This window comes from Nonomuraea sp. NPDC050733 (assembly GCF_040654215.1).
GTDB lineage: Bacteria > Actinomycetota > Actinomycetes > Streptosporangiales > Streptosporangiaceae > Nonomuraea.
This window is the reverse complement of the sequence record NZ_JBFAHO010000038.1, coordinates 1-56,655: the sequence shown is the minus strand read 5'-3', so window position 1 is coordinate 56,655 and position 56,655 is coordinate 1. Positions and strand designations below refer to the sequence as shown.

At 69.5% G+C, this 56,655-nt stretch carries 50 protein-coding genes and 2 pseudogenes (1 of these 52 only partly in view); 25 read left to right on the top strand and 27 right to left on the bottom strand.

The features are described from left to right. The 3 genes from AB0H64_RS36520 to AB0H64_RS36510 form a co-directional block, all read right to left on the bottom strand. On the bottom strand, positions 1-916 hold the 5' end (the start) of the coding sequence (locus AB0H64_RS36520) for a glycoside hydrolase family 3 N-terminal domain-containing protein (protein ID WP_357634017.1). 1,406 nt of this gene lie to the left of the window's left edge; the window shows 916 of its 2,322 coding nt (coding positions 1-916); the start codon lies at positions 914-916; its stop codon lies off the left edge, out of view. Between the two features lie 70 nt (positions 917-986). Further along, the gene (locus tag AB0H64_RS36515; protein WP_357634015.1) at positions 987-3,452 is read right to left on the bottom strand and encodes a glycoside hydrolase family 2 TIM barrel-domain containing protein; all 2,466 of its coding nucleotides are present in this window, start codon (positions 3,450-3,452) and stop codon (positions 987-989) included. Between the two features lie 32 nt (positions 3,453-3,484). Then, the gene (locus AB0H64_RS36510) at positions 3,485-4,909 is read right to left on the bottom strand and encodes an MFS transporter (protein WP_357634013.1); all 1,425 of its coding nucleotides are present in this window, start codon (positions 4,907-4,909) and stop codon (positions 3,485-3,487) included. 103 nt (positions 4,910-5,012) lie between these two features. On the opposite strand from AB0H64_RS36510, the gene AB0H64_RS36505 reads away from it, so the two are divergent. The 3 genes from AB0H64_RS36505 (at position 5,013) to AB0H64_RS36495 (ending at position 9,979) form a co-directional block, all read left to right on the top strand. Continuing rightward, entirely contained in the window at positions 5,013-5,600 is a 588-nt protein-coding gene (locus AB0H64_RS36505; protein ID WP_357634011.1) for a helix-turn-helix domain-containing protein, read from the top strand. Positions 5,601-5,628: 28 nt separating this feature from the next. Further along, positions 5,629-7,245 (top strand): beta-galactosidase, encoded by a 1,617-nt coding sequence (locus AB0H64_RS36500; RefSeq protein WP_357634009.1) that lies wholly within the window; start codon positions 5,629-5,631, stop codon positions 7,243-7,245. A 109-nt stretch (positions 7,246-7,354) separates the two neighbouring features. After that, entirely contained in the window at positions 7,355-9,979 is a 2,625-nt protein-coding gene (locus tag AB0H64_RS36495; RefSeq protein ID WP_357634007.1) for a family 78 glycoside hydrolase catalytic domain, read from the top strand. Between the two features lie 9 nt (positions 9,980-9,988). On the opposite strand, the gene AB0H64_RS36490 is transcribed toward AB0H64_RS36495, so the two are convergent. Both AB0H64_RS36490 and AB0H64_RS36485 read right to left on the bottom strand, forming a co-directional pair. Continuing rightward, positions 9,989-10,114, bottom strand: a complete 126-nt coding sequence (locus AB0H64_RS36490) for a hypothetical protein (RefSeq protein WP_357634003.1) — start codon at positions 10,112-10,114, stop codon at positions 9,989-9,991. A 339-nt stretch (positions 10,115-10,453) separates the two neighbouring features. Then, a complete protein-coding gene (locus AB0H64_RS36485) occupies positions 10,454-10,849 on the bottom strand; it encodes an ester cyclase (RefSeq protein ID WP_357634000.1) in 396 nt (131 codons plus the stop codon). A gap of 139 nt (positions 10,850-10,988) precedes the next feature. Here AB0H64_RS36485 and AB0H64_RS36480 point away from each other — a divergent pair, with 139 nt between their 5' ends. From AB0H64_RS36480 to AB0H64_RS36465, 4 genes are all read left to right on the top strand, one after another. Next, the gene (locus tag AB0H64_RS36480) at positions 10,989-11,567 is read left to right on the top strand and encodes a PadR family transcriptional regulator (RefSeq protein ID WP_357633997.1); all 579 of its coding nucleotides are present in this window, start codon (positions 10,989-10,991) and stop codon (positions 11,565-11,567) included. Positions 11,568-11,588: 21 nt separating this feature from the next. Next, positions 11,589-12,569 carry an NADPH:quinone reductase gene (locus tag AB0H64_RS36475; protein WP_357633994.1) on the top strand — a complete coding sequence of 327 codons (981 nt, stop codon included), beginning with the start codon at positions 11,589-11,591 and terminating at the stop codon, positions 12,567-12,569. 495 nt (positions 12,570-13,064) lie between these two features. Beyond that, on the top strand, positions 13,065-13,475 hold the full coding sequence (locus AB0H64_RS36470; protein ID WP_357633992.1) for a recombinase family protein: 411 nt from the start codon (positions 13,065-13,067) through the stop codon (positions 13,473-13,475). A 750-nt stretch (positions 13,476-14,225) separates the two neighbouring features. Next, positions 14,226-19,022: a HEAT repeat domain-containing protein gene (locus tag AB0H64_RS36465; RefSeq protein WP_357633990.1), complete on the top strand. Its 4,797-nt coding sequence runs from the start codon at positions 14,226-14,228 to the stop codon at positions 19,020-19,022. Here the strand turns inward: AB0H64_RS36465 and AB0H64_RS36460 are convergent. Next, positions 18,997-19,953 (bottom strand): RNA polymerase sigma-70 factor, encoded by a 957-nt coding sequence (locus tag AB0H64_RS36460; RefSeq protein ID WP_357634077.1) that lies wholly within the window; start codon positions 19,951-19,953, stop codon positions 18,997-18,999. The two genes, AB0H64_RS36465 and AB0H64_RS36460, sit on opposite strands and share 26 nt — an antisense overlap. Before the next feature lie 274 nt (positions 19,954-20,227). Between AB0H64_RS36460 and AB0H64_RS36455 the strand changes: the two genes are divergently transcribed. Together AB0H64_RS36455 and AB0H64_RS36450 are read left to right on the top strand one after the other, a co-directional pair. Then, a complete protein-coding gene (locus tag AB0H64_RS36455) occupies positions 20,228-20,689 on the top strand; it encodes a carboxymuconolactone decarboxylase family protein (RefSeq protein ID WP_357633987.1) in 462 nt (153 codons plus the stop codon). A 14-nt stretch (positions 20,690-20,703) separates the two neighbouring features. Beyond that, entirely contained in the window at positions 20,704-21,462 is a 759-nt protein-coding gene (locus tag AB0H64_RS36450) for an NAD(P)H-binding protein (RefSeq protein ID WP_357633984.1), read from the top strand. An 80-nt stretch (positions 21,463-21,542) separates the two neighbouring features. Here the strand turns inward: AB0H64_RS36450 and AB0H64_RS36445 are convergent, their stop codons facing one another. Further along, positions 21,543-23,093, bottom strand: a complete 1,551-nt coding sequence (locus AB0H64_RS36445) for an FAD-dependent monooxygenase (RefSeq protein ID WP_357634075.1) — start codon at positions 23,091-23,093, stop codon at positions 21,543-21,545. Between the two features lie 74 nt (positions 23,094-23,167). On the opposite strand from AB0H64_RS36445, the gene AB0H64_RS36440 reads away from it, so the two are divergent. Next, complete coding sequence (locus AB0H64_RS36440) at positions 23,168-23,803, top strand: TetR/AcrR family transcriptional regulator (RefSeq protein WP_357633982.1); 636 nt, start codon at positions 23,168-23,170, stop codon at positions 23,801-23,803. A gap of 11 nt (positions 23,804-23,814) precedes the next feature. Here AB0H64_RS36440 and AB0H64_RS36435 read toward each other — a convergent pair whose 3' ends face one another. Both AB0H64_RS36435 and AB0H64_RS36430 read right to left on the bottom strand, forming a co-directional pair. Next, complete coding sequence (locus AB0H64_RS36435) at positions 23,815-24,054, bottom strand: hypothetical protein (RefSeq protein WP_357633979.1); 240 nt, start codon at positions 24,052-24,054, stop codon at positions 23,815-23,817. A gap of 138 nt (positions 24,055-24,192) precedes the next feature. Further along, entirely contained in the window at positions 24,193-24,903 is a 711-nt protein-coding gene (locus AB0H64_RS36430; RefSeq protein ID WP_357633976.1) for a DNA alkylation repair protein, read from the bottom strand. Positions 24,904-25,011: 108 nt separating this feature from the next. Between AB0H64_RS36430 and AB0H64_RS36425 the strand changes: the two genes are divergently transcribed. Continuing rightward, positions 25,012-25,197 (top strand): hypothetical protein, encoded by a 186-nt coding sequence (locus AB0H64_RS36425; RefSeq protein ID WP_357633974.1) that lies wholly within the window; start codon positions 25,012-25,014, stop codon positions 25,195-25,197. Between the two features lie 164 nt (positions 25,198-25,361). Here the strand turns inward: AB0H64_RS36425 and AB0H64_RS36420 are convergent, their stop codons facing one another. Next, on the bottom strand, positions 25,362-25,760 hold the full coding sequence (locus tag AB0H64_RS36420) for a TetR-like C-terminal domain-containing protein (RefSeq protein WP_357634073.1): 399 nt from the start codon (positions 25,758-25,760) through the stop codon (positions 25,362-25,364). Between the two features lie 293 nt (positions 25,761-26,053). After that, on the bottom strand, positions 26,054-27,052 hold the full coding sequence (locus tag AB0H64_RS36415; protein WP_357633971.1) for a LacI family DNA-binding transcriptional regulator: 999 nt from the start codon (positions 27,050-27,052) through the stop codon (positions 26,054-26,056). A 72-nt stretch (positions 27,053-27,124) separates the two neighbouring features. On the opposite strand from AB0H64_RS36415, the gene AB0H64_RS36410 reads away from it, so the two are divergent. Together AB0H64_RS36410 and add are read left to right on the top strand one after the other, a co-directional pair. After that, positions 27,125-28,111 carry a nucleoside hydrolase gene (locus AB0H64_RS36410; protein WP_357633969.1) on the top strand — a complete coding sequence of 329 codons (987 nt, stop codon included), beginning with the start codon at positions 27,125-27,127 and terminating at the stop codon, positions 28,109-28,111. Continuing rightward, positions 28,108-29,106 carry an adenosine deaminase gene (add, locus tag AB0H64_RS36405; protein WP_357633967.1) on the top strand — a complete coding sequence of 333 codons (999 nt, stop codon included), beginning with the start codon at positions 28,108-28,110 and terminating at the stop codon, positions 29,104-29,106. The genes AB0H64_RS36410 and add overlap by 4 nt, the downstream gene beginning before the upstream one ends. A gap of 230 nt (positions 29,107-29,336) precedes the next feature. Here add and AB0H64_RS36400 read toward each other — a convergent pair whose 3' ends face one another. Both AB0H64_RS36400 and AB0H64_RS36395 read right to left on the bottom strand, forming a co-directional pair. Next, entirely contained in the window at positions 29,337-29,474 is a 138-nt protein-coding gene (locus tag AB0H64_RS36400) for a DUF4158 domain-containing protein (RefSeq protein WP_357633965.1), read from the bottom strand. After that, positions 29,471-29,830, bottom strand: a complete 360-nt coding sequence (locus tag AB0H64_RS36395; protein WP_357633962.1) for a DUF4158 domain-containing protein — start codon at positions 29,828-29,830, stop codon at positions 29,471-29,473. The genes AB0H64_RS36400 and AB0H64_RS36395 overlap by 4 nt, the downstream gene beginning before the upstream one ends. A gap of 5 nt (positions 29,831-29,835) precedes the next feature. Here AB0H64_RS36395 and AB0H64_RS36390 point away from each other — a divergent pair, with 5 nt between their 5' ends. The 3 genes from AB0H64_RS36390 (at position 29,836) to AB0H64_RS36380 (ending at position 32,253) form a co-directional block, all read left to right on the top strand. Beyond that, positions 29,836-30,570: an FAD-dependent monooxygenase gene (locus AB0H64_RS36390; RefSeq protein ID WP_357634071.1), complete on the top strand. Its 735-nt coding sequence runs from the start codon at positions 29,836-29,838 to the stop codon at positions 30,568-30,570. Positions 30,571-30,899: 329 nt separating this feature from the next. Continuing rightward, on the top strand, positions 30,900-31,400 hold the full coding sequence (locus AB0H64_RS36385) for a SigE family RNA polymerase sigma factor (protein WP_357633959.1): 501 nt from the start codon (positions 30,900-30,902) through the stop codon (positions 31,398-31,400). Between the two features lies 1 nt (position 31,401). Then, the gene (locus AB0H64_RS36380; RefSeq protein WP_357633957.1) at positions 31,402-32,253 is read left to right on the top strand and encodes a hypothetical protein; all 852 of its coding nucleotides are present in this window, start codon (positions 31,402-31,404) and stop codon (positions 32,251-32,253) included. Here the strand turns inward: AB0H64_RS36380 and AB0H64_RS36375 are convergent. The 3 genes from AB0H64_RS36375 to AB0H64_RS36365 form a co-directional block, all read right to left on the bottom strand. After that, positions 32,216-32,491, bottom strand: coding sequence for a hypothetical protein (locus AB0H64_RS36375; protein WP_357633955.1), 276 nt, complete (start codon positions 32,489-32,491; stop codon positions 32,216-32,218). The genes AB0H64_RS36380 and AB0H64_RS36375 overlap by 38 nt on opposite strands. A 71-nt stretch (positions 32,492-32,562) precedes the next feature. Then, complete coding sequence (locus AB0H64_RS36370; protein ID WP_357633952.1) at positions 32,563-33,738, bottom strand: erythromycin esterase family protein; 1,176 nt, start codon at positions 33,736-33,738, stop codon at positions 32,563-32,565. Positions 33,739-33,942: 204 nt separating this feature from the next. Then, positions 33,943-35,076 (bottom strand): NAD(P)/FAD-dependent oxidoreductase, encoded by a 1,134-nt coding sequence (locus AB0H64_RS36365; protein WP_357633949.1) that lies wholly within the window; start codon positions 35,074-35,076, stop codon positions 33,943-33,945. A 250-nt stretch (positions 35,077-35,326) separates the two neighbouring features. Between AB0H64_RS36365 and AB0H64_RS36360 the strand changes: the two genes are divergently transcribed. Next, on the top strand, positions 35,327-38,620 hold the full coding sequence (locus AB0H64_RS36360; protein WP_357633947.1) for a BTAD domain-containing putative transcriptional regulator: 3,294 nt from the start codon (positions 35,327-35,329) through the stop codon (positions 38,618-38,620). Between the two features lie 24 nt (positions 38,621-38,644). Here AB0H64_RS36360 and AB0H64_RS36355 read toward each other — a convergent pair whose 3' ends face one another. Further along, positions 38,645-39,388 carry a response regulator transcription factor gene (locus AB0H64_RS36355; protein WP_357633944.1) on the bottom strand — a complete coding sequence of 248 codons (744 nt, stop codon included), beginning with the start codon at positions 39,386-39,388 and terminating at the stop codon, positions 38,645-38,647. After that, on the bottom strand, positions 39,369-40,556 hold the full coding sequence (locus tag AB0H64_RS36350; protein ID WP_357633941.1) for a histidine kinase: 1,188 nt from the start codon (positions 40,554-40,556) through the stop codon (positions 39,369-39,371). Before AB0H64_RS36350 ends, AB0H64_RS36355 begins: the two co-directional genes overlap by 20 nt. Before the next feature lie 163 nt (positions 40,557-40,719). Between AB0H64_RS36350 and AB0H64_RS36345 the strand changes: the two genes are divergently transcribed. After that, on the top strand, positions 40,720-41,703 hold the full coding sequence (locus AB0H64_RS36345; RefSeq protein WP_357633938.1) for a hypothetical protein: 984 nt from the start codon (positions 40,720-40,722) through the stop codon (positions 41,701-41,703). 24 nt (positions 41,704-41,727) lie between these two features. Here AB0H64_RS36345 and AB0H64_RS36340 read toward each other — a convergent pair whose 3' ends face one another. Together AB0H64_RS36340 and AB0H64_RS36335 are read right to left on the bottom strand one after the other, a co-directional pair. Continuing rightward, positions 41,728-42,486, bottom strand: coding sequence for an SDR family NAD(P)-dependent oxidoreductase (locus AB0H64_RS36340; RefSeq protein ID WP_357633935.1), 759 nt, complete (start codon positions 42,484-42,486; stop codon positions 41,728-41,730). A 20-nt stretch (positions 42,487-42,506) separates the two neighbouring features. Further along, the gene (locus tag AB0H64_RS36335) at positions 42,507-43,070 is read right to left on the bottom strand and encodes a hypothetical protein (RefSeq protein WP_357633933.1); all 564 of its coding nucleotides are present in this window, start codon (positions 43,068-43,070) and stop codon (positions 42,507-42,509) included. A gap of 167 nt (positions 43,071-43,237) precedes the next feature. Between AB0H64_RS36335 and AB0H64_RS36330 the strand changes: the two genes are divergently transcribed. After that, entirely contained in the window at positions 43,238-43,576 is a 339-nt protein-coding gene (locus AB0H64_RS36330; RefSeq protein WP_357633931.1) for a hypothetical protein, read from the top strand. A 68-nt stretch (positions 43,577-43,644) separates the two neighbouring features. Here the strand turns inward: AB0H64_RS36330 and AB0H64_RS36325 are convergent, their stop codons facing one another. Next, on the bottom strand, positions 43,645-44,226 hold the full coding sequence (locus tag AB0H64_RS36325; protein ID WP_357633928.1) for a TetR family transcriptional regulator: 582 nt from the start codon (positions 44,224-44,226) through the stop codon (positions 43,645-43,647). A gap of 250 nt (positions 44,227-44,476) precedes the next feature. Between AB0H64_RS36325 and AB0H64_RS36320 the strand changes: the two genes are divergently transcribed. The 3 genes from AB0H64_RS36320 to AB0H64_RS36310 all read left to right on the top strand — a co-directional run bounded on the left by AB0H64_RS36320 (position 44,477) and on the right by AB0H64_RS36310 (position 46,975). Next, complete coding sequence (locus AB0H64_RS36320; RefSeq protein WP_014173895.1) at positions 44,477-44,827, top strand: antibiotic biosynthesis monooxygenase family protein; 351 nt, start codon at positions 44,477-44,479, stop codon at positions 44,825-44,827. Between the two features lie 223 nt (positions 44,828-45,050). Further along, positions 45,051-45,479 (top strand): DUF4267 domain-containing protein, encoded by a 429-nt coding sequence (locus AB0H64_RS36315; protein WP_357633925.1) that lies wholly within the window; start codon positions 45,051-45,053, stop codon positions 45,477-45,479. A 281-nt stretch (positions 45,480-45,760) separates the two neighbouring features. After that, positions 45,761-46,975 (top strand): alpha/beta hydrolase, encoded by a 1,215-nt coding sequence (locus AB0H64_RS36310; protein WP_357633923.1) that lies wholly within the window; start codon positions 45,761-45,763, stop codon positions 46,973-46,975. Positions 46,976-47,028: 53 nt separating this feature from the next. On the opposite strand, the gene rox is transcribed toward AB0H64_RS36310, so the two are convergent. Next, positions 47,029-48,468, bottom strand: a complete 1,440-nt coding sequence (gene rox, locus AB0H64_RS36305; protein ID WP_357633920.1) for a rifampin monooxygenase — start codon at positions 48,466-48,468, stop codon at positions 47,029-47,031. Between the two features lie 221 nt (positions 48,469-48,689). Next, a pseudogene (locus AB0H64_RS36300) lies at positions 48,690-50,030 on the bottom strand (alkyl sulfatase dimerization domain-containing protein); the annotation flags it as partial. A gap of 97 nt (positions 50,031-50,127) precedes the next feature. Here AB0H64_RS36300 and AB0H64_RS36295 point away from each other — a divergent pair. Next, entirely contained in the window at positions 50,128-50,385 is a 258-nt protein-coding gene (locus AB0H64_RS36295) for a hypothetical protein (RefSeq protein ID WP_357633918.1), read from the top strand. 24 nt (positions 50,386-50,409) lie between these two features. Here the strand turns inward: AB0H64_RS36295 and AB0H64_RS36290 are convergent. After that, a pseudogene (locus AB0H64_RS36290) lies at positions 50,410-52,233 on the bottom strand (Tn3 family transposase); the annotation flags it as partial. Between the two features lie 480 nt (positions 52,234-52,713). Between AB0H64_RS36290 and AB0H64_RS36285 the strand changes: the two are divergent. Then, a complete protein-coding gene (locus tag AB0H64_RS36285; protein ID WP_357633915.1) occupies positions 52,714-53,580 on the top strand; it encodes an alpha/beta hydrolase in 867 nt (288 codons plus the stop codon). Between the two features lie 616 nt (positions 53,581-54,196). Here AB0H64_RS36285 and AB0H64_RS36280 read toward each other — a convergent pair. Next, positions 54,197-55,015 carry an MBL fold metallo-hydrolase gene (locus AB0H64_RS36280; RefSeq protein WP_357633913.1) on the bottom strand — a complete coding sequence of 273 codons (819 nt, stop codon included), beginning with the start codon at positions 55,013-55,015 and terminating at the stop codon, positions 54,197-54,199. Positions 55,016-55,128: 113 nt separating this feature from the next. Between AB0H64_RS36280 and AB0H64_RS36275 the strand changes: the two genes are divergently transcribed. Beyond that, on the top strand, positions 55,129-55,737 hold the full coding sequence (locus AB0H64_RS36275) for an XRE family transcriptional regulator (RefSeq protein WP_357633910.1): 609 nt from the start codon (positions 55,129-55,131) through the stop codon (positions 55,735-55,737). A gap of 238 nt (positions 55,738-55,975) precedes the next feature. Here the strand turns inward: AB0H64_RS36275 and AB0H64_RS36270 are convergent, their stop codons facing one another. Together AB0H64_RS36270 and AB0H64_RS36265 are read right to left on the bottom strand one after the other, a co-directional pair. Beyond that, positions 55,976-56,356 carry a VOC family protein gene (locus AB0H64_RS36270; protein ID WP_357633907.1) on the bottom strand — a complete coding sequence of 127 codons (381 nt, stop codon included), beginning with the start codon at positions 56,354-56,356 and terminating at the stop codon, positions 55,976-55,978. A gap of 132 nt (positions 56,357-56,488) precedes the next feature. Continuing rightward, positions 56,489-56,620 carry a hypothetical protein gene (locus AB0H64_RS36265; RefSeq protein ID WP_357634070.1) on the bottom strand — a complete coding sequence of 44 codons (132 nt, stop codon included), beginning with the start codon at positions 56,618-56,620 and terminating at the stop codon, positions 56,489-56,491. Between the last annotated feature and the right edge of the window lie 35 nt (positions 56,621-56,655).

Genomic DNA, 56,655 nt, shown 5'->3' with positions numbered 1-56,655 from the left:
ATCGGACGGCGCTGGCGTCCGAGACCACGAATCCCTCGAAGCCGAGCTCGTCGCGGAGCATGTCGGAGAGCAGACGGCGATTCGCGGACGCCGGCACGCCGTTGAGGTCCATGTAGGCGCTCATCACAGTGCCGGCCCCGGCTTCGATCGCCGCTTGGAAGGGCGGCAGGTACACGTTCCACAGCTCGGAATCCGACACTTCCGCGTCGTCGTAGTCGCGGCCGCCGCGAGCGGCTCCGTACCCGGCGAAGTGCTTGGGACCCGCCAGCACGTGCTCGGCGTCCAGGTTCCCCTGGAAACCCTGGACCTGGGCCGCCGCGACGGCGGCACCGAGCACGGGGTCCTCACCCGGTCCTTCGATGATCCGCCCCCACCGTGGGTCGCGGGCGATATCGACCATCGGCGCGAACGTCCAGGCGATACCGACGGCACGGGCTTCGCGGGCGGCCACGGCTTGTGCGGTTTCGATCGTGGCAGGCGACCAGGTCGCGGCGAGTGCGATCGGCACCGGGAAGATGGTCCGCAGGCCGTGGATCACGTCGAAGCCGAACAGCAGAGGGATGCCGAGGCGGGTGGTCTCGACGGCGAGGCGCTGCAGGCGGTTCGTCTTCGCGGGGTCCTTGACGAACAGCACGGAGCCCGTGGTGCCGGCGGCGATCGCGGCTTCGACCATCTTGGGCTGTCCGACATATGCCCGTTGCTCAGGCGGGAGCGTCTCCAGGTCGAAGTCCTCGGGCAGTTCCTCCATGTCCAGGTAGAAGAACTGGGTGAGCTGGCCTGCCTTCTCCTCGAGTGTGAGCCGGGAGAGCAGGTCGTCGACGCGCTGTTCCAGGGGCAGGGCCGGGTTCTGGTACGGGAGGTCGCCCGCCCGGACCGCGGCCGGATCGGTGACGCTTTCCGCGGCCACGTCGGTCATCGGTCTCCTTCTGGTTCAGCGGGGTTCGCCCCGCTGAGGATGGTGGTGGAAGGGGTGCGCCGGGTGGTCCTCATCGCAGGGCCAGGAGCGCGGCGGTGACGGGCTCGTCGTCGGGTTCCAGCGACTCCAGCTCGAGGACGACCGGTTCGAGGCCTTCCGCAGTGACGGTCACCGTGATCTCCCCGGCACCTCTCGGCCGGACGATCGCCAGAGCCCGGCCGTCGAACGTGGTGCACTGCGCCGCGTCGAAACGTTCCTCCGAGTCCGGGCGGGCACTGCCGAGGGCCTGCAGGACGGCCGCGCCCTCGACCGTCACGTGCACCAGCTGATCGTGTGCGCCCGCCGGGTTGCCCTGCTCGTCGCGGAGCTCGATGGTGATGAAGCTGAGGTCGGAGTCGTCCGCGTGCAGTTCTGTCCGGTCGGCGACGGCGACGAGCCGAGCCGGGCCGGTGGCCGAGCGGAGCGACGTGCGTCCCTGTTCGACGCCGTCGCGGTAACCGACGGCCACCAGTTCCCCGGGCTCGTAGGTGAGATCGAACTCGGCCAGGAAGGGCTTGGACTCTCCTGGCGTCGCCCGCCCCAGAGAGCGGCCGTTGAGCAGCAACTCGACTTCGTCAGCGACGGTGTACACCTCCACGGCGATCGGGGTGCCGATCGGCACGTCCCAGCTCCAGCTGGCGATGGAATCGCTCCACGCCCACATGCCGAAGCCCTCACGCCCGTATACCTCGGGGCGTTGAACGGCGAGGTAGGGCTGGGTTCGGAGGCCGAACACGATCTCCCGGTAGTAGGAGATGGGCCTGCGCAGGCCGGTGATGTCCAGGTCGCCCACCCGCGCGGAGATCCACGGGTACGGCGCCTCGAAGACCGGGCTCACATCCGCGTACTGGAGCCGGCCGACGCCGGCTTCGCCGAGGTAGTCCCAGCCGGTCCAGGTGAAGTCACCCAGCACGTGGGCGTTGTCCAGCACGAGGCGCCAGTTGTGCGCGATCCGCGGCGGGAAGGTTTCGGTGCCGACGATGATCCGGTGGGGGAACTGCTCGCGATCGGACTCGTAGCGTCCGTCCCCGTAGTTCAGGCCGGCCACGTCGAGAACCGAGAAGGAGGCTTCCGTCTTCTCGCTGACCATCGGCGAGGCGCTGACTCTCGCCATGAAATCGCCTGCGTTCATCATGGCGTTCACGCCGCCCTCCCCGGCGGGCTGCACTTCGGCGGAGCGGGCGCGCATCTCTTTCACCTCGCTGAGCACCGAGACGAACGGGTTGATGCCGTTCGTCACGAAGCGTGTCGGATCGAGGGTGCGGATCTTCTCGGCGAGTGCGCGTCCCCATTCGGAACCGAGCGCGTCGCCGGTTTCGAAGATCTCGTTGCCGATCGAGTAGAAGATCACGCTGGGATGGTTGAAATCCTTTCGTACCAGAGATTCGACATCCCGCTCCCACCATTCCGGGAACGACAGTGAGTAGTCGAACGACGATTTTCCTTCCGCCCACATGTCGAAGGTCTCGTCCATCACCAGCATGCCGAGGCGATCGCAGGCGTCGAGCATTGCGGGGCTCAGCGGGTTGTGGGAACTGCGCAGGGCGTTGAAACCGGCCTGCTTCAGAAGCTCGACCCGACGCTCCTCGGCGCGCGCGATGGTGGCCGCGCCGAGAGGCCCGTTGTCGTGATGAATGCATGCGCCGCGGAGCTTGACCGATTCGCCGTTGATGCGCAGGCCGGTGATCGGATCGAGCTGGAGGCGACGGATCCCGAAAGGCGTGGTCTCCTCCTCGAGGAGCTCATACGAGTTCTCAAGCACGGTGCGGGCCGTGTGGAGGGCCGGGCTGTCCACGCTCCACAGGGCCGGATTCGGTACGTACAGCCGCTGGCGGACCACCCCGGACCCGCCCGCGCGCAGGGTGATGGGTGCGGAGTCGCGGCTGACCACCTCGCCGTCAGGACAGCGGATTTCGGTGCGAACTCGAAGCGTCCGGGTCTCGACGCTCTCGTTCACCACCCTTGTCGCCACCTCCACGACCGCCCGATCGGCGTCGATGTCAGGCGTCGCGATCCGGACCTCGCCGAGGTGGGCGAGGTCGGTGACGCGCAGGGTCACATCCCGGTAGATGCCCGCGCCGCTGTACCACCGGGAGTCGTCGTGGGTTCGGGCATCGACACGGATGGCGTTCGATTCCCCGTAGCGCAGGAACGGGTCGAGGGGCACGTCGAACGGTGAGTAGCCGGAGGGTCGCTGAGCCGCGAAGGTGCCGTTCACATAGACCATGGCGTCGCGGTAGACGCCCTGGAACTCCAGCGTGACCCGCTTGCCACGCCACTGCTCGGGAACCTCGAAGTCCTTGAGGTACTCGAACGTGCCACCGGGAAAGTAGCCGGTCCGTCCTCCGGAAGGCGCGTCGGCGTTCCGGGGGAGGGCGGCGACGGCGTCGTGCGGCAGGGTTACGGATGTCGCGTTCCCGGCGCCGGCCTGAAGCTGAGCGAACGGGCTGACCTTGGGTCGGACACGCCAGCCGCGGTTGAAGGAAGTTCTTGTCATGCTGCTCCTCGGTTTGCCGCGATGGCCACTACTCAGCGGACGCCCTTGACGCGCAGAAGGATCACCAATCCCCCGATGAGGGCGAAGCCTGCGGAGATCAGGTACAGGAGGCCGTAGTTGTCCTCCGCGGAGCCGGCTCCGAGGAGGAGGAGAGCGGGCGCGAGCAGGGGTGCGGCGACCTGTGGAATGGACGTCGAGAACTGGGTGATGGCGACGAAGCGCCCCGCCTGGGTGTCCTGCTCGGGGAGCACGTCCAAGTAGAGGGCCTGGTCGACGGCGGAGAAGATGCCGAGGCCGAACTGCAGGGCGCACAGCCCGATCAGCAGCACCGGCAGATCCGGAGCGAGCCAAGCGATGACCGCGCCCACCGCGAAGAGGACTCCAGCGAGCAGGATGAAGGGCTTGCGCCGCTTGAGCCGGTCGGAGAGGAATCCGCTGAGCGTTGCGCCTCCCACGGTGCACACGATGCCGAGCAGGCCGGCAATCGCGACAAGTCCTCCGATCTGAGTGACGGGAAGGCCGAGCTTGGCGGCGAAGAAGAACGTCGTGAAGGTGCTGGAGAGTGTGACGCCGAAATTGAACAGGAACCGTCCGAGCCAGTTCCAGGAGAAGTCCTTGTACTTCTTCACGTTGTAGCCGTAACCGGAGAGCAGCGAACCCATCGTCACCTTCTCGGGCGCAGCCGCGTTCCGCAGGTCGGGCTCTTTGACGAAGACAGCGAACAGGAGGATGAAGGTCGCTCCGACCAGGCCCGGAACAAGGAAGATCAGGAGGTTCGAGGTCGCGAACGCGCTGGCCAGGGCGACACCCGCGATAGAGGCCACCATCGTCGCCACCCCGGTCAAGCCGGCCACCTTGCCGCGCTGGGACTCCGGAAGACGATCGCCCATCGAGCTCGTCACCTGCAGCGCGGCGATTCCGAAGCCGAGTTGCGTGACTCCCCAGCCGAGGAGCGCGATCCAGACGTTCGGGGAGGCGGAAACGACCAGCAGTCCGGCAAGGCCGACCATGGTGAGGCCGATGAGCCAGGGACGTCGACGTCCGAGCCGGCTGCGCGTGCGGTCGCTGAGAATGCCGACGAGCGGACCGGCGAGCACGACGACGAGCGCCCCCACTCCGGTGACGTAGCCGAGGAACTCCTGGTTCTGGGGCGCAATGCGCGCGAGCAGAACGGAGAGCGAGTATCCGATCGGTCCGACGAGCGCCACTATGGAGCCGAACGTCGCCAGTACGACCAGCCAGATGTAGGCAGCGCTCACCCGGGGACGGTCCTCGCCCGGGGTTGTCTGATGTGTGAGCTGCTCCGCAATCATCGCCGCCTCGTTGAAGGCAGGAGAGGAGGGGGAGGCGCCGGGCGCCGGAACATCCACCGGCTCGCCGCCCTCCCCGCTGCCGAGCGTCGGAACTGCGTCGACCTTCGGGTGGCCGGATGTGGCCGCGGACTCACGCTCGGTCATACGAACTCCCTTGCTCGGCCAATCTACCGATCGATAGATTGCGTCTACCGGATGGTAGATTAGGATCCGTGGACATCGTCGTCAATGCCGCCCGAGGAGATCGATGAATGCAGCAACCGACAGCGCTCCCCGCGCCCAGCGACGGCTGGCGCCCGAAGTGCGGCGCCGTCAGATCGTCCTGGAGGCAGCGCGGCTGATCTCTGCTGCCGGCTTCAACGCGGTGTCGCTGGCAGACATCGCGGACGCGTGCGGCATTCGGAAGCCGTCGGTGCTGCACCATTTCCCGTCCATGGCCGATCTCCTCGCGGCTGTCCTCGCTTACCGGGACGAACTGTCCTACCCCGTGCGATACGAGGTTGAGGATTTCGCCGACCCTGCCGCGGCGAACGAGGTGTTCCGGAGCACGGTGGAGCACAACCAGCAACAGCGTGAGTTGGTCCGGCTCTACGTCGTGCTCCGGGCTGAGGCTCTGGATGTCGGCCACCCCGCGCACGGCTACTTCCTGGAGAGGGAGCGGCGGGCGCTCGACGGTTTCGCGCGGGCGCTGTCCTGGAAACCGAAGCCGATGCTCGCCGCGCGGGAGCTGTACTCCTTCTGGACGGGATTGGAGGCGCTTTGGGTCGCCGATCCCACGGTGGACATGCTCGAAGTGTGGGACGCCTTCGCCGCGCGCTTCTTCACCATCAGTTGAACGTCACCCCGATCCCCGGAGCTCCGTCGTGACAGATCTACCCTCCACCCGCATCGCACGCCTCACCGACAACGGCCTGGTGGTGGACGAGCGGCCGTTTCTCGTCCTCGGCGCCGAGATCCACAACTCGAGTTCCAGCTCTGAGGTCGCCATCCGCTCGAGCTTCCAGCGCGTTGCGGCCCTCGGCGCGAACACCGTGCTCGCCCCGGTCACCTGGCAACTCCTGGAGCCGACGGAGGGAGAGTTCGACTTCACCCTCGTCGACACGATGATCCAGGTCGCCGAAACGTGCGGATTGCGGCTCATCCCCCTGTGGTTCGGCGCGTGGAAGAACGCCACGTCGAGCTATGTGCCCGATTGGGTGAAACAGGACGCCGAACGATTCCCCCGCTCGCACACCGCCTCCAGTGGCGCGATCGAGCACCTCTCACCCTTCGCCCGCGAAAGCCGGCAAGCAGACGCCTTGGCGTTCGGGACTCTTCTGCGGCACCTGAAGACCGCTGACGAGCGCGGCACCGTCATCATGGTGCAGGTCGAGAACGAGGTGGGCCTTCTGGGAGACTCTCGCGACCGAAGCCCCCTCGCCGACCACGCCTGGTCGGGTCCTGTCCCGGCGGAGGTCGTGGAGGCGATTGCTCGATCGCCGCTGATGCCGGCCCATGCGGAATGGGAGCGGGCGGGCAGTAACCGAAGCGGCACCTGGACAGAACTCTTCGGCGACAACGTGGATGCTCATGAGGTGTTCATGGCGTGGGCCTACGCCTCGCACGTGGAGTCGGTCGCTGCCGCCGGCCGTCGAGAGCATCCTCTCCCGCTGTTCGTGAACGCTTGGCTGGACAGTCCGCTCGAGTTGGACATCCCCGAGGCGCAACTCGCTCTGGCGGGCGGAATGCAGCCCGGCGACTACCCCAGTGGTGGCCCCATCGACAGAGTGCACCCCGTCTGGGCCGCCGCCGCCCCCACCGTCGACCTTCTCACTCCCGACGTGTACTTCGGCGACTTCGACCGCATTTGCCGCGCCTTCAGCGAGGCATCCAACGGCAGATTGTTCATCCCGGAGATGCGGCGCAGTCCCCGGGGAGTCGCCCAGATGTTCTGGGCGATCGGAGAGCACGACGCCATCGGTGTCTCACCGTTCGGCGTCGACTCGCTGGCACCCGGTACGACCGAGGAGCGCATTTTGGCCGACGCCTACGCGCTGCTCAACGGGATTGACATCGCCGAGGCAAGGCGCGCGAACTCGCCCGCCCGCGCCTTCTGGTTGACCGAAGACCAGCCGAGCGCCACGATCAAGATCGGCGAGTACTGCTTCGACGTCAAGGCCGGAGACGTCTTCGGGATCACGCCGCCGTCGTTCCCGGCATACGGCCTGATCGTCCTGCCGGCCGCCGGGGGTGTCACGATCGCCGGCCGCGGCTTCGTCATGACTCCCACGCGCATTGACGGACGGAAGGCCGGGATCCTCTCCGTACGGGAGCTGGATCCGATCACCGGCGAGACGGCCCGAATGTTGAACGGCGACGAGACCGGCGGCGGCTCACTGATCCAGATCCCCGCCGTCGACGCCGAGCCCTCCTCGATCTGGCCGATCCCGAGCATCACGACGGGAACGGGACTTCTCCACGTGGATCTCTACACGTACTGATTTACGCCCGCGTTGGGCACAAGCTTCGCTGTGTGGGGCCGAAGTGGCCGACGCCGCCCAGCGCCCTGCACACCTCGATCCTCGGAGCTCTGCTTTCATGGTCACCTCAGTGCCTCATGCCTTGTCGATCGACTTCGGTGGCGACCGGTTCCCGGTGTCCGGACCGCGACCGCGGCTGTCGTGGAAGCCGCCCGCGGACGTGCCGCCGGGCGCCGGCTACGACGTCGAGATCCTGATCGGCGACGGCGTCCGGGAAGTCGCCCACACCCGGGAACACCGGTGGGTCGCGTGGCCGGTTCGGCCGCTGCGCAGCGGCGAACAGGTGCGCTGGCGGGTCCGGACGGGCGCGTCGCCGTGGAGCGAGTGGCACGCCTTCGAGGCCGGGCTGTTCGACGAGGACTGGACCGCGTGGTGGATTTCCCCGGTCGAAGCGGGGGAGACCGAGCCCGGAGCCCGGCCCGCGCAGTTCCTGCGCGGCTCGTTCACCGTGCCCGTGGGTGTGACCCGCGCCCGCCTCTACGCGACGGCGCTGGGCGTCTACGAGGCGTTCGTCAACGGCGAGCGCGCGGGAACCGCCGAACTCACGCCCGGCTCGACCTCCTACGACCGCACCCTCTACGCGCAGGCGTCGGACGTCACCGCGGCGGTGCGGGCCGGGGCCAACACGATCGAGATCGTCCTGTCGGACGGCTGGTTCCGCGGTCAGGTCGGTGCCTTCCGCGAACCCGCGGACTGGGGAACGCGCGTCGGCGCCCGGCTCGAGCTCCACCTGGCTTTCGCCGACGGCTCGATCCGCGTCGTCGGCACCGACGAGCACTGGACCGGCGGTCCCGGCCGGATCACCCGCGCCGGGCTGATGGCCGGGCAGACCACCGACTTCCTCGCCCCGCGCGGCCCGGAACGCCCGGTGCTCCTCGACGCGGTCACCGCCCCGCCGATCGACTGGTCGCCCGCCCCGCCGGTGCGGCGCGTCGAACGCCGGCCCGCCGTGTCCGTCACGCAGCTGCCCACCGGCGCCTGGATCGCCGACTTCGGCCAGAACGCCTCGGGCTGGGTCATCCTCACCGACCTCGGCCCGGCGGGCACCCGGACCGTGCTCGACTACGGCGAGCACCTCGACCCGGCGGGCGATCTCACGACCTCCCACCTCGACTCGGCAAGGCCTGGCGAGCCGCCGGTCCCGTTCGTGCAACGCGACGAGGTGGTCTCCGCGGGCGCGGCGGGAGAGGTCTTCGAACCGCGGCACACCGTGCACGGCTTCCGGTACGCCCGGCTCGACCGCGGTGGCGTGCCGCTCGACCCGGCGGGCATCGTCATGCAGGTCGTGCACACGGACCTGCGTCCCACCGGGACTTTCGCCTGCGGCGACGACGATCTCAACCGGCTGCACGAGGCGGCCCGCTGGAGCTTCCGCGGCAACGCCGTCGACGTGCCGACTGACTGCCCGCACCGGGAGCGGCTCGGCTGGACGGGCGATTACCAGATCTTCGCCCCGACCGCGGTGCGGCTCTACGACGTCGCCGGGTTCACGCGCAAATGGCTGCGCTCGGTCCGGGACGACCAGCTGCCCGACGGCCGCGTCGCGAACTACTCCCCGGACGGGCACCGCATCAAAGAGCACCCCGACGTCCTGTTCGCGATGATGACGGGCTCGGCCGGCTGGGGCGACGCCATCGCGCTCGTGCCGTGGCTCCTGTACGAGACCTACGGCGACCGCGAGGCACTGGCCGAAAACTGGGACGCCATGGTCCGCTGGGTCGAATGGGCCCTGGCGACCGCGCGGACGTCGCGGCACCCGTCGCGGGTGGAGCGCTCGGCCGAGCCGTTGCCCCACGAGGAATTCCTCTGGGACGGCTCGTTCCACTGGGGTGAATGGATCGAGCCGAAGGCGCGCGCGGAGGACGGCTCGCTCATCGACCCGGTGCAAGCCGATCCGGCCGGCTGGTTCACCGCCGACAAGGGGGAGGTGGGGACGGCCTACCTGGCCCGGTCGGCGGCCACGCTGGCCGCGACCGCCCAGGTCCTCGGCCGGGCCGACGACGCGGCCCGCTACGCGGAGCTGGCGGACCGGGTGAAGGACGCGTGGCGCACCGAATTCCTCGACGACAGCGGGCGCACCGCCGCCGACACGCAGGCCAGCTACGTCCGGGCGCTCCACTTCGGACTCGTGCCCGACGGCCTGCGCACGGCGGCCGCGGCGCGGCTGGTCGAACTGATCCGGGAAGCGGGCACGCACCTGGGCACCGGGCTCCTGTCGACGGCCGACCTGCTGCCCGTGCTCGCCGACCACGGACACGCCGACGTCGCCTACGAGGTGCTGTTCCAGCGCACCTACCCGTCGTGGCTGGGCATGCTCGACCGCGGCGCGACGACGATCTGGGAAGACTGGGACGGCGTCGACGCCGACGGCACCGCGCACGCGTCGCTCAACCACTACAGCAAGGGCGCCGTCGTCCGGTTCCTGCACACCCACACCCTCGGCCTGCGGCAGGCCGAGGGCTCGGTGGCGTGGGAGTCGTTCGTCGTCGCACCGGTGCCCCACGCCTCGATCACCTGGGCACGCGGGACGTTCGACGGTCCGCAGGGGCTCATCGCGGTCGAGTGGCACGTCGAGGGCGAGGAACTGATGATCATCCTGGACGTGCCGCCCGCGTCCACGGCGACCGTCGTCTTCCCCGGCGGCGAGGAGGTCACCGCCGGGGAAGGCCGGTTCGCGGACCGGCGGAAGCTGTGACGCCGTCCCTCAGACGGCCGACCAGCCGTCGTCGACCGGCAGCACCACACCGTTGATGTCACCGGCGGCGGGGGAGGCGAGGAAGGCAGCACCCTGGTCGAGGAGGTACGCCGGGCTGAGCTCGCCGATCTGCATGCCGAGGCGTACGACGTCCCCGCGCCACTGACGCTCGACGCCGGCGCGTTGTCTTCGGCCTCACGTTGGGCGGTGACCGCCTTCTCCTGCGCCCGGACGGCCGCGTCACGTTCCTGTTCGACCCTCCGCTCCGAAGCTGACCCCAGCCCCAAAGTAGGTTTGATCGGGTTCGGGGAACGGGCCGAGAACGAGCCGGATCCAATCGTCCAAAATCTGATGATCATGCTCTGCGTGCGGGATCTTCAACTAACGATGGAAGATCGTGACTCCGTCTACTGGTGGTCGGCCTGCGGCTGGTGTCCGGGAGGGGGCTCACGGCCGAGGCGATGTCTCCCTGCCTCACGGCGCTGGTACGGCGCCGATCTGCTGCATGACCCCGAGCAGATCGGGCAGACCCCGCTCTTTGACGATCCGGCCGTCGGCCAGGTAGTAGAAGTTCATGGCCTGGACCGCGATCTTGTTGCCTGTGGCAGGGACCCCGAGGAAATCGCCTTCATGGGTACCGCGCATGGTGAACCGTGCGGCCACTGTGCTTCCCTCTGTGACGCTCTCTTCCAGCGTCCACCGCACGTCAGGGAACGCGCTGCGCATCATCGCGATGATCTCCAGGTAGCCCGCGGGGCCCCGCAGTGCTTCAGCGTGACTGGGTGCATGGAACACCGCGTCGGGAGCGATGACCTCCCGGGCAAGATCCTCGTCGGCTGTATTGATGAACTCGACGAAGCGCTTCATCATTGATTCAACGGATTTCGGCGACATTTTGCTCTGCCTCTCTCCCTGCCTGCTGGGTGGTGTTCGAAGTGAACGGCAGGACCATCAACGACTGTAACATCGAATCGATGTATACCTCGATTCGATGTGTCATGCTGGAGGGATGCTGGAACTTTCCATACTCGGATTCCTGGCCGCAGGCCCTCTTCCGGGACACGAGCTGCGCCGTCGCATCACGCAGCTCACCGGATACAGCCGGCCGGTCAGCGACGGCACCCTCTACCCGGCGGTCAACCGTCTGGCCAGGGCGGGACTGATCGAGCGGCGACCCGCGCCGGAAGCAGGGGGCGGCCGGTATGTGCTGAATCTGACCGAGGCGGGCCGCGAGGACATGCTCCGGCGACTGCGCGAGCCGGCCGCGCACGAGCTCACCGACTTCTCCCGCTGGTTCACGATCTTGGCGTTCCTGTCCCTGCTGCCCGACGTCGCCGACCAGCACGCGGTACTCCGGCGTCGGCTCGCCTTCCTGGAGGAATCGGCGAGCTTCTTCTACGACGGCGACAAGCCGCTGCGTGCCGAGGACGTCAGTGACCCCTACCGGCGCGGCATGCTGCTCACCGCCCGCGCCACTAGCCAGGCTGAACGCGCCTGGATCCGCGAGGCCCTCGGCGAGGACACCCCCGAGCCAGGCCCCCCACGCCACGCACACGATCTCTCGCCGCTGAGCGCATCGGCGAGCTGACAGACAACGAAAGGCGCCCCCATGCTTGCTTCCTGGTACGACGAACAGGGCCCCGCCGCTGAGGTGCTGCAGGTTGGCGAGGTGCCCGACCCCGCCCCCGGCTCTGGTGAGGTCCGCGTCCGCGTCACTGTCTCTGGTGTCAACCCCGGCGACACCAAGAAACGCGCCGGCTGGACAGGATCAGGCATGCCCTACCCCCGGGTGATCCCGCATAGTGACGCCGCCGGCGTCATCGACGCGGTCGGCGACGGCGTCGATGCGCGCCGTACCGGGCAGCGTGTGTGGATGTACGGTGCCCAGTCCTACCGGCCCTTCGGTACCGCCGCCCAGTACGCCGTCGTACCCGCAGACCTGGCTGTCCCGCTGCCCGACCACCTCTCCGACGATCTGGGCGCGAGCCTCGGCATCCCCGGCATCACCGCGCACCGCGCCGTGTTCGCCGACGGCCCGGTCGACGGGAAGGTCGTCCTGGTCAACGGTGTCCTCGGCGGGGTCGGGTCGCTGGCCGCGCAGCTCGCCGCCTGGGCTGGGGCCACCGTCATCGGCACCGTCCGCCGCGCCGCCGAATTGGACCGGGTCGATCCGGCGGTCGTCTCCCACGCCGTCGGTCTCGACGCCGACGATCCCGCCCCTCAGATCCGCGCCCACGCCCCCGAGGGAGTGGACCGGATCATCGAGGTGTCCCTGTCCGACAACGCCGACCTGGACAACGCCGTGGCTGCGAACGGCGCAACCATCGCCACGTACGCAACCCGCGCCGACCGCACCGAAATCCCCTTCTGGACCCTGCTGTTCAACAACGTCACCCTGCGCCTGATGGGCAGCGACGACTTCCCCACCGACGCCAAGCGACAGGCCGCCCGCGACCTGACCTCCGCGGCCGCCGTCGGCGCCCTCACCGTCGATGTCGGCGACCGCTACCCGCTCACCGACATCGCCAAGGCCCACGACCGCGTGGATGCCGGCGGCCGCGGCCGCGTCCTCCTCACGATCCCGCGCTGACACCCTCCGGTCCTGTACAGGCCCTCAGCCGTCACTCTCGCTTAGCGCGGCGCCTTGCCCGGCCGGCCGACCGTCGGCGTAGGCCCTCCGCTCCCGAGCGTGTCCACAGCCGCCGGGTAGGTCTTGATCGCCGCAGTGCTTTCGCTGGGGTGTCGGGATTAGAAGATTTAACGACACCCTCTCATTGGGTCCCGCAAGTCCTCTCAAAAACCGGACATCGAGTGACGAACCGTGACGCCAGGTGGCCGGGTCCGCACACGAATTGACGACAGGATTTCCGACAGGAAAATCGGGCTCCAACCCTTCCCAAGGAGAGCCCGGTGCAGATCGTCTACTCCCGCGTCTCCACCGCGACCCAGTCCCTGCTGCGGCAGCGCCACATCCTCACCGAGGCCGGCCTTCTCGTGCGCACCGAAGGCGTCACCGAGGAATTCCGGCCTGCCGACGGCGTCCTCCTCTTCGAGGACCCTGCCACCACCTCCAAGATCCCCGCTCTTGACCGGCCCGCGTTCGGCAAGATCGCCGCCAAGGCGCACCCCGGCGATCTCCCTGACGGTCTCGGAGCTGTTTCGGCTCTGCCGCGACCTGCTCGACATCCACGCCGTCCGCAACTGGTGCCAAGCCCGCGGCGTCGCCCTGCGCGTCCTGTCCGGGCCGCTGTCGAACTTGCACGACCTCGCCGCCAACGATGCCACCACCGCCGTCATCATCAACGTGATCACCGCCGTCGGCCAGTTCCAACGTGACATCCAGAACGAGCTCACCGTCGAGGGGATCGCCGCCGCCGAGGCCGAAGGCCGCTACCGCGGCCCTGGCACGGGCTCATGGGGTGAGCCGGGCGGCCGTGCGAACCGCCTGGCCGACCTGCTATCCGGCCAGGGCGTCCTGCCTCGGCCATCGGCGTGATCGACACTCACACAGCTACTTTGGGGCTGGGGTCAGCTTCGGGAGCGGAGGGCCTGTTCGGCCGCCTTGCGCTGCTCGAAGGCGGCACGCATGGCGCTGCGGGCCCGCTCGGCCTCGGTTTCGGCGGCTTCGACGCGTGCTTCGGCCTGGGTCAGCGATCGTGGCGAAAGCGGTCACCGCGGTGTGGGCGGCGGTGGTGGCGGGCGCGCTGTCGGCGGCGCGCCTGTCCGGGTTCCGCCGGAGATCTTGTCATGCCACCTCGTCCCGAACGGCCAACGGAAGCTTGCCGGGACGGGCCGATGCGTCGAGGGCATCCCGCCCTCGACGCCGCACGGCGCGAAGAGGCGAGGGCGGTGTTCCAGGGCCAGGGCGCGTCGACCGCCGCCCTCGCACGCACCCACGGGGTCAGCCGGGCCGCCCTGAGAACCGCGCTCGCCGACCTGCTGGGTGACCAGGCCACCTGCATCGGAACGGCCAGTGGCGATAGGCACGCTCCCCGCAGGCCCGCCTATAAATCTACAATGTAAAGGCGCCCGGTTCGTAAAACCTCAAAAGACCATAAAAGGGACGGGCTTCGCCCGTACGTACATCAACAACCACAGGAGCGCTGACGTCGGCCTCGGCGGAGCGCGGTCATGGGATGACGGAGCGCCAAGTCATCCCTGTGAGCGCGTCCCGTTCGGGTGGGACGTGGCGAGCGTTTCGCTACGCTTGGCGGTATTTCGCTGGTCCGGCTGGAGTTGATAGCGCATGACGTCGGTCGACGATGCGGTCCTTGCCGCCGTACGCCGCGGTGATGTGGATGGGCTTGATCCGTTGAGCTGTCCGCCGGCCACCCTGCGGCTTCTCATCAGGCACGAGGATTCACGACTGCGGGCATTGGGCCTGGTAGGCCTCGCCGAACGCCTGGACGCGAGGCGAGCTGAAGACCGTTGCGAGCTGGCCGAGTTCGCGGCATCGTTGCCGGGCTCGCTGGATGGTCCGCCGGAGGCGGCGCTGGCTCTGGCCGGCCTTTATCTCCGGCTGCGGGCCTACGTCCGTCCCCGGCCGTGGCCGCAGTGGCGCAAGGCGGATCTGCCGATCCGGGTCCGCATCGCCTGGCTGAGTGCCGAGATCAGTGACCGGCCTGAGATCCTGCGGGACGAGCCCGCGGGAGAGCTGCTGTATCAGGCGGTTCGTGGGGTCGGCGCGGTCGATGTGGACGAACCAGAGAGTTTTGTCCGGGTGTTGTCGGGTCGGCACGATCCTGTGTTGTGGTCGGAGGCTCTGCGGGTCACGCGCGAGGCTGTACATGCCGGTCTGCTGGCGCCGGCGCGAGCCCGGCGGCATGTGGTGCGGCTCATTGAATCGATGGTCAGGGAAGCCGGCGCGGAGACTGCCGGAGCCGGTCTCGTCGCGGCCGCGCTGCGTGAGCTGTCGCAGCCGTGGGCGGCGTTGGATCCGTTGCCGCAGGAGTTTCTGTATCGGCTTCTTGGCATTGAGTCAGGTTCTGCCGGCTGTGCGGTGGCCGAGGCGGTGATCGATGTCGCGGCACGTCATGGGCATCAGGACGTGCTGCGGGAGGTGGCCGCCGACCGGGATCGGCCTCCGGTGCTCCGGCGGCGGGCGCTGGAAGCGCTCGGTGGTCTTGCGAGCCGCGACGACATTCGCGATCTTGTGGGCATCGCCGCGGTCGATCCGCTCCTGCTCGCCGGGCCGGTGGTGCGGTGCCTGCGCGGTCTGCACCGGCGTGGGCACTTCCCCGGGGGTGACGACGTGCCGGCGATCGTGGGGCTGGCGGTCGCGGACCACTCGGTGCCTGCGGGTGAGGTCGCCACTGTCTTGTTCACGTGCCGGCGACAGACGCTCCAGGAGTTGACCGCGGCGGCTGTGGATGATCCGCACTGGCCGCGGCGGCTGGAGCTCCTGGTTGCGTTGGCTGCTCAGGGTACGGGGGATCTGCCGGTGGGGGAGAGGGTTGCCGGTCTGCTGCATGTCGCGCCGGATCCGCAGCCGTTCCTGGGGGCGATTCGTGCGCTGCGCCACACGGCGGCCGAGGAGGCCGTCATCGCCGTGTTGCCACGGTCGGCCGCGGCGGCGCTGGAGGCTCTTGAAGCCGTGGGCGGGGCCCGGACGGTGACGGCGTTGCGCGCCGGGCTGGGCCTGGACGCGCCGGAGGGTGCGGACGCCGCTGGTGCTGTGGTCTCCTATCTGCGGCCGGTGCGCCGCCGGGCCTTGGAGGTGTTGTGGCATCTCACCGAGGACCCTGGCGGGCGGCAGTCGATCCTGGTGCGGCTGGACCCGCGGGATGTGCCTCGTCGGATCGCCGTCGATCTCGGTGGCCCGGACGAGCGGGAGCTGGCGTTGCTCCGGGCGGGCCTTAACCCGGACGAGCCCGTGGACGCCTTGTGCAGGCTGGCGCGAAACGGTGGTTCCGCCACGGTGCCCGCGGTCGCCGACCTGCTGTTGCGGGTCGTGTCCGATCTTGCGGTCTCCTGGGCGCCGGGGGTGTCCGGCGGCGGTGGCGAGCCGGAGGTGCCGCCGGAGGTCGTCGCGGCTGTCGCTGACCTCGGTGGTCGTCTCCATGACAGGGGGAAGATCCGGCCGCGCTGTCTTCTGGACGCAGCGGACGCGCGGGAGGCCGGTGACGCGCTCGTGGCGAGCATCGCGCTCGATCTGCTGGACCGCCCCGCGCTCACGGCGGCTGAGCGGATGGTCCTGCTGCGCCTGCTTCTGCGGACGTCTCACCGGGGAGTGCGGTCACGTGTACATCCGCTGCTGCGCCATCGTGACCGTCATGTTCGTAAGCATGTCATCGCGCTGCTCGCCCGTGATGCGGACGGCGAGGACGCGCAGGCGTTGTCGGCGAGTCTGATCCCGCTCACGACGGCCTCCGATGTGCAGACCGTTCGTCAGGCGTTGCTGGCGCTGGGGCACGCGGGCGCGGGCTGGGCGGCCGCGGCGGTCGCGGCCTGTCTCGACCATCCCAACATGAACGTGAAGAAGACGGCCGCGACGGCGTTGATCCATGCCGGGGCTCCGGTGGCTGTGCCGAGGCTGCTGTTCTGGCTCGGCAGGCATGACAATCCGGGTCTGCGTGGCGCGCTGGTCGAAGCGTTGCGGTCGATCCTCGGTGACGCCTATGCGGCCACCGTCGTGGCCGCGGCCGACGGCGCTGTGGATGTCCGTACGCGTGACCTGCTGTTGGAGGGTCTTGATGGGGTGTTGTCCGCTCGTGCCGTCGGCGCGCTGGCCGACCAGGGGTCGCCGGCCGGGGCGGGCTTGATCTCTCTTCTTGCCGCGGGTCGGCTCGGCCTTGGTTCGGGTACGGTCGCGGAGTTGGCGGAGCGGATGGCGGCGCGTGGCATCTCTCTGCCGGGTGCCGCGCCGGCCGCTCGGCCGGATGCCGACTTCGACGTCCTGGTGGGGCGTGGCTGGAACGCCGAGGCCGCATGGCGCCTGGTGGAGAGGTTTGAGCGCGACCCTGACGGGCCGGTCGTCGATCGGCTGGGCGGGCTTCGGCCGATGCTGGTGCGCTGGCTGGAGTTGGCGGCTGACGGGCCAGGTCGTCGCGGTGGTGTGCTGCGGTTGGTGTTGGCGCTCTGCCCGCCGCCGTGGACGGCCGGCGAGGTGGAGGCCTTCGCGCGGTCGGCGCGGACGCTGGTCGCGGGGTTGGCTGATGTCGGTGAGGCTCACCGCGATGGTCTTCTGGGAGTGCTTGAGAAGGCGGTCGGGGGGCTGTCCTCGAGCGAGGTGGTCGACGTTGTCGCGCGGATTCGCGCGCTGCCGCCGGCGGCGGCGGGGAGCCGGTCCCTGCTGGTGCTGCTGCGCCGGTGTGGCGCGGTGCTGACCCGTGCTGATCTCGGCCGGGCGCTGGCTGCCGCCCGTGCGGGTGCGAACGCGTGGCTGGCTGAGGAGGAGGTGCTGCGGGAGGCGTTCGGGGTGCCGCGGCCGGTGGCCGCCGTCGCGTCGAGCGGCAGCGGCAGCGGCAGCGGTGAGGCGCATGAGCGTCCCGCCGTACGCCGATGGCGAGAGGCGCTGGCTGTGGCCGCGCGCACGCCGGAGGCCCTCCGGCGGTTTCGCCTCGCCGATCGGTCCATGGACGGTCTTGTCCTCCCAGGCTCTGACGAGGTGTCCGATGCGCGTGGTGCCGGCGCTGGTGGTGACGGAGTGGGTTCGCGTGATCGGCTCGACGCGCTGATCGGTCTGTTTCCGGCGGCCGGCAGGGAGGTGCGTGATGTCCTGCTGGACTGGATGGTCGAGTTGCAGCCGTTCGACGCGCCGCCGTGGACCATCGCGGAGGACGCCCGCCGGTCCGCGTCAACCGTCCGTGTTCGTCGTCCTGCTGATCGGGACGGGCCTCGTTCGGCGGCTCTGTGCGAGCGTCTGCTGGAGATGCTCGACGATCCGGTGCAGGATCGACGTGACGTCGCGGCGCGGGCCTTGCTGTCCTGGCCCGAGCCCCGGTTCCGGCTCATGGTGCTGCGTGCCTTCCTTCACGGGCGGGTCGATCTGGTCGTCACCGCGGATCTCGCGCATGCCCTGACTCTCATGGGTGAGGCCGAGTTGCGCGAGGTCGGCGAGCTGGACTGCGGTGGCGAGGCGGTTTGCGAGCGGATCGCCCGCGTCGCCGCTCTCCTGGATCCGCCGGAGGTGGAGCGGCTCATCCCTCTGCTGGTGTCGTGGTGGGAACTGGGTGGGCCTGCTCTGCGCGCGTCGGCCGGTCGGGCGTTGCGCGGGGCGGCTCCCGATGTCCTGGCCGAGGCTTTGTCCGGTCGTCTCGAGGCGGGGGCGTGGGGCTTGCTCGATCTCGTCTCCGGTGTCGAGCTGTTGCGGACGCCCGCGCTGGTGCGGGTGCGTAGGCGGCTGCGCGAAGAAGGGCGTGACGAGCTCGCGGACAGGGTGGTGCTGGTGGAAGGGCCGTTGCGTCATCCTCGTGCGGTCCGGCAGGACTTCGCCGCTCTGTCGGCGTTGCGCAGCCGCACTCGTGTCCGGCAAGCGGCGGCCCGGGAGCAACGGCCGTCGCGGGCGGATCTGCTCCACCTGGCGCGTACCGGCGGCGTGGAGCAGATCCGCCGGGCGCTGACCCTGCTTGCCGAGCGTTACGACGACGATCCTGCCCGCCTGCGCCGAGGCGACGCGGATCGGTCGGCGGGTGGCGGTTCTGAGCTGCGTGATCTGGAGTTCGAGGAGTTGCTGGTGGAGTTGCTCGGCCATTCCGAGGCGAGAGTCCGGTTGCACGCTCATCGGATCTCCCGCAGGGTGATGAGCCACGGGGACTACCTGGAGCGGACTTCGCTGCTGTTGGACGACCGGCAACCTGACATCGTGCGTTCGGCGGTGAGGACGTTGTGTCATGCGGCGTGGAAGCCGGCCATTCCCGCGCTGGTCGGCTTGCTCGCGCACTCTCATCCTGCCGTCCGCAGGGCTGTCTCCGACGGGCTCGTTCTGCTGGGCGCGCCGGCGGTTCCTGCCCTGAGGCATGCTGCGGGCAGGGCGCGTCCGGACAGGCGGCACGTTTTCATCTCCGTGCTGGAGAAGGTCACGTCCACGGGCGCCGCTGGGTGAGAGGTGCCGGGGCGTTACGGGTGGAGGATCGGTTTGCCGGGCCGGTTCGTGACCAGCGGGTCACGGCGGTCTCCCGCTCCATGCGCGACAGCTTCTCGGGATTGCGTACGTGGTAGGCGCCGGTGACGTGGCCGTGCTCCACGCGGACCGCCACCACGCCGTCGATCTCCCCGTCGACTCGCACGAGCAGCCCGGGGCCGCCATTGATCTGAACCAGCTCGACGGACCTTTCGGCGTCGCGTTTCCACCAGCCGACGGCCAGGAGGCGAGCCACGTTCTCGACCCCCATGACGGGCCGTAGCAGGGCGTGTCTGACTCCGCCGCCGTCGCTCAGGGCGACGACATCGGGTGCGAGGATGTCGAGCAGGCTCTGCAGCTCGCCGGTTTCGACCGCTCGCTGGAAGGCCTGGAGGGCGGCTCGGTGCTCGGCCGGGGAGCCGGTGCCGCGCGGGCGGCGGGCGGCGACGTGTGAGCGTGCCCGGTGGGCGATCTGGCGGACCGCGGCGGGGCTCTTGTCGACGGCTTGGGCGATCTCGTCGTAGTCCAGGTCGAACACCTCGCGCAGCACGAACACCGCGCGCTCGGTCGGTTGCAGGGTCTCCAGCACCAGCAGCATCGCCATCGAGACGCTGTCGGCCAGCTCGACGTCCTCCGCCACGTCCGGCGTGGTCAGCAGTGGCTCGGGCAGCCATGGGCCGATGTAGGACTCCTTGCGCCGGCCGAGGGTGCGCAGCCGTTTCAGCGCCTGCCGGGTGGCGATCCTCATCAGGTAGGCGCGCTGGTCCAGTATCGGGCCCAGGTCGACGCCCGCCCATCGCAGCCAGGTCTCCTGCAGCACGTCCTCGGCGTCGGCCGCCGAGCCGAGCATCTCGTAGGCGACGGTGAACAGCAGGTTGCGGTGGGTGACGAACGCTTCGGTGGCGGAGTCCATGCGGTTGTCGCGAGTGAGGGGCTCGGCTGTGCCCGTCGGCTGGGCGCTTCGTCCGCTCATCGCTGGTTCCTGTCTGTTCGTTCGGTACCGTGCCATGTCCATACGATCCCGGCTCTTGTGGCTCTGTGACATCAACGGTGTGTGGTCCATGTCACAGAGGCCTCGTTGTCACAGGGAGCGGGTCGCCGGGATCTTCTGCTCGTAACGACGCGCCACCACGAGCAAGGAAGTCCCCATCATGTCCACACCCACGACGAGCGCCCTTCGCTCGCGCATGCCCAACCCCCTCCCGTTCGTCCCCGAGATGGCAGAGGTCGCCGGAGGTTTGCACAAAGTCCTCAAGAACGGCGCGATTCCGCAGACCACTGTCCACCTGCTGCAGCTGCGTGCCGGGCAGCTCCTCGGCAGCACGTACTTCACCATCCGGGAGACCGGCAACCTGCGTGGGTTGGGGGAGTCGGAGGAGCGCATCACCGCCGTGGCCACCTGGCACGACGCCACCTGCTTCACCGATGCCGAACGGGTCGCGCTGGAGCTGGTGGAGGCGGTCCTCACCCCGAATCCGTCCGGGGAGCGCGTCCCCGATGAGCTGTACGCCAGGGCGTCCGTGCATTACGACGACAAGGCGATGTGGTCGCTGATCATGGTGATCGCCCACATCGGCTTCTTCACCCCGGCCGCTCTCATCGCCAAGCCGATCCCCGGCATGCCCCCCGGCCAGAACTACAGCGAGTAAGGAAGGCGTCGAGCATGAGCATCACCAAGTTCGCGGTGGCAGGAGCGACCGGGCGGCTGGGCCGCCACGTCGTCGACGTCCTGGCCGAACGGGGGCATGGGGTCGTGCCGATGTCCCGGGCCACCGGCGTGGACGTCATCACCGGTGAGGGCCTGGCCGAGGCGCTCACCGGGGTGGATGTCATCATCGACGTCGCCTCGTGGCACTCCTCCGAGCAGGAGGCGGCGACGGAGTTCTTCCGCACGTCGGCCCGCAATCTGCACGAGGCGGGCCGGAAGGCGGGGGTCGCCCGGATCGCCATGGCGTCCGTCATCGGCGTTGACAAGGCCACCGCCGGTTTCCTCGCCGCCAAGAAGGTGCACGAGGAACTGCTGCTGTCCGGGCCGCTTGCCGTCCGCATTCTGCGGGCCGCGCAGTTCCACGAGTTCGTCGGTCAGCTCCTGGACTGGCAGCAGGGCGACGTCGCCTACATCCCGGCCCTGCCCACCCAGCTCGTCGCGTGCCGCACCGTGGCCGAGGAGCTGGTCGACCTGGCCACCGACCCCGGCGCGCCCGCCGCGGGAGCAGCGATCCCCGAGATCGCCGGGCCCCGCGAGGAGAGCATGGCGCAGGCGGCCCGACTCCTCGGCGCCCGCCGGGGCATCAAGGTCGTCGGCGTCGACGGCTCCGGCATGCCCGATGCCGAGATCGCCGCCGCCGGCGGATTCCTGCCCAGCCCGCACGCCAAGCTCGCCGGACCCACCTTCCAGGAGTGGCTCGACACCCAATCCTGAGTCGGCTGTACGACCGCGGCCTGGCCTTGTTCTCGGAGCTCCACGGCCGGGAGCTTCGAGAACGGGGCGCCACGCTTTCATCAGCAGTTTTCGTGGGCCTGGGTGCCCGGGCTGAACCAGCGGGTGAGGGCCGTCTTCAGGCTGTCGGGGTCCGCGCCTGCCCAGGCGACGTAGCCGTCGGGCCGGATGAGCAGGGCGGGCGCCGGGGCGTCGTCGGTGGTCGCGGTCACGCGGTGGACGCGGTCGGTCCAGGGCTCCGCGGTGGCGGCGAGGTCGTTGCCGCCGGTGAGGTCGACGAGCAGGGGGCGGGCGTCGCGCAGGAGCTCGGCGAGGCGCCGTGTGTGTCCGTCGTCGGTGGTGAGGTCAAGGGGTGGCGCGAACCAGCCGGTGGGTGCGGCGGGGTGTTCTTCGCCCATGTCGTGGCGGACGTCGGCGCCCGCCATCAGGGCGGCGAGCATGTGCAGGTTGTCGGTGTGGTCGAGGAACTCCGCGAAGAGCAGGCGCAGCGCGGTGACATCGTGGCCGGGCGCCATCAGAGCGGCCCCGGCTCGGGTGTGCATGAGCACGCGTTCGCCGCTCGCGCGGCGTTCGGTCTCGTAGCTGTCCAGCAGATCTTCCGGGGCCCATCCCTGGAGCGTGGCGGCGAGTTTCCAGGCGAGGTTGGCGGCGTCCTGCAGCGCGGCGTTCAGGGTCGGACCGTGGCTCACGTGTGCCGCGTCGCCGGCGATGAAGACCCGGCCGTCGCGGTAGCGGTCGGCGAGCCGGGAGTTGCGGCCGCACTGGCGGCGGAGCAGGGTGGGGGCGCCCTCGGGCGGGGGAGTCAGGGGCAGGCGCACTCCGAGGACCCGTTCGATGCTCTCCTCCATCTCCTTCAGCGTCATCGGCGCGCCCGGCCCCGGGAAGTCGCCCGCCGGGTGGTCCTCCCATTCGGCCGTGTTGACCAGGGGCCGCTCCGGGTCGTGCGCGAGGAGGGTGAAAACGCCCCGCTCGGTGCGGTGGAACATCGCCGGGATCTCGCCGAGGCCGTCGATCACCACACGTCCCCCCGGCGCGAGATGGAAGCGGTCGCTCGGCCCGATCAGGGCCGAGCGGTCGACGACGTTGTCGTCGCTGGTGCCGGGGAAGGCGATGCCCGCCTGCTTGCGCACCAGGCTGCGGCCGCCGTCGCAGCCGACGAGGTATCGGGCGGCGAATGTCGTCTCGGTCCCGTCGGAGCCGCGTGCCACGACGTCGACCTGGTCGTCGCTCTGGCTGAAGGACAGCACCTCCCAGCCTCGCCGGATCTCGGCGCCGAGCTCTGACGCGCGCTCATGGAGCACCCGTTCAAGATCGCGTTGGTTGACCGGGAGGAGATACATCGGGTTCTGCCTGCCGAGCACGTGCAGGGGCAGCGGCATCCCGCCGAAGAAGAGCCCGGGCGCGGGCGCCGGTGCTCCTCGGCCCCCGCAGCGTTCGAAGAGGCCGCGGTTGTCCAGCAGCCGCACGACCTGGCCGGCGAGGCCGTGTGCCTTGTCTGTCAGGTCTGGTTGCGGCCGTCGTTCCAGCACCAGGGGCTGGACTCCCGCGAGGCTGAGCTCGCAGGCCAGGAAGAGGCCGGCGGGTCCGCCGCCGACGATGATGACGTCGAACATCACTGACACCCCATTTAAGGTACGTTGCTGTATCTAATGCGGGACACCGTAGGTGGCCGCGATAAGATACGCAAGTGGCTCCAAACCACGAGCGGATCGCGGCGGAACACCGTGGCGTCGGCGCATCCCGTCGGCGCGGCGCCGAGCTCGAGGACGCGATCCTCGACGCCGCGTGGGAGGTGCTGATCGAGCACGGGTACCACGGCTTCACCTACGAAGCGGTCGCCGCCCGCGCCGGCACGAGTCGTCCCGTGCTCTACCGGCGCTGGCCGCAGCGCGGCGACCTGCTGCTGGCCACTCTCAGCGCGTTCTGGCAGCCGATCGCGGTGCCCGAGACCGGCGGTCTGCGCGACGACGCGATCGGCTTCCTGCGCAACGCCAACGCCGACCGCGCGCCCACGATCACGTTGATGAGCGTGCAGCTGGTGGACTACTTCCGCGACACCGGTACCAGCTTCAGCCAGCTGCGTGACACCATCCTGCCGCCGGGCCGGGAGAGCGCCTTCGAGACGATCGTCGCCCGCGCGGTCGGGCGCGGCGAGCTGCCCGACGTGCCACGATCGCCCCGCGTGGTCAACCTGCCGTTCGACCTGCTGCGCCACGACCTGCTGACGACGATGCGCGCGGTGCCGGACGAGTCGATCGTCGAGATCGTGGACGGGGTGTGGCTACCGCTGCTGGGGGTGTCTGGAGCCCCGTCGTCCGGCTGAGGAGATGGTGATCACCTTCGGCGAGGCGGGCGCCAGCCGTGTGCCAGGAGGTCGAAGACCTCCTCGACGGCCGTTCGAGGATCCTGCCGGCCTCGGCTGAGTGCCGGTATCTCCAGGACGAACCGGGCGAGCGCGTGGCAGGCGATGTCGTCGTGGCTCACGCCGGCGTCATCGGCGATGGCCGCGCTGAGGGCGGCGGTGTGCCGGGTCCACATGCGTTCGGCGGGACGCCCGGTGCCGTGACCGGTCAACCATTCAGGTCACGGCGCGGCTCTGCACCTTTTCCTTGCACCACAAGGGCTTCGGGTGTCGCGGGCGGTTTGAACCGCAGCAGCACCCGAGCGCGCGCATCGCCGTGCCTCCCTCCGGCGCAACCGGAGGGTGCCTATTCAGACCACGCCGGTGAGGTAGTGCGCACGTCGCTGCGGTTCGAACTTCTCGATCGCGTACCGCAGCATGACCCGTGGCATGGCCCGGTAGTGTCGGGCCAAGAACTCCTCCTCCGCCGTTCGGTCGCGTTTGCCTACCTCACGCAGCATCCAACCCACCGCCTTGTGCACGAGGTCGTGGGGGTCGCGTAGGAGCCGTTCACTGAGCCGGAAGGTCCAGTAGAAGTCTCCGGCTTTGATGAACGCGAGCGTCGCCATGATGGCGATCCTCCGGTCCCACAGCAGACTCGACTCGACCAGCCAATCCAGCACGCTGCGGTCCTTGTCGATCAGCCACGGGCCGACGATGTACGGTGCCGACGAGTCCACCAGGTCCCAGTTGTTGATTCGGCTGGTGTTGGCCAGGATGAGATTGAAGATTCGGCCCCGCTCTTCCTCGTTCCCCTTGGTGAACTTGCGCACCAGGATGAAAAGCGACGTCAGCCGCTCCTCATGCACGCTGCTGGTCAGCAGGTTCGCTGTTTCGGCCAGCGGGAGATCACGCCAGTACAGGCCGGCCACCCTGCGCTGTTCGGGCACAGACACGCCGATGGCCCGGTCACCCTCGCCATACCCGCCGGGAGTCATCTGCAGAAACCGGGCCACTTCCTTCGCCCGATGCGGGTCGGCCAGGCTGGCGAGTTCATGACGGACGTCGGCGGTCGTGGCCATGGCTGTGAACCTACCGCGGGCCGTCGGCAGCGACGTCGACCACCGCCGGACTATCTGAGCACATGAGGCAACCAGCGGCGCGATCAGCACGTTCAGGCTGCACGAACGGTGGCGCAGGATCGTACGCATCTTCGCCTGATCGACGATGCGAAGGCGGCAGGGATCGACCGGGTCGGCCGCGCCACCTACCAGACCGTCCTGGGCACGGCACCACCGCCGGCCGCGGTCATGGACCTCTCGGTGCGGGGGGCCGACGATGGCGTCATCGACTACTCGGGCCACGTCCCCCGGTGATCCTCAGTCCGCCAGGTTTCATCGGTACCGGCACCTGTTCGTCAGGCAGGACGGACGCTGACTGCTCTGCGGAGAGGCCCTTTCCGCGGATCAACCGCCGCAATCTCTCCGAGACTGGGAGAACTCAGTAGTGGCAGCCCTCACCTCGCAATTCTTCCGCCAGATCATTGGCCGTACCTCGCCGGCCGGAGGGCGCCGGCGCGCGCGGCGGCCAGCGTGACGCGCGCCGCCTGGTCGGCGGTCGTCTCGTCGACCAGGTCGGCGGCGATGGGCAGGCGCAAGTAGATCCGCGCGGCCAAGGTCTTGAACAACTCCGCGGGATCGGTGTCTGCGGGAAGTTCGCCGCGCTCGATGGCGCGCAACACCACCGGTTCGGCCCTGGCGAGTCGATCGTCGAACATGTGCCGCCGGGCCGTGGCGATCTCCGGAAGATGGGCTGCACCGGTGAACATGGTGGCCAGGATCGCCTGCCCGGTGGAACTGGTGAACGCCTGGACGAGTGAGCACGCCAATGCCCGCAGGTCAGTCTCGATCGCTCCGGTGTCGGGAACGGGGATGTCCATCGCCAATCGGACGCCTGGTCGGTCGTGACGACTTCGGGCTGCGGACCGGCGTCGATGTTGATCAGGGTATCCCCGTCCTTGATCACCAGGGTGAGGCCGACGTTGCAGGCCTCCGCGATGAGCAGAACCACCAGCGATCGTTTCCCAGGCATTCGCCGGAGAAGCCCGCGTTCTTGAGCCGTACCGCCCGGCTCCGCCCGTCGGCTCGGGTGCCCAGCGGGTGAATGTCACGGTGACCTGAACCAAGCGCATTCAAGAAGGTCTGTGCCGTTCTGGGGTCTGCCGCCTAGCGGTCATGCTTCGTCGCACCCGCAGCTACGTCTGATGACCAGGGGGGCATGCGCGACGAGCGAACAGGAAGCATGGCCGAACAGCAGGTCGATGGCCTGCTCTGCCATGGCCTGCAGCGGCTGGCGGGTGACTGTCAGCGGCGGGGCGGTGTGGGCGCTCTCAGGGGTTCCGTCCAGGCTGATCACGGCGATCCGGTCCGGGGCGGGAAGGTCGCATGCCCACGCCCCTGACAGGACCCCGGTTGCCTGCTCATCGGTGGCGGTGATCAGGGCCTGTGGCATGGCGCCTTGGGCTGCGAGGCGGCGGGCCAGGGCGTCCGCTGCTGCCCGTGAGTAGTCACAACGCAGTAGGACGGCATCAGGATCGTCGGCGACGGCCGCGTGCCATGCAGCCCGCCGCGCCCCCACCGGTCCTGTGTCGTGTGGGCCGGACAGGAAGGCGATGTGCCGGTGCCCGTGCGCGCGTAGGTGCGCGACCGCTTCCTGCACGGCATTCTGGTTGTCGGCCGCGACGACAGGTGCGCGCCCGCCGGGCGGGCCGTTGTGGACGTAGACGGCCGGTACGCCCGCCGCTTCGGCGCGGGTCGCCACGTCGTCCTCCCCGTCCGCGGAGACGATCACCAGAGCGTCGACCTGGGCGGCGAGGAAGCGATCGACGAGGTGCCGCTCCCGGTCGGCGGAGTAGTCGGCGTTGCCGACCAGCGTGAGTCGATCGCGCTTGTCGAGCGCCTGCTCGATATGCCTGGCCAGAGCGCCGAAGTAGGGATTGGACGCGTCGGCCACGACCAGGCCGACCACCCCCGTGGTGCGTGAGCGCAATGCGCGCGCGATGCGGTTGGGGCGATAGCCGAGCTCGGCTGCGGCGGCCAGGACCCGTTCTCGGGTCGCGGCGGCGACAGGACGAGGGCCGTTGTTGATCACATAGCTGACCACCGCCGTGGAGGTCCCCGCTCTACGGGCCACATCGGCCAGCGTGATCGGCTTGTCTGCGCGATTCGTCATGGCGGTTTACATTCTCTCATCTAATCGATTAGATAGTACGGCGGTTCTAAACGTTTAGATGTGGAGGAGACCGTGCCGGCACTTCCCTTGATCATCGATACCGACACCGGCTCCGACGACGCGGTGGCGCTGCTGCTCGCGGCCGCCAGCGGCCTGGGCGACGTGCGTGCCGTCACCACAGTGGCGGGCAACGTACCTGTGGCGACGGGCACTCGCAACGCGCTCATCTCACTGCAGATAGCTGGATGTGCCGACGTCCCCGTCCATCCCGGGTGCGAACGCCCGATGACGCGCGCGCCGTCCACCGCCCAGCAGGTGCACGGCCACGACGGGATGGGCGACGTCGGTCTACCCGAGCCGCTGCGGGTCGCCGAGCCGCAGCACGCGGTCGACGTCTTGCTGTCCTACCCGCGATGGCATCCAGGGGAGCTGACGCTGGTCACTCTGGGCCCACTCACCAACATCGCCGCCGCTCTGCTGCGTGATCGCGATCTGCTTACCCGGTACCGGCATGTGTACTGCATGGCCGGTGCCGCCGACATGCGCGGCAACATCTCGGCCACCGCCGAGTTCAACGTCTGGGCCGACCCCGAGGCCGCTCGGGTAGTACTGCAGGCCGCCACACCGGACAAGGTCACCTGGATCGGCTGGGACGTCTCCCGAACGGACGCGGTCATGACGCCCGCAGACCAGCTCCGCCTGGAGCGGCTCGGCACGCCCATGGCCACCTTCGCGCACCGCATCAACCGGACTGTCAACGATTGGGCCCGCGACGTCACCGGCCTGCCCGGATACGATCTCCCCGATCCCGTCACCATGGCGGTGGCGCTGCGGCCCGAGCTGGCCACCGAGCGGGAGCAGGTCCATGTGGACATCGCCCTCGGTGAGGAGACTCGCGGCCAGCTGATCATAGATCGCCGCCGATCGGCTCCCGCACCCAACCTGACGCTCGTCCGACGGGTCAGCAGAACCGGCTTCAAGCAGTTGCTCTTCGACACGTGCGCCCGAACCCCGGGCCAGGCGTCGGCACCCGACCCTCACCCAGAAAGACACCGATGATGTCCGACGCCGCTCCCGCACTCATACCGCGTTACGAACTGCACTGCCATCTCGACGGGTCAGTGCGCCCCAGCACGGTGGCCGATCTGGCACGCCTTCAGGGCCTCACTTTGAACGGCCCCGTCGAGCGGCTGGTCACGGCGCCCGTCGATTGCGGCAGCCTGACCCGGTTCCTCACGTACATCGACGTGCCACTACAGGTCCTGCAGACCCCCGACGCTCTCCGCAGGGCGGCCCGCGAGCTGGTCGAAGACTGGAGCGCCGACGATGTGGTCTACGGCGAAGTCCGGTTCGCCCCGCAATTGCACGGCCGACGCGGCATGAGTCAGGACGAGGCGGTCGAGGCCGTCTCCGAGGGCCTGGCAGCAGGCCGGGAAGCCACCGGCGTACGTACCGGGCTGCTGCTGTGCTGCCTGCGGCACCAGACAGCACAGGAGAGCCTCGCCGTCGCAGAGACGGCGCTGCGGCACCGCGACAAGGTGGCCGGGCTCGACCTGGCCGGAGACGAACGGCTCCACAGCGCCGCGCCACACCGAGCCGCCTTCGACCTCGCCCACACGGCAGGGCTCCCTTGTACCGTTCACGCCGGCGAGGCCGCAGGCCCCGACAGCATGTGGGAGGCGATCGAGGTGCTCGGCGCTCGCCGGATCGGCCACGGCGTCCACTGCATCAGCGACAACGCGCTGCTCGAACGGCTGCAGCGCGACAGGATCGTCCTGGAGATGTGCCCGACCAGCAACATACAGACCGGCGCAGTCCCCAGCCTGGCGGCGCATCCCGCCGCCTGGCTCCTGACAAGCGGGCTGGCGGTGACCATCAACACCGACACGCGCACCACCTCAGCAACCACGCTGACCGCGGAGTTCAGTCGCCTGCGAGAGGCGACCGGATGGACGGTCGAACATGAAGAACTCGTGCAGGCTCACGCGGCCGCCGCGGCCTTTGCCGGCGGACCGACTGCTCTCGGTGGTCTTCCAGCCAGCGGAACTGGCTGAGGAGGTCGGTCACCGTACCGCCCTTGATCGGCTGGCGACATGGTGGCAGTCGGCACCGACAAGACCGCGGCCATGTGTCCACTCCGAAGGGGTGCTCCTTCGGTCACGAGACGGGGTCGCATCCATCTGGTGGGCGTCGATTGCGCGCAGCCAGGTCAGCTTGTCGATCGCGGTCTTCACCGAGGTCGCCGACGCGTCCCGGGCCGGGGTGACCAGCCACTCCAGCCGGGTCATCCCTTGGCCAGGACGAGCGCGCCGGGCCGGATCACCTTGGCCGCCATCAGGTATTCGCGCGCCAGGTTGAACAGCAGCGTTGGCGAGTCGTGCTCCATCGCCCGGTCCAGCAAGAACTGCTCCAGCTCCTTCATCGCCTGGCTGCCCGCCGGAGCGGTCTGCACTCCAGATACTTGGCGATCGGGCCCAGATGGTCCGAGCGGGTCTGATCGCGCTTGCCGTACAGCCTCGGCGCCGCCGACGCCACGCCCAGCCGCTCTGCGACCCGGGCCACGGCCGCCGACGGCGCCGAGGCCACATCATCGGGCACGAACCCGAGCCACGGCAGCGTACAGAGCTGGACCAGCATGCCCAGCCGGTCGACAGGGCCCCGCCCGCTGGGACTCACGAACGCCACGTCAGCCGACGTCGGCGTGAAATACCGGATCAACTCATCCGCGCTGATCTCCGGAAACGAGCGCAGCTGCTCCAACTGCTCCTCGGAGAACATCTTCTCTGACAACGCACTACTCCACGTGCCGTACCGGACAAAACCGGAACGAACGGGTCAGCATCGTCGGAGCAGGACCCGGAGGCCTCACCTGCGCCCGCATCCTGCAGCGGCACGGCATCCCCGTGACGGTCTACGACCGCGACCCGCACCCGGAGGCGCGCAACCAGGGCGGCACCCTGGACCTGCATGCCGACGACGGGCAACTCGCCCTGCGTGAGGCCGGCCTGATCGACGCGTTCTTCAGGCTGGCACGCCCGGAAGGACAGGAGATGCGCCGGTTGGATCCGGCGGGGCGGCTTCTGGGCCACCACGTCCCGGCCGAGGGCGAGCTCTTCAAACCGGAGATCGACCGGGGCCGGCTGCGCGAGGCCTTCTCCGGCTGGTCGCCGCCCATGCTCCAGATGATCACCGACAACGACGGACCGTACGTCGATCGTCCGTTGTTCGCCCTGCCGGTCGCGCACGCCTGGGAGCACACGCCGAGCGTGACCCTGCTCGGCGACGCCGCCCACCTCATGCCCCCGCTCGGCGTGGGCGCCAACCTGGCCATGCTCGACGCCTGCGAGCTCGCCCTCGCGCTGGCCGGCTCCGCCACGGTCGGCGAAGCCGTCGGCGTCTACGAGAAGACCATGCTCCCCCGCGCGGCGGACACGGCCCGGCTCCTGGAGAACGGCGCCGGGGCCCTGCTCGAGCGCCACGACAAGGGCGAGATCGCAGAAGCCCGATGGGATGGCTGACGTCTGTTCCGCGCCACGTTGCATGAGGACGTAGTGGGGTTGTCGGTCGTTGATGGTGTTGATCGGTGACCGGGTGGTGGGTTGGACGTGTCCGGTTTCGTGTGCGACGCCAGCGTGAGCATGAGCTCAGCTCTGAGTGCTTGGCCCCTTGACTACTGATCTTGGTCGGCGAAGCGCGACGGCGAGGGCAGCCCGCACGATCGGTGGCCCGCTTTGGCCGAACGAGTCGACATAACGGGGTGCCTCGACACTGCGGCGCACGAGCACGCCATAGAAACACGGCCCCGGACACGTCTGAACAGGGCGAGACCCCCGCCCCAAGGAGACTCGTGCATCCCGACCAGCAACGCGACTTCGCCGACTTCGTGGCCGCCCGCTCGGACAGCCTGATCAGGCTCGCGTACGTCCTCACCAACGACCAGCATGCCGCCGAGGACCTCCTGCAGAGCGCGTTGACCAAGACGGCCAGCCGCTGGCGGAGAATCCGCGGCAACCCGGAGATGTACGTGCGCCGAGTGATGTACCACGAACAGGTGGACCGGTGGCGGAGCCCGGGGTGGGGCAGGGAGCGCGTGGTGGACGCGGTGCCCGAGCGGGCGACCGGGGACCGGACCGCCGAGGTCGAGACCCGCATCACCCTCGACCAGGCGTTACGTACGCTGCCTGTGCGCAAACGGGCGGTGCTGGTGCTGCGCTACTACGAAGATCTCCCGGAGTCGGACGTGGCCAAGATCATGGGTTGCTCGGTCGGCACCGTACGCAGCCAGACACATCAGGCGATCACCCGGCTCCGCGAGCTGGTCGGCGAACCCGTCACCCTGGAGGCCTGACATGACGACCGTCAACGAGCGCACTATCGCCGAGGAGTTGCGCCGCATGGCCGGCGAGGCCCTCCCGGTGAACGCCTCGGCCTACGCCGCCCGCGCGACCGCCCGATCGGCGCGCCGCCGCCTGTCGTGGTCCCTCACCGCCATCGCCACGCTGGCCGCCGGGCTCGGCTTCGTCTTTCCTCTTGACGGGGCGCAGATGACCGCGAAGGTCGCCGAGCCGCCTGTCCGCGAGCTGCCGCCGAACACCCCCGATCAGCTCCGGCTGGTGCATGACTGTATGCCCGCCGGCGGGCCGTCCGTCAACGTCAACCCCGACTCGCGCGACCCGGCGCACGGCACGGTGCGGGATTTCCGTGTCTTGGCGGAATACCGGGACAAGAACGGCTCCAGCGCTCTGGTGGGCAGCGCCAAGGGCTTCGTTCTGTGCACGCCGACCAAAGAGTTGCCCGAGCCCCCGGTCTTCACCTACTGGGGCAACAAGGCTCCGGGGGACGTGGCCGGGTTCCCTGGCAAGCTGAGCGTGGACATCTATTTGGTGCATTATTGGTACCGGAAGAACCCGCCGCCCCACGACAACTACGTGCGCATAGTCGCTGGCCGAGTCGCTCCCGACGTGCGGCGGGTGACGATCGGATGGTCCTCCGGGCGTACGGACGCCATCGTGAGCAACGGCTTCTTCATCGCCAGGACGCCGGCCAAGACCGTCTCCCGCAAGAGCAGGAACAGCGGTGGACCAGTGCGTTATGTCGACATCCCTCCTGTCACCGTGACCGCCTACGACGCGGCAGGCCGGATCGCGGGGCGTCACGAGAGCGTCAGGGTTGACTGGCGTGGCCCAGGAAGTCTCGGATGAGCGGCTCGTTCTCGCCCAGGTTGGTCGCCAACGTCCAGGTGAGCATCGGGCTCGCCCCCGCTCCGAGGATCCGGCTCTCCGCGCTGAAGATCCGCCGCCGCTCGCCCTGCTGCGCCTTGGCGCTGGTGAACAGCAGCAGGTCGCAGCCCGCCTCCTCGACGCACTCCTCGATCCCGACGAGGAACGGGTGGTAGAAGTCGGCGCTCTCCGCGGGGAAGACGGCCTCGTAGGTGAACACGCTGTAGATGCGAGCCCGGCCTGCTGCGGGCGGGTGCGGCGTGGCCGTTCCGCTGCCGCCCCGCGCTCAGCTCAACCCAGCCGCCCCAGCCGGACAGCCCGCTTGAGGAAGACGATGCCGTCGATCAGGTTGAGCTGGGCCGGGTCCAGCGGGAAATAGGCGAAATCCTGGGAGACGCGCGGAGCGGGCTTCGTGATGGCCTCGGCCAGGCGGCGGGCGTCGACGAGACAGTGGTCCCACGGGAGCGTGGACAGGATGCCCTCGACGGTGTCCGGGGGCGGGGTGTCGTCGCCGGCCGTGCCGAAGGCGGAGGCCAGGAAGGCGTACCGGTCGCCCAGGTGCGTCCCGGTGATCGCCCCCGCGCTCCACCACTCCAGCACCTGGTCGCCGAAGCGCATGAGGGTCTTGTTGCGCTGCAGGTGGAGGTTGGCGGAGAAGACCAGGGCCGGGCCGTGCTCGGCGACGGCACGCAGGTTTGCGGCCATCATCGCGTCCCGCAGGGCCGACAGCCGGGTCCACCGTTCCGGGGACGCGTCGGCCATCCAGTGGTGGTAGCGGAGCAGGCCGGTGGCGGTGCGCCCGTACAGTGCCGCCCGCTCCCTGTCCTGCGGGCTCAGCTGCGGCGCCTGCGTGTCGAGCAGTGCCACCAGGTCGTCGGCGATCAGCCGTAGCCGCTGGGCGTCGGCGGACCGGCCGATCGACTGGGACGGATCCATGGCCGTGGCCTCGTTCTCCCACGGCTCGTCCGGGCCCAGCAGCGTGTCGAGGGTTTCCCTGGTCACCACGGTGCGGGGGAGCGGGCCGTCGAGGAGGGCGTAGAGGGCGGTGAGCGCCTGGCGCGGGCTCGCCGCCCAATACTCCAGAGGGCCGTCGAACCCGTAGAAGCGGAGCTTGTCGTCATGCTCCTCGTTGTACGCGCGCATCCAGCGTACGAGGTCGCGGTTGGCCGGTGAGGCGCCGAAGCCGTGGCTGAAGCCGCGTTCCATGACGTCATCGAGCGTGCCCGCGCCCGTCGTGACGTAGTCGTCCACCACCAGGCCCTTGAGACAGTCGCTCTCGATGGCGAACGACCGGTAGCCCTCGTGCTCGACCAGATGCCGGAAGATGTCGTTGCGCAGCTCGCCCAGCTCGTCCACGAAGTGCCTGGCCTCGCCCAGGCCGAGCAGCAGGGGCTTGGCGGGCAGCGACCGGAGGAACGCCGAGACGCCCGCGCCGTCGAGCGGCAGGGCCGTGTCCTTGATATCCATGCCTTCAACGGTATCGTTGAAGCCTCGGTGTAGACTTTTCCGGAGAAATGCCGCTCCTGGCGTGGTGAACTTTCAATCGGCGATGCATCAGCAGCCACCGAGCGGTGCGCGTCCATGGCTGGGGCGAGCCGATGCACGCCGGCGACGCCATCGGCCCGCCCGCACGTCTCCCAGCGTTACCGCTCAGCAAAACCTGACAAAGTACTACGAGGTAGTCAGTCCCTCTTCGGCGAGCAGAGCGAGCAGACTTTCGGGCGGATTGTCACCGAAGAGGCTCGCAACGAGCTCGTCACCCTGGGGAATCTCGCCCGTGCGCGGGAACATGGCTTGCTCGTACTCGTCGAGTGCGGCCTCGACGTCCTCGAGGTGCGCGGCGATCGCCTTGCCCAGCTCCGCGCCGTCGAGCATGGCCAGGTTGGCGCCCTCGCCGTTCGGAGGCATGAGGTGCGCGGCGTCGCCGACCAGGGTCACACCCGGCACACGGTCCCACCGGTGCCCGACCGGCAGGGCGAAGAGCGGGCGCAGGAGCGGCCCGCTGTCGGCGTCCGTGATCAGCGCGGTGAGCTCCGGCGCCCAGCCCTCGAACTCCTGCACGACCCGGGCGGCGGCTGCGGCTTGATCGGAGAAGTCGATGGCGTCGAACCACTCCAGCGACCGGGTGAGAGACACGTACGCATGCAGGGTGTCGCCGCGCTCGCGGTGAGCGACGATGGCGTTGCCGGGCGCGGACGCGAACATCGAGCCGTCGCCGACCGCCCTCGCGGCCGACTGGTGGCGGGTCTGCGCGTCGTACAGGTAGGTCTCGACGTACGACTCGCCGGTGTACTCGGGGATGGCGTCGGACAGCAGCGGACGGACCCGGGACCAGGTACCGTCCGCGCCGACCAGCAGGCTCGTCTCGGCCGTGGAGCCGTCGGCGAAGGTCACCTCGTGCCGGCCGCCGCCGAGCGCGCGCACGCCGCTGACCTTGCGGCCCCACCGGACGGTACCCGCCGGCAGCGATTCGAGCAGGATCCGCCGCAGGTCGCCGCGCTGCACTTCGGGACGTCCGCCGGTACCGTCGTCGCCCTTCTCGAACATGACGTCGCCGTCCTTGTCGAGCAGACGCATCGCCTGGCGGCCCTCCAGGATGACGGCTCGGAACTCGTCCATCAGGCCGGCCGCCTCGAGCGCGAGCTGCCCGTTGTAGTCGTGGATGTCGAGCATGCCACCCTGGGCGCGTGCCGTGGGCGAGGCCTCGGCCTCGAAGATCGTGCTCGGGATGCCGTGCACGTGGAGGACGCGGGCCAGGACGAGCCCGCCGAGGCCGGCGCCGATGATCGTGACTGGGGTCTTCATGATGTTCTCCTTGAAATCGTCGGGTTGACGAACCAGCGGGTGGCGACGTGCTCGAACGTCTCGGGACCGCCGGCGGCGACGGACGTCCTCCGGCGCCCGAGCGCGTCGCGGGGTCATGCCTGTGAAGACTGAGGCGGGTCGCTCACGCGGGGCACACACAGGGCACACACAGGGCATACGCACCGCTGACACGGCCGCCCCGATTTGGGGCCTTGCGGGGGAGCGCGCGAAGATCGGGGAATGGACGGGGATGCACGGGCTTCGCGTCAGGCTGCTCGGCGCGTTCCAGGTGTCTCGCGGTGACGCCGTTCTGCCCGTTGCGGGCGCGCGGTTACAGGGCCTGCTCGTACGGCTGGCGCTCGCCGGTGGCCGCGCGGTCGAGCCGGGCGTGCTGGTCGACGCGATCTGGGCCGAGGAGCCGCCGTCCGGCCCTGCCCACGCCCTGCAGACCCTCGTCTCCCGGCTGCGCCGTGCTCTCGCCTCGGCCGGAGCGGCCGGAGCGGCCGGAGCGGCCGGAGCGGCCGGAACGGCCGGTGGCGTGGTCGCGCGGGTCGTGGGGGGCTACCGGCTGGCGGTGGACGCGGCCGACGTGGACGCGCCGCGCTTCGAGCGGCTCACCGCTGCCGGTCGCGAGAGGCTGAGGGCAGGTGACCCGCAGGCCGCGGTCGCTGCGCTTGCCGAGGCCGTGGCGTTGTGGGGCGACCGTCCTGGCGCCGAACCCGCGGTCATCGCCGCGGTCGCGCCCACGGTCGCGACACGGCTGGTACATGTGTCGATCGAGGCGGTCGCCGACCTCGCCGCCGCCGAGTTGTCCCTGGGGCGGGCCGAGGTGGCCGCTGCCCGGTTGACCGGGTTGCTGGCCGAGCAGCCGCTCCACGAGGGGGCGGCGGCGCTGCTGATGGACGCGCTCGCCGCCCAGGGGCGTCAGGCCGAGGCGCTGGCCGTCTACGAGCGGGTCCGGCAGCGCCTGGCCGATGTCCTCGGCGCCGACCCGGGCACCGTCCTGCGGGAACGCCACCAGCGCCTGCTGCGGCCCGGCCAGAGCGCCGCGGCGGTGACCGGGCGGGATGCCGGGTGGCAGGCGGCCACCGATCCCGGCCAGATCCGGCCGGCCAACCTGCCCGCGCCGCTGACCAGCTTCATCGGCCGCGACGAAGACCTCAGCCGCATCGCCACCCTGCTCACCACCAGGCGACTGGTCACCGTCCTCGGCCCCGGCGGCGCCGGGAAGAGTCGGCTCGCGCTGGAGGCCGCTCGTCGCCACCGCCACGAATACCGCGACGGCGCCTGGCTCATCGACCTCGCCCCTGTCACCGAGCCGGCGAAGATCGCCGCGGCCGTGCTCGCCGGGATCGGGCTGCGCGGCGGCGCCATGCTCGACGCCCGCAAGCGAGTCGAGGGTGACGAGCTGGACGTCCTTGTCGGCGCGCTCGGCGGCCGGGAGAGCCTGCTGCTGGTCGACAACTGCGAGCACCTGATCGACGCCGTGGCCCACCTGGTCGCGGCACTGCTGCCCCGTAGCCCCGGGCTGCGCGTGCTCGCCACCAGCCGCGAGCCTCTCGCGGTCGACGGCGAGACGCTCGTGCCGCTGGCCCCGCTCGCGCTGCCTGACCCGGACGACAGCGTCGAACAGGCCCGGGGAGCGGCCTCGGTGCGGCTGTTCACCGAGCGGGCCGCCGCCGTGCGACCCGGGTTCGACGTCGACGAGACCACGCTGCCCGACATAGTGCGCGTGGTGCACGGCCTGGACGGCATGCCGCTGGCCCTCGAGCTGGCAGCCGCCCGGCTGCGGACGCTGTCGCTGCCCGACCTGGCCGACGGGCTCTCCGACCGGTTCCGGCTGCTGTCCACCGGCAGCCGTACCGCACCACCCCGGCACCGCACCCTGCGCGCGGTCATCGCCTGGAGCTGGGAGCTGCTGAGCGAGCACGAACGCGTCCTGGCGGAACGGATCTCCATCCTGCCCGGCGGCGTCACACCCGCCTCGGCCACCGCCGTCTGCGCCGGCACCACCGTGCCCACCGCCGCAGTCCCCGAACTGCTCGCCGCCCTCGTCGACCGGTCACTGCTGCAGCTCGCGCCCGACACCGGCCGCTACCGCATGCTCGAAAGCATCCGCGAGTACGGTGCCGACCGCCTGATCGACACCGGCGACCTCCGCACGGCCCGCGACTTGGCCGCCGCCCACTTCACCGAGCTGATGGCCCGCCACGACCCTCAACTGCGCGGCCCCCGTCAGCTGACGGCCATGAAGGTCATCAGCGCCGAGTACGACAACTCCCTCGCCGCCCTGCGCCACCTGTGCGCCACCCACGACTCCCGCGGCGCGACCACCCTCGCCCTCGCCCTGACCTGGTACTGGCAGATGTCCGGCCGTCACCCCGACGCCGCCTACTGGCTGGGGGAGGCCCTGGCGGTGCCCGGCGGCGGGCCCACGCCCCAACGCGACTGCGCCCGAGCCGCCTACCTGCTCAACCGCGCGGATTTCCTGTCGGGGATCACCGTCGGGCACGCCGCGGACGACCGGACGGAGATGCGCGAACTGGCCGACCGGCTGCTCGCGCATCCGGAGCTGCCGAGCCATTACCGCGTGTTCGGCCCGATCCTGCTCTTCCTGCTGGGGCAGGAGGCCGCGCTCGCGATCTTCCAGCGGCTGGCCGACGGCGACGACGTGTGGCTGTCCGGGCTGGCCCACATGTTCCAGGCCGAGATCGCGGGGAACGCGGGCGCGCTCGACCGGATGCGTGGTCACGTGAAGGCTGCCCTGGCCTGCTTCCGGCAGGTCGGCGACCGCTGGGGCGAGGCCGCCATGCTGCCGATGCGCGCCCGGCTGCGGCGATACGACGACCTCGACGGCGCGCTGGCCGACCTGCGCGAGGCCCGCACGCTGGCCGGTGAGTTCGGCTCGCCCAGCCTCGGCGACCAGCTCTACAGCGACCTGCGCTGGATCGACGTGCACATCCGGCGCGGCGACACCGACCGGGCGATGGCGATGATCGACTCCGCCCGGGAGCGGGCGCTGCGCGCGTCCTCGGCGGAGATGCTCGTCCTGGTCGACACACAGGAGGCCGACCTCCGGGTGCGGCTGGGCGACCTGGACAGGGCGGCCGACCTGCTCGACGACGCCGAACGGGGGCTGCCCGGCGACACCGCGTTCTCCGCCGATCACGCCCGGACGCTGGTCGGCAGCGCACGGGCCGCGCTCTGCCTGGCGCGGGGCGACCTGACCGGCGCCGACAGGGCGCTGCGGGAGACGTACGCGGCCGCACTGGCAACCCGGGAGCTGCCGATCCTGTCGCTGGTGACGGTGAACGTGGCCGCGCTCGCCGAAACGCGCGGGCGGCAGCGCGAGGCGGCCGTGCTGCTCGGGGCCGCCGCCCGGCTGCGGGGCGCGCACGACCACACCGATCCGTGGGTCCGCGAGCTCACCCGCCGTGGTCAGGCCGCGCTGGGCAGGGAAGAGTTCGCCGCAGCGTACGCGAAAGGCTGGGAGCTGGACGCGAGGACGGCCGTGACCTCAGCCGACCCGGGCCGGCTGAGGTAGCTCCTCGGGCGGGAGTCCTTGGCCCTATGAGGCGTCGTGGACGACCAGGGCCAGTTGGACGCGGTTGTCCAGGCCCGCCTTGGTGAGGATGCGGGAGATGTAGCCCTTGACCGTGCCCACGCTCATGTGCAGCTCGCCGGCGATGACGGCGTTGGCCTTGCCCTGCCCGACCGCGAGCGCCACCTCCCGCTCACGGTCGCTGAGTGCCGACAGCACCCGCCGGGCGTCGGCCCGCCGCCGGTCGTCCTCCTCCGGCAGCAGGTGGGCGATCAGCCGCCGGGTGACGCTCGGCGACAGGCTGGGCTCGCCGGCGGCGACGCGCCGGATCGCCTCGACGATCCCCTCGGGCGGCGTGTCCTTCAGCAGGAACCCGCTGGCTCCCGCGCGCAGCGCCCGGAAAACGTGCTCGTCGGCGTCGAACGTGGTCAGGATGATGACCTCCGGCGCGTCCTGGCGGGCGCGCAGCCGGCGGGTCGCGTCGATGCCGTCGACGCCGGCCATCCGGATGTCCATCAGTACCACGTCGGGGGAGTGCTCGCCGACCGCGGCCTGGACGTGCGCGCCGTCGGCCACCGCGCCCACCACCTGGAGGGCGGGCGCGCCCCTGAGCATCAGCGTCAGCCCGGCGCGGACGAGCGCGTCGTCGTCGACGATGAGCACGCGGATCGCGGCCGACGCACTCCCGGGCCCGCCGAGGGCCGCACCCGCACCCTCACCCGCGGGCGCATCCGCGGACCCGCTCACCGGCTCACTCATGGGGCCGCTCACGTGGCCATGGTAGCCGTGCCGCCAGCCGGAACCCACCGCCGTCGGTGCGTTCCCGCTCCAGGCGGCCGCCCGCCAGCGAGACCCGTTCCTCCAGCCCGGCCAGCCCGGCTCCGGCCCCGGTCGTGGCCAGCCCCGTCGCCTCCCGCCCGGCGGGCGGCGGGTTGCGCACCTCGACGCTCAGCTCGCCGCCGGCCGCGCCGGAAACCTCGACGGTGACGGGCCGGCCGGGCGCGTGCTTGCGCGCGTTGGTCACCCCCTCCTGCACGACGCGGTACGCGGTGCGCCGGATCGTCTCCGGCAGGTCGGCGAAGCGTACGTCGTGCTCGTGCAGCTCGATCCGCATCCCGGCCCGCCGCGACTCCTCCACCAGCGACGCGAGCCCGGTCAGCGGGAGCTCGGCCGACGGGCTCTGGCGCAGCACGGAGATGACCGCGCGCAACTCCTGCAGGGCGTGGTGCGCGCTGCTCCGGATCACCCCGGCCGCCTCGGCGACCTCGTCCGGCCTGGCGGCGGCGTTGAACTCCAGCGCACCGGCGTGCACCGCCAGCAGCGACAGCCGGTGGGCGAGCACGTCGTGCATCTCGCGGGCGATGCCGAGGCGTTCGGCGCGGCGGGCCTCCTGCGCGCGCAGCCGCTGGTCGGCCTCGGCGCGGCGGGCCCGTTCCGCCAGTGACGCCAGCAGCTCCCGCCGGGTCCTGGCCAGGATGCCCCAGCCGGTGATCGCCCCGCCGAACAGTACGCCGACCAGCGCCCACACCGGGTACGGCGCCAATCCGGGCGGCCGCCAGGCGAATCTGACCAGCGTCGCCGCCACCCACGCCATCCCCACCGCGACGGCCGCGGGCGGCCGCCGGTACAGCGCCGCGACGAGCGCGGCGATCCCCGCGGCCACCGACGCGGCCGCGGCCGGGACGGACAGCGCGATGACGGCCAGCGAGGCGGCCACCGGCCACCGGCGGCACCACCACAGCCCCGCGCACGCCAGCGCCCCGCCGGCCACGTCGGCCCACAGGTACCAGCCGGGCGTCCCCGGGGTCAGGTCCCCCCAGACCACCGCGCCGGCCCCGGCCACGGCCGGCATGATGCCGCCGGCCCCGACCGCCCAGTCACGCCGCGACCGCCCCGAACCCGGCCGCCCACCCGTCCCCGGGCCCTGTCCTGCGAACACAACCGCCGATCGTATCCGCCGGCCTTCCGCTCGGTAAGCAACCGAAGTCACCATCGCCGCCCCGCCATGGCAACCGAAGTCACCACCCGGAAGCGACCGAAGAGGCCACGGACCGGCCCGGCGGCAGCAGCGCGCCACGCCCGCCGCGAGAGACCGTGGGCGCATGGCCACCTCACGAGCACGCGGCCGGTGGGCCGCGCTTCTGCTGGCCGGGCTCACCCCGGTCGTCGCCGAGCTCACGCTCGGCAATCCGCCCCTCCGCCAGGCGTGGCTGCTGCTGCTGTGGACGCCGATCTACGGCGCCGGCACCGTAGTGATCCGCGAGCTGGTACGCCGTACCGGCCGGGGCTGGCCCGCCATCCTGCTGCTCGGGGCGGCGTACGGGATCGTGGAGGAAGGGCTGGCGCTGCAGGCGCTCACCAGCCCGACCATCTACGGCGTGGCCGGCTGGGCGCCCAGGATCCTCGGCCTCAACAGCGCCTACACCGAGCTGAACATCCCCTACCACGCGGTCTTCAGCGTGGCGCTGCCCATCCTGCTGGTGGATCTCGTCGTCCCGGAGCTTCGCCATCGGCCCTGTCTGGGGCGGACGGGGCTGGTCGTGGCGGGGGTGGTGTTCGTGCTGGGCGCCCTGCTGCTGCGGTGGACGACGGCCTTCATCGACCCCGGCTACCAGGCGCCGCCTGCGATGCTGGCGGCGTTCGGGCTGGCCATCGCGGTGCTCGCGATGCTCGCGCTGCGGTTCGTGCCCCGCCCGCCGGTCCCGCCGGCCGCCGCGCTCCGGACGGTTCCCGCGCCACCGGTCGTCGCGTGCCTGGCCGGGGTGGTGGCGTTCGGATATCTCGCGCTGCTGTTCCCCTTCGGCGGCGCCCGGCACCCGGCTTTCACCGAAGGTGGCCGGGTGGTGGTCCCGATGGTGGCGGCGGCGCTCCTGGCGGTGGTGGCAGGGGTGCTGCTGCGCCGGTGGTCGGCGCCCGGCGGCTGGGGCGACCGGCACAGCCTCGCGCTGGCCGGTGGGGCGCTCGTGGCGCACACCGTGTTCGGGGTGATCGCCAACGGCGAGAACGCCACCGACCGCGTGTCACTGGCCGTGCTCGGACTCGTCATGATCGGCCTGCTGGCCCTGCTCGCCCGGCGTACGCGGTGACCATGGGCGACGGCGCACAACGAGTCACACCAGCACCGCGCCACCGGCGATGTCGACGATGACGCCGGTGATCCAGCTCGAGTCGTCGGAGGCGAGGAACAGCGCGGCCCGGGCGACGTCTTCGGGCGTGCCGAGCCGCCGCAGCGGGTGTGACTCGGTCAGCGAGCGCTGGACGTCGGCCGGGATCCACCGCTCGTTCGTCTCGGTGAGGATCGTCTCCGGGGCGATGCAGTTGGCGCGGATGCCGAACGGGCCCACCTGGGCGGCCAGATCCTGGGTGAAGATCTGCACACCGGCCTTCGCCGCGGCGTACGCGACGATCGTCCGTTCGCTCGGCTTGCGCCCGGCCGCCGACGACAAGGTGATGATGTTGCCGCTCCGGCGCTGCTTCATGTCGGCCAGGAAACACTTGACGGTCAGGAAGGTGCCGGTCAGGTTCCGGTCGATGTCGGCCCGCCAGCTCTCCTCCGTGATGTCCTCGATGGGGGTCGGGCGGCTGTCCGAGCTGCCGGCGTTGGCGACCAGCACGTCGACCGGACCGTACCGGTCGAGGATCTGCTCGCGGATGCGGGCGAGGTCGGCGGCGACGGTGACGTCCCCGGTCACGCTGGTGGCCTCCCCGCCGAGGTCGCCGATGTGAGCCTGGACCGCGGCGAGCGCGGCCTCGTCCCGGCCGTGCAACGCGACACGGGCGCCGGCTCGTGCGAACGTGGTCGCGATGGCCGCGCCGAGCCCTCGGGAGCTGCCGGTGACCAGTGCCACCCGGTCCTTGAGAACACTCATCGGTTGTCGTTCCTCCCGGGTCAGGCCGTTGCCGTCAGCACGATGATCGCCACGGCCAGGGCAGTGTCGAGCACCAGACAGAACTCGGCGAGCGAACGGGCCACCACCCTGTTCGCCCGGTAGTGATGGACGTCCCATGCGGCGTGGCCGAGCAGGCCCAGCGCCACCAGGTAGCTGCCGGCCGTCGGGTCGACGAACAGGGCGACCGTGGCCGCGGCGCCGAAACCGAGCAGGGCGACCAGCTGCGGCGGCAGCCCTGCGGGCTCGGGACGCGCCCCGCGCAGGAGACCGTAGCCGCCCAGCAGGACACCCAGGCCCAGCACCGCCCAGGTCGGTTCGAAGTCGTCATCGACGAGGTTCGCGGCCATGATGACGGCGACGGTCAGGAAGAACACGGGCCAGGCGGAGCCGGGTCTGCCCAACGCGGCCGCTCCCAGGTACACCACCGCCGAGGCGGCCAGCACCTTCGACAGTTCGAGGCCCGTCGCCATGTCCAGGCTCATGAGCACGGCGACGCCGAGCCCGGCCAGAACCGGCCAGTGCCGCAGCACCCGGCCGATACTCGGGGACGTCTGTGTCGTCATCGTCGTCACCGCCTCGGGGGGATCACGCAGTGGCCTTCATCCTCCACCCCGGCAGACGATCAGGCCAGGACACCGACCGGCCACTTATCGGACATCTGCCGGCACGTCACCGCCTGCGTGGGGACCGTGTCAGCTGGGCGACGGCCCGCACGGCCCCCGCCACGGCGGTGGCGACCACCTCGTCCAAGCGCTGCCTGACGCTGCTGCGCCCCTGGGGGAGGTACGAGGGCGGCAAGTGGCGTATGTACGGCACTGTCCGGGCGCACTGCAAGGCCAGCAGGAACGGCCGGTGGCGGATGGAGCTGCGGAAGAAGACGAAGATCGTCGGCATCCCGCACGGGAAGCGGCTGGCGGGCAGGACCCTGCGCAGCGATCAGACCGGGGCGTTCCATGTCCGTGCGGCGTGCAAGAGCATGAAGACGAACACCGTGTGGACCTCCGGCTGCGTGCCCGCCGGCCTCATGATGCTCGGCGGCAAGTCCCGCAAGCCGCAGAAGCAGGCCTGATCCTTTCGGGCTTCCCTTCGAGGGCATCGGCCGTGACTGAGGTCGCGGTGGGTGCCTGGACGCGTTCTTCAGGGCGTGGGTGCGGTGAGATACCGCTGGACCGTGGGTCCGAGCCAGTCCACGATCTCCTCGCGGCCGAGCGCCACGCTCGCCGGGAACCGCAGCACGTAGCGCGTCAGCGCGAGCCCCAGCACGGTCGAGACGCACAGTGCAGCCCGCGCCTGCGCCTGCTCCGGCTCGTGGCCCAGCCGGCGGGCCAGCGGGATCATCTGCTCGCGCAGCACGCTCTGCATGCGATCGGCGGCGGCCGGGTCGGTGGCGCCGACCCGCATCAGCGCGGTGAGCTCCGCGTTCTCCTCCCACAGGGTGAGGAAGTGGCGCACCAGCGTACGGCCGATCTCCTCGCGCGGTTCGAGGGACAGGCCCGGCAATCCGGGATCGATCGCGACGGCCGCCGCGAACAGGCCCGCCTTGTTGCCGTAGTAGCGCATCACCATCGACGGGTCGATCTTCGCGTCGCGCGCGATGGCCCGGATGGTCGCCTTCTCGTAGCCGTCCGCCACGAACCGCTCGCGGGCCGCGTCGAGGATCGTGGCGCGGGTGACGTCGGAACGCCGTGCGGGCTGCTGGTCCTCCGTGGTGCCGGTCATGCCAACAACGTAGACCAACAGGTGTTGACAGTCCAGAGCTGCGGCTCTACGTTTGCCAACAGCGTTGACCAACAAGCGTTGACCAGAGCGCAGTCGCTGGAGGCCTTGGTGTCACCAGCGATGCCCTTGAGTGACCGTCAGATCCCCTCCAGCCATAAGACAGCGAGCGTCGTGAGCGTCGCCGGACCCAGTACGGCGGTGGCCGGCCTCAGTGCCGCGGGGCAACCGACAGCGAGAGGAAGTACCGAAAATGGCCAAGCTGCAGAGTCTCGACCCGAATACGCCGATGTTCGCCCAGTTCAAGGAGAAGACCGGACCCATCGTCCTGGCCAACACCTTCGTCGTCCCGAAGGAGAGGACTGAAGCGTTCCTGGCCCTCTTTCGGAGACAGGCGGAGTTCATGAAGGCTCAGCCGGGATTCGTCTCCCTGCAGATGCACAAGGGAACGGCGGACAGCCAGCTTCTGATGAACGTCGCGGTCTGGGAGTCGACCGAGGCGCTCGCCACGGCGTTCGGCAGCCCGGAGTTCCAGCGCATGGCGGCCGAGTTCAGCGACGACATCGTGTCGTACCCGCACATATTCGAGCAGATCAACGTATGACACGGCTCACGGCTTCACTGGTGGTGGTGCGATCGCGGCAGAACCGGCATCGGCGAAGAGGAACCGGCAGGCCGGCGCGGTCAGAGACCGAGTAAGGCGATCTTGCCCCCCACCCGCGCCGGTCCGCGTCATCCGGCACGGCATCGACGGCCCCCGCCATGCCCGCCGCATCCGCCGCTGAACCCCTGCCCCACCCCAGGCTGAACGTCAAAGGAGAAGAACCATGTCGCTGAAGAACGTCAACACCGTCCTGGCCACCGTCTGCGCCCTGTTCGTCCTCTACCTCGGGTTGTCCTTCATCCTGGCCCCGGAGGCGTCCACTCAAGGCGTTGGCCTGCCGACCTGGCCCGCCGGCAACGGCGACGGCTTCCTCATCATGAAGGGCACCCGCGAATTCTCGATGGGCCTGGTCATCGGCATCCTGATGCTGACGGGCCACCGCCGCGCCGTGGGCTGGGTCCTGCTGATGGAGGCCGTCGCCCCGTTCGGCGACATGATCAACGTCTTGGCCCACCACGGCCCCCTCGCCGCCGCGTTCGGCATCCACGGCCTGACCTCGGCGCTGATCGCGATCACCGGCCTGCTGACCCTCCGGGAGACCGGTAAGGCTCACAAGGCCACCGCCCCTGCGCCCGCCGCACAGCCCGCCTGACAGCTGCATGCCCCAAGGGGTGGCCCGGGCCACATGGCCGGGCCACCCCTTGTCCGTCAGCAACCGCCGAGAAGGGTCAGGCAAACCGGTGATCACGGCGGGCCGCTCGACCGAGCTTGGCGGGTCATGCTGCGCGCGCTGATCGAGGACGACGGCTGGGGCCACGCCGCGGGTGCCCGGCGGACGCTGCGGCAGCCCTCCTGACCCCTGACGAAAGTAAGGGCGCGGGCTGGCCTTTCGGGCATGTTGGGCATGGCGCCGTCATTCCTACAGTGCTCCACATGATCAGAACTCGACGCACCCCCGCAGCCCTCCTCCTCGCCTCGACACTGGCCCTGTCGATGTCGGCCGGGGTGGCCGCCGCGACGTCATCACCCGCCGCCGCCTCCTCCACAGGCATCTCTGCGGGCACCTCCGACGTGCGCTTCGCGATCCCTCGCCCCACGGGCCGGTACGAAGTCGGGCGCGACACCCTCCATCTCGTCGACGTCGACCGTCGCGACCCGTGGGTGCCCACAGCCGCACGCGAGTTGATGGTGTCGGTGTACTTCCCGGCGCGCACCGGCGGGAGCGCCGCGCCGTACATGACCGTCGACGAGGCTCGTCTCCTCCTCAAAGGGCAGAGACTCGACACCGTCCTCAAGGCCGAGCAACTCGCCGGTGCCGGCACGAACGCCCACCTGGGCGCCCGCCCCATCGGCGGCAGGCACCCCCTGGTGGTGCTCTCCCCGGGATTCAGCCTCAACCGTGCCACCCTGACCACGCTCGCCGAGGACCTCGCCTCCAAGGGCTATGTCGTCGCTGTCGTGGATCACGCCTACGAGTCGTTCGGCACGACCTTTCCCGGCGGCCGCACCCTGACCTGCATCGCCTGTGAGACGGTGGAGAACGCCGGCTCCGACGAGGCGGAGAAGAAACTGATGGCCAAGGCCGCGGTCAACCGGGCAGCCGATCTGTCCTTCGTCATCGACCGGCTGACCCGCCCCGCACGGTCCGCACCCGCCTGGAAGCACGGGCAGATGATCGACCCGCGCCGCGTCGGCGCCGCGGGCCACTCGCTCGGCGGCAACGCCGCGGCGAGCGTCATGGCCACCGACCGGCGCGTGCGCGCCGGGGTGAACATGGACGGCTCGTTCTTCGCCCCGGTCCCGGTCTCCGGCCTCGGCAAGCGGCCGTTCCTCATGCTCGGCACCAAGGCCCAGCACACGCCCGACTCCAAGGACACGACCTGGCCGCGGGACTGGCGACGTCTGGACGGCTGGAAGCGCTGGCTGACCGTGGCCGGCTCCGGCCACTTCACCTTCATCGACCTGCCCATCCTGGGCGCACAGGCCGGGCTCACCGACCCTGCCGTGCCGCTGTCGGGCAAGCGGTCGGGCGAGATCACCACGGCGTACGTGGGCGCCTTCTTCGACCAGCACCTAGGCGGCGAACGCCAGCAACTGCTGGACGGCCCGTCCACCGCCAACCCCGAAGTGACCTTCCAGAACCCCTGAGACCGGGTTGGCGGCCACGTCCTGACGGCTTCTTTTCGGTTGCTCCGGTGAAATCAGTCGGCGGGCTTGCCGAACCAGCGGGAGAGGTGGTCGTCCAGGTCCTGCTGATCGTCGCCGATCCAGGCGACGTGGCCGTCGGGGCGTAGCAGGACGCCCGGGACATCCAGTCCCGCAGTGGGATCCGCGAGATGGTCGACCCGGTCTGACCAGCCGCCGACGGTCAGGCGTTCGGTGCGGTCCAGCAGCAGGCCGCGGCCGCGATGCAGCAGCCCGTAGAGGTGGCCCTGCTTCACGTCGATGTCACGCAGGCGGCGGCCGAGCAGGTCGGGGCCTTCGCCGAAGTCGTAGCGGACGCCGATCGCGGTGATCTTCTCGATCAGATGGCGGTTCACCTCGTCGAAGTCCATCAGCTCGGTGAGCAGCCTGCGCACGGCCTGCGGGCCCGGTTCGGGGGACAGCAGTTCCATCTGGGCGCGGGTGTTGTCCAGCACGTCCTCGGCGACCGGTTGACGTTCGGCCTGGTAGGTGTCCAGCAGTGTTTCCGGCGCCCAGCCGCGGATCTGTGCGGCCAGTTTCCAGCCGAGGTTGAACGCGTCCTGAACGCCCAGGTTGAGGCCCTGTCCGCCGGTGGGTGGATGGATGTGCGCCGCATCGCCGGCCAGCAGCACCCGCCCGACCCGATAACGTTCGGCCAGCCGGGTGGCATCCCCGAAGCGGGACATCCAGCGCGGGGAGTGCACACCGAAATCGGTTCCGGCGATGCTGCGCAACTGGTGTTTGAAATCGTCGAGGGTGGGCGGTTCCGCGCGGTCGCTGACTCCCGCGGCGGGGACCACGACGCTGTAGGCCCCTTCGCCGAAGGGCCGGAGCCAGAATGGCTGACGGGTCTCGCGGATCTCGGCCACCTTGGCGGCGATCTCCGCCTGCGGCACGCCCACTTCCATCTCGCCCATCAGCGTCTCGGTCCGCGAGGGCTCGCCGGGGAAGCCGACGCCGAGCAGTTTGCGCACCGTACTGCGCCCGCCGTCACAGCCGACGAGGTAGCGCGAACGCAGCCGTTCCCCGTCGGCCAGCTCGACGGTCACACCCTCGTCGTCCTGCTCGAAACCGGCGACCGCGCAACCGTGCCGGACCTGCGCACCCCGTTCGATCGCATGCTCTTCGAGCAGACGCTCGATGACCGGCTGCGGGATGCCCAGCAGATAGGCGTGCGCGGAATCCAGGCCTGTGGGCGCGGGTTTGTTGATGGCGGCGAAGAAACCGCCGGCCGGACGCTTTCTTCCATGCGGGAGTACGCGATCCAGCAGTCCGCGCATCGCCATCAGCTCGAGGCTGCGCATGTGCAGACCGACTATGCGCACGAACGACTTGGGCTCGGTCTCCTTCTCCAGGACGAGTACCCGAACGTCGTGCAGCCGCAGCTCGGCGGCCAGCATCGCGCCGGTCGGCCCGCACCCGGCGATGATCACATCGATGGCCTGTCGGGAGTGCATAGGTGTTGCCTTTCGGGAGTGCCTTGTTGGTGAGGCGCTCCCGGCGACACCTACGTCAATCGCCCGACCGTGACGGAAAGGGGGAGCACCCATATCGATACAGCGTTCATGGGTCTCACCTCCTCGGGCGGTGTCGCGGTCGACTGCAAGCTACAAGCCCGAGCATCATCCCGTCCACTCCTTTTCCGGCCACTCAACACCGGCCCGAGCATCGCCGAGGGTTACGGCGTCACGATCGCGAACGTGGGATCCGGATCCTCCAGCACGGCGGTCAGGCGGCTCAGGATGTTCAGGTCGCCCTCGTGCTCGATGCCGTCGGCCGGCTGACCGGCGAGCAGGCCGAGCAGTTGCAGTTTGGCGAGCGTCAGCGTCAGGCCCACCGGCTGTGGCGGCGGGTCGGCCTGGTGAATGAGCGCGCCGTTGGACAGCGTGGTGCGGTGGCGCTGGTCCAGATCCGTCAGGCGCCAGTCGATGGCCAGACTCGCGTTCCACGTCTTGGGCCCGTCGACGCGGATGGCCACGGAGTCGAAGACCTGCTCGACGGTCAGGGCCGCGAACAGTTCCGGCGAGGTGGTGTCGAGGTTGGCGGGCACGACGTCGCCGGTCAGCTCCAGCGCGCCGACCAGGTAGAAGTTGCGCCAGGTGCCGTTCTCGGCGCCCTGGCCGAGCCGGGTGTAGACCTCGGCGAGCATGCTGCGCGCCTGATGGTCGTGCTCGTCGGCGAAGACGGCGTGGTTGAGCAGCGAGGCGGCGAACCGCAGATCTCCGTCGTCGACGTAGCGGCGGGCGAAGGCGAGGATGCCCTCGCGTCCGCCCAGGCACTCGACGTAGCGGCGCGCCTGCTCGACCGGTGGATGCTCCCACAGATGGGCCGGGTTGCCGTCGAACCAGCCCAGGTAGCGCTGGTAGATGGCCTTGACGTTGTGGCTGACCGAGCCGTAGTAGCCGTGCGTGTGCCACGCCTGTTCCAGAGCGGGCGGCATGCGCATGGCTTCGGCGATCTCGGTGCCCGTCATGCCCTTGTTCATCATCCGCAGCGTCTGGTCGTGCAGGTAGGCGTACATGTCGCGCTGCTGCGACAGGAAGGTGACGATATTCTCGGCGCCCCAGGTGGGCCAGTGGTGTGAGGCGAAGGCGACGTCGGCCTGGCCGGCGAACAGGGCGATCGTCTCGGTCAGGTAGCGCGACCAGACGCGGGTGTCGCGGACCAGTGCTCCGCGCAGGGTGAGGATGTTGTGCTGGTTGCGGGTGGCGTTCTCGGCCATGCACAGCGCCCGGCGGTCGGGGATGAGGAAATTCATCTCCGCCGGCGCCTCGGTGCCCGGGGTGAGCTGGAAGATGATCCGTACCCCGTCGAGCGTTTCCTCCTGCCCGGTGTGTGTGATGTCCTTGCTCGGCGGGATGAGGGAGACGGTCCCGGTCGAGGTGGTCATGCCCAGTCCGGTCCCGATCTGGCCTTCCGGTGAGCGGGGCAGGGCCGGGCCGTACATGTAGGTGGCGCGGCGGTTCATCGCGGTGCCGGCGTAGACGTTCTCCGACACCGCGTGTTCCAGGAAGGCCTCCCAGTACTAGCGGAACGATGAACCGGGGTTAGCGTCACATGATTTGACACACCATCTCTGACCAGGCCAATCTTGCGTTATGGCGGATTCTGAAGGTGTGGCGTTCCTGCGGTCGGATGTTGGCCGGTTCTGCGGCGAGATCGCCGATCTGGCTCCTGCGATACGGCTGGCGCGGCTGGCGGAGTTGCGGGCGATGCTGGATGAAGTCACCTCGCAGGCGATGGCAGCGGCGATGGCGGACGCGCAGGCCGAGGGGTGGGGGCTGCGCCGGATCGGCAAGCACGCCGGGGTCTCCCATGAACAGGTTCGCCGGATGCTCGTGCCGTCCGAGGCGCAGCCCACCACGCCGAGGTGAAGCGGTGGTGCGACCCGGAAGGGGTTACTGGCTGGGCGGGGGTGTGCGCAGCGGGCGCAGGGCACCGTCCCGGATGATCTCCGGCAAGGCGAAGTTGTAGCGCCCCAGGAAATTCAAATGCTCAAAACCCAGCGTCCCTAGTTGATCCTCCTGGCCTTCTTTGTAATTCTGCCGGAGTTCACCTTTTTGGCCGTGGAAGATTTTCCTGGCCAGGGTGTGGCGCGATTCTTGCCGGTTGAGCTGAGTTTGCACACGGCGGCGCAGGAGTTCATCGTCGAAGTAGCAGGCCAGGTAGGTGGAGCGATCCAGCTTGCCCAGCTCCATCAGAGCGCGGCCGATCGGGGTGGGCGTGCCGCCGCCGACGAAGTAGCGAAACAGCTCGCTGGCCTTGACCGCGCCGGTGCTCAGGGACGCGGCGACGCGCAGCAGGTCATCCCAGTTGTCGCGGATGAGGCCGAGGTTGACCCGGCTGCGGATCAGGCCCTCCAGTCGCCCGTAGTGGGCGGCCGGATCGGCACGGAACAGGGTGGCGCTGCCGACGTCGGCCAGGCGGGGGGAGAACTGCCAGCCCAGCAGCCGGAAAATGCCAAAAGCGATTTCGGAAGCCCCCGAGGTGTCGGAGGTGATTTCGGTCGGTTTCAGCGAGGTTTCCTGTTCCAGCAATCCTTCCAGGATGTAATACCAATCCTTCGGCGTACCCGGAATGACGATGCCGTGAAAACCGGTGAATTGGTCCGAGGTGAAGTTGTAATACGTGACGCCCTTGGCGCCCTTGCCTTTCCCCCAGTATTTGGTGTTGGGTCCGGCGTTGATGGTTTTCACCGGGACGACGAAGCGCAGTCCGTCGGCGGAGGCCAATTCGCCGCTGCCCCAAGCCTGCACCAGATCCAGCTTGGTGTGGTGGTCGACCAGGGCGGCGTTGGCGGCGGTGATGGTGGCCGCGCGCAGGTAGTTCTGCTCCACCCAGAACAGCCGGTCCAAGGCCAGCGCCGGTTCGCCTTCGGAGACCATGGGCCGCATCCCGACGTTCATGGACTGGGCGACCAGGACGGCGGCGATCGAGGTGATCATGTTCTCTTTTCGGGAGGGCGCGTCGCCCGACAGATGGGTGAAGTGGTCCAGGCAGCCGGTCCAGGCATGCACTTCCAGCAGCGCCTCGGGCAGGTCGACGATGGGGATGCGGGCATCGACGTCGGCGCGCAGCGCGGTCAGCGAGGCGGGCTCGTCCAGGCGGTCCAGGCCGGTCAGGACGAGGCGGTCCTTGCCGCCCTCGTCCTTCTCCAGGCGCACCCAGTCGTTCTGGCCGTCCTCATCGCCCGACAGACCCGCGGCGAGCTGTTTGTAGGCTTGATCCAGGGTGGTGGCCCAACGCTGTACGTCGTGCTCGGGATCGGGTGACAGGCGCAGCTCCTCGCAGATCTTCGGGCGCTCCTTCTCCCACGCCGCTCCGGTCAGCAGCCCGGCGGTGGGGTCACCCCATTTGCGCAGGCCCGGCACGAACACCTCATGGCGGCGCAACGACTCGCGCAACCGCTCCACCGCGGCCAGGGTGTAGGCCTGCTTGTCGAAGGTGCCGGCGAACTCGCCGCGTTTGGGGAAGACCCGCCGGTGCCAGGCGGAGGTCAGGAAGGCCGCCGAGACCTCCTCGGGGGAGATGTTGGTGCGGCGGCGTTCGATCGCGCGCAGGAAGTCGATCGCCTCCAGCACCTCATGACCGGGCCGCACCCCCTGCCCTGGCGCGTCCAGGGCGGCGCCGGCATCGAAGTCGAGGTGCTTGAGCAGCTTGGGCAGGAAGCGCCGCACGGTGGCGTAGCGCTCGGTCAGTTCCTGGTGCAGGTGCCGCTCCTTTACCTCGCCTGTTTCGTCCCGCTGGTGCTCTCGCGATTGCCGTCGAGCCGGCCAGCCGCCGCGCCGACGATGCGGTCGATGCGATGCTGTGCTGCCTCGTGATGACCCTCGTGGTTTGCCTCGGCTCTGGTGCTCGGACGCGTGCCGAGTATGGGCTTATCGAGAACGTCGGAAGCAACGCTAGAAGGCATCTGAGAGCACAGCAGTCGAGCCTGATTCTGCCGATGAGCACGGGAGCCAGATGTCGGCTAGTACGTGTTCCGTGTCAGCGAACCTTGCCCAGCCGTGCCACTGAAGGTTGAGCGATCGTGCACAGCCGCATAGCTGTGACCTGGACTGACGCCGATCAAGGTTCGATGGCACACGCTCAACCTTCGTTGACACAGGACAGTACGGGCGCCATTTGAAGATCATCAGCCTGAAAATGTCGATGAGTTTTGACGCCGTTACCCGGACCCCGACTGCCTTACACTCACGTCCATGACCGCAGCCATGATCGAGTTGGATGACGGTACGCAGCTACGCACTTGGACCACGGGCTCGGTGATCCCGCAGAGATTACCCGTGGTTATGCTCCACGGCGGTCCAGGAGTCCCCGACTATTTGGCCCCGGTCGCTGGCATCATCGACGACCTGTGCCTGGTTCACCGCTACGACCAGCGCGGCACCGGCGGATCGTCTTGGGAGGGAGAGCACACGATCGCTCGCCACGTTGAGGACTTGGCGTTGTTGCTCGATGCGTGGGGGCACGACCGAGTTGTTCTGGTGGGGCATTCGTTCGGAACTAATATGGCCGGCTACTTCTTGCTGGCCCATCCCGAGCGCGTGGCCGGCCTGATTCAGATTGCCGGGCCCTTTTGGGATCCATGGCGGGAAGCCGACCGAGCAGCACAGCGAGCACGACGCACTGACGAGCAGCAGATTAGGCTCGATGAACTGGATGCGCGCGAATCGCGTACAGACGCCGAGGAGATCGAATACCTCACGCTGTCGTGGTCTACTGACCACGCCGACCGGGATCGGGCATGGGAATGGGCGCTGGCATCAGCCCGCACGCTGCGGCCCATCAACTACACGATGAACGCCCAGCTCAACGCAGCCAAGAAGGCCGACCCGCTCGAATCACACGTGGACGAACTTCGCGAGCTCCTACCGCCCGGCGCGTTGATCATCGGCGGAGCCGACGACAGCCGCCCCGCTGATGCCCTGCGACGTCTCGGGACACGCCTCAACTGCGAGGTCATCATCGTCCCGAACGCGGGGCACCATCCGTGGCTGGAAGCACCGGACCAGTTCGGTGCGGCGTTCCGTGCTGCAGTGGAGGGGCAGACCCGAAGGGCCGGCTGACTCACGAGCCGCAATCACTCAAACTTCGATGAGACTCGCTTAACTTTCGCTGAGATAGAACAGCCAATGAGTTGATGGTGGCTGCAGGGCCGCTACTCGGCCATTGCACTAACCACACTCGCCAGCATCACCGGCGCGGTCCTGGCCGCCAACGGCTGACGCACCGAACCCGACCACCGCTGAAGCTCGTGCTGCACGGATCCGGTGAACCGCCTTGTCCGGAATCGATCGTTCGCGATATACAAAGATCAACCTGGTGTTCCCGCAGGTCGCCTCTGTAACGCATGCCGTGTACGCGCCTACGTAACGCGCAACGCCCCACCATCTACCACCACCTCGACAAGGACAAGGCGAACAAGAAGGCGGCTCAGCAGGCTGAGTGATCAGCTCGGATCCGATGCATGATCAACTCATTGCCGGGTTGACGCTTATCTTGCTTGCCCCCTGCGGCAGTGGCACGGCGTGCTCCTCAGGGAGTCGGGGGCTGGTCAGTGGGGTTGCCCTCGGCAGCGGATGCGAGGGTTTTGTGGTCGAGTTCGTGAGCGCCCAGCCGGGCCAGACGCGCTTGCCCTCCTTGGCCGCCATCGCGAGCGCGGCCCGGAGCCGACAGGTTCGATCAGCCGATCGGTGGTGCGAGGTATTCCAGCGCATAACCGTCGCCGGAGGCGGTTACGCGGGCGATGCCGGGTGAGTCGAGGTGGGCGCCGGCTACGAAGTGGTGTGGTTGGGTCAGTCGTTCGAGGAGCGCCGCTCGCGCGGCGCGGGCCTGGCACTGGTTGCCGTCAAGCTCCCAGGACACGTTCGGCTGATCGAATTGGAGCGTGGGAACGTGAACGGTGTCGCCCCAGACGAGAAGGTGGCCGGTGCCGCTCCTGACGTCGTAGACGGTGTGACCGGGTGTGTGGCCCGGCGTCGGGATCGCGGTGGTCCAGTCGTTGATCGCGTCCTTCTCCGATACGGGTACGACCCGGTCGCGGATCGGCTCGAGCCGCCCGGTGAACACCGAGGTGTCGCCCGCGCCGATCCACACGCGCTCGAGTTTGGTGAACGCCTCTGAACCGTCCGGCGCGATCAGGCCGCTCACGTGGTCTTCGTGGTTGTGGGTGATGGCCACATCGGTGACCTGCGCGCGGTCGATTCCCGCTTCGTCGAGCGCGTCGTAGATCAATCCCATGGTGGGGTCGTGCCAGACGTTGGACGCGCCGGTGTCGATGAGAACCGACCGGGTGCCGTCGGTGACGAAGAAGGCGTTGACCGACAGCCGCAAGTTGTCGCCGGCCAGTGGGACGGCGGCCGGCAGCTCATCGAGCGTGCGCCCATCCTCGTCGCGGAGCCGTGTCGGCGGCATGTCGATGTACCCGTCTCGCAACGAGATCACCTGCAGGTCGCCGAATTCGAACGTGGCATGGTGCTGGCCACTCGAGATCAAACGCATGGAACCTCCGTCGTGTTGCGCGCACATCGCTCGTCTTCGATAGAAGACTCTTTCTTCTTTAGGAGAAACCTTACACTGTGGGCGAGCGAGGTACTCATCGATCGAGGAGCACGGTGGTCGAGCAAAACGGAAACGTGGCCGAACTACAGCACGGTGACGACCTGGCCGGCGCGTTCGGCGTGAACGTGCGGCGACGCCGCGAGGAGGCGGGCCTGACGTTGGAGCAGCTGTCCTCACAGTCGTCGGTCAGCCGGGCGATGCTGTCCAAGGTCGAACGCGGCGAGAAGAGCCCGACGATCGGCGTCGCGTCCAGGATCGCCCACGCGCTCGACGCGTCGCTCTCGGATCTGATTGGTGCGCCGGCTGCTGCCGCGTCTGGTGTGGCCGTTGTCATGCGCAAGAACGATCGCCCCGTTTTCCGTGACCCGGAAACCGGCTTCGAGCGGCACATGGTGTCAGCGGCCCCGGGCGCGGGAGGAGCCGAGATGGTCGTCCACTACCTCCCCCCGCAGGTCTCCACCGGGCTGCTGCCCGCGTATCCGCCGGGTACGGAGAAACAACTCGTGGTGCTCGAAGGCACCCTCACCGTCGCGATCGGCGGGATCAACGAGACCCTGAACACAGGAGACTCCCTGTTCTTCCAGGCCGACGCGGACCACGGCTTTGCCAACCGAACGAACACTCCCTGCGAATACATCATGGTCATCTCGCGCAGAACCTGATCGGCCGCAGCTTGCGGGCCTGGACAAAGCTGGCTGGGGCATCGCCAAACTGTGTCGAGCTGACCAGCGCTTTGAGGAAGACCACTCGCTCGTGGGCGGGCAATGGGTGCACGGTCATCGGGACGGGTGTCAAGAGGGGGTTCCTTTCTGAGGAGAGGCGGGCGACGAGGTCAGCTAGAGCGCGGGCGGCCGGTCATGATGGAGGGAGGTGGCGACCTGTGCCGCGGCAGGGCCGAGGTCAGAGATAAGGCCTGGTGATCATTTCGATGGCGTGCCCGGCCGGGTCCTTGAAGTAGACGCCGCGTCCGCCGTGTTCGGTGTTGGTTTCACCGGGGCGGGTCATCTGCGGGTCGGCCCAGTGCTCGATGTCCTGGTCGTGCAGGCGTGCGTAGGCGCGGTCGAAGAGGTCGTCGTCGACCAGGAACGCGTAGTGCTGCATGAGGATCTCCTCGACCCCGGGCAGTTCGGCGAACTGGAGCAGCACTCCCCCATCCAGCAGGACGTTGGTGAACGGGCCCCAGGAAGGCGCCTCGGGGAGCTCGAACAGCTCACGGAAGAACCGTGCCGAGGCGTGGCGGTCCTTGGCAGCGACGATGGTGTGGTTGAAGGTCACAGGCATGACGGTTTCTCCTGTTCAAAGGGGGAAGTGACGGGGCGAGTGCGGTCCGGCACATCGCGGTGACGCTCAGCAGGGTTTCGCCCGTGGCCGGATCGGGTGACACGCCTTCGGGGCCTTTGTCGTAGGGGCGGGTCAGCGGTGTTCGGGGGCGGCCCATTCGACGAACTGGACGATCACGCCGTTGGGGTCGGTGACCTGGAACAGGGCTTCGCCCCAGGGCTCCTGGCGCAGCGGCATGGTGATCTGCGCCCCGGCGTCGCGCAGCCGCTTCTCCTGCTCGGCCAGGCCGCCGGCGAGGG

Bases quoted from the DNA above. Each gene is read 5' to 3' on its own strand.
- AB0H64_RS36515 (WP_357634015.1), bottom strand. From the start codon at position 3,452: ATGACAAGAACTTCCTTCAACCGCGGCTGGCGTGTCCGACCCAAGGTC.
- AB0H64_RS36510 (WP_357634013.1), bottom strand. From the start codon at position 4,909: ATGACCGAGCGTGAGTCCGCGGCCACATCCGGCCACCCGAAGGTCGAC.
- AB0H64_RS36505 (WP_357634011.1), top strand. From the start codon at position 5,013: ATGAATGCAGCAACCGACAGCGCTCCCCGCGCCCAGCGACGGCTGGCG.
- AB0H64_RS36490 (WP_357634003.1), bottom strand. From the start codon at position 10,114: ATGCAGATCGGCGAGCTCAGCCCGGCGTACCTCCTCGACCAGGGTGCT.
- AB0H64_RS36485 (WP_357634000.1), bottom strand. From the start codon at position 10,849: ATGATGAAGCGCTTCGTCGAGTTCATCAATACAGCCGACGAGGATCTT.
- AB0H64_RS36480 (WP_357633997.1), top strand. From the start codon at position 10,989: ATGCTGGAACTTTCCATACTCGGATTCCTGGCCGCAGGCCCTCTTCCG.
- AB0H64_RS36475 (WP_357633994.1), top strand. From the start codon at position 11,589: ATGCTTGCTTCCTGGTACGACGAACAGGGCCCCGCCGCTGAGGTGCTG.
- AB0H64_RS36465 (WP_357633990.1), top strand. From the start codon at position 14,226: ATGACGTCGGTCGACGATGCGGTCCTTGCCGCCGTACGCCGCGGTGAT.
- AB0H64_RS36460 (WP_357634077.1), bottom strand. From the start codon at position 19,953: ATGGACTCCGCCACCGAAGCGTTCGTCACCCACCGCAACCTGCTGTTC.
- AB0H64_RS36455 (WP_357633987.1), top strand. From the start codon at position 20,228: ATGCCCAACCCCCTCCCGTTCGTCCCCGAGATGGCAGAGGTCGCCGGA.
- AB0H64_RS36450 (WP_357633984.1), top strand. From the start codon at position 20,704: ATGAGCATCACCAAGTTCGCGGTGGCAGGAGCGACCGGGCGGCTGGGC.
- AB0H64_RS36445 (WP_357634075.1), bottom strand. From the start codon at position 23,093: ATGTTCGACGTCATCATCGTCGGCGGCGGACCCGCCGGCCTCTTCCTG.
- AB0H64_RS36430 (WP_357633976.1), bottom strand. From the start codon at position 24,903: ATGGCCACGACCGCCGACGTCCGTCATGAACTCGCCAGCCTGGCCGAC.
- AB0H64_RS36420 (WP_357634073.1), bottom strand. From the start codon at position 25,760: ATGGACATCCCCGTTCCCGACACCGGAGCGATCGAGACTGACCTGCGG.
- AB0H64_RS36415 (WP_357633971.1), bottom strand. From the start codon at position 27,052: ATGACGAATCGCGCAGACAAGCCGATCACGCTGGCCGATGTGGCCCGT.
- add (WP_357633967.1), top strand. From the start codon at position 28,108: ATGATGTCCGACGCCGCTCCCGCACTCATACCGCGTTACGAACTGCAC.
- AB0H64_RS36400 (WP_357633965.1), bottom strand. From the start codon at position 29,474: ATGAAGGAGCTGGAGCAGTTCTTGCTGGACCGGGCGATGGAGCACGAC.
- AB0H64_RS36395 (WP_357633962.1), bottom strand. From the start codon at position 29,830: ATGTTCTCCGAGGAGCAGTTGGAGCAGCTGCGCTCGTTTCCGGAGATC.
- AB0H64_RS36380 (WP_357633957.1), top strand. From the start codon at position 31,402: ATGACGACCGTCAACGAGCGCACTATCGCCGAGGAGTTGCGCCGCATG.
- AB0H64_RS36370 (WP_357633952.1), bottom strand. From the start codon at position 33,738: ATGGATATCAAGGACACGGCCCTGCCGCTCGACGGCGCGGGCGTCTCG.
- AB0H64_RS36365 (WP_357633949.1), bottom strand. From the start codon at position 35,076: ATGAAGACCCCAGTCACGATCATCGGCGCCGGCCTCGGCGGGCTCGTC.
- AB0H64_RS36360 (WP_357633947.1), top strand. From the start codon at position 35,327: ATGCACGGGCTTCGCGTCAGGCTGCTCGGCGCGTTCCAGGTGTCTCGC.
- AB0H64_RS36345 (WP_357633938.1), top strand. From the start codon at position 40,720: ATGGCCACCTCACGAGCACGCGGCCGGTGGGCCGCGCTTCTGCTGGCC.
- AB0H64_RS36340 (WP_357633935.1), bottom strand. From the start codon at position 42,486: ATGAGTGTTCTCAAGGACCGGGTGGCACTGGTCACCGGCAGCTCCCGA.
- AB0H64_RS36335 (WP_357633933.1), bottom strand. From the start codon at position 43,070: ATGACGACACAGACGTCCCCGAGTATCGGCCGGGTGCTGCGGCACTGG.
- AB0H64_RS36325 (WP_357633928.1), bottom strand. From the start codon at position 44,226: ATGACCGGCACCACGGAGGACCAGCAGCCCGCACGGCGTTCCGACGTC.
- AB0H64_RS36320 (WP_014173895.1), top strand. From the start codon at position 44,477: ATGGCCAAGCTGCAGAGTCTCGACCCGAATACGCCGATGTTCGCCCAG.
- AB0H64_RS36315 (WP_357633925.1), top strand. From the start codon at position 45,051: ATGTCGCTGAAGAACGTCAACACCGTCCTGGCCACCGTCTGCGCCCTG.
- AB0H64_RS36310 (WP_357633923.1), top strand. From the start codon at position 45,761: ATGATCAGAACTCGACGCACCCCCGCAGCCCTCCTCCTCGCCTCGACA.
- rox (WP_357633920.1), bottom strand. From the start codon at position 48,468: ATGCACTCCCGACAGGCCATCGATGTGATCATCGCCGGGTGCGGGCCG.
- AB0H64_RS36285 (WP_357633915.1), top strand. From the start codon at position 52,714: ATGACCGCAGCCATGATCGAGTTGGATGACGGTACGCAGCTACGCACT.
- AB0H64_RS36280 (WP_357633913.1), bottom strand. From the start codon at position 55,015: ATGCGTTTGATCTCGAGTGGCCAGCACCATGCCACGTTCGAATTCGGC.
- AB0H64_RS36270 (WP_357633907.1), bottom strand. From the start codon at position 56,356: ATGCCTGTGACCTTCAACCACACCATCGTCGCTGCCAAGGACCGCCAC.